Origin of the sequence: Actinoplanes utahensis (genome assembly GCF_016862455.1) — a bacterium.
In the GTDB taxonomy this organism is placed as follows: Bacteria; Actinomycetota; Actinomycetes; order Mycobacteriales; family Micromonosporaceae; genus Actinoplanes; species Actinoplanes utahensis.
In genome coordinates, this window is the sequence record NZ_BOMZ01000034.1 from 1 (window position 1) to 57148 (window position 57148).

58 protein-coding genes (1 of these 58 cut by a window edge) are annotated in these 57148 nt (G+C 70.5%); 26 read left to right on the forward strand and 32 right to left on the reverse strand.

Annotated elements, in window-relative coordinates:
• Together Aut01nite_RS11305 and Aut01nite_RS11310 are read left to right on the forward strand one after the other, a co-directional pair.
• The coding region (locus Aut01nite_RS11305) for a lytic transglycosylase domain-containing protein (RefSeq protein WP_204037511.1) at positions 1-1071 on the forward strand (1071 nt) is incomplete at its 5' end.
• A 90-nt stretch (positions 1072-1161) separates the two neighbouring features.
• Positions 1162-2178 (forward strand): GNAT family N-acetyltransferase, encoded by a 1017-nt coding sequence (locus tag Aut01nite_RS11310; RefSeq protein WP_043533264.1) that lies wholly within the window; start codon positions 1162-1164, stop codon positions 2176-2178.
• A 271-nt stretch (positions 2179-2449) separates the two neighbouring features.
• On the opposite strand, the gene hemB is transcribed toward Aut01nite_RS11310, so the two are convergent.
• The 8 genes from hemB to Aut01nite_RS11350 form a co-directional block, all read right to left on the reverse strand.
• Positions 2450-3439 carry a porphobilinogen synthase gene (hemB, locus tag Aut01nite_RS11315; protein WP_043533263.1) on the reverse strand — a complete coding sequence of 330 codons (990 nt, stop codon included), beginning with the start codon at positions 3437-3439 and terminating at the stop codon, positions 2450-2452.
• An 82-nt stretch (positions 3440-3521) separates the two neighbouring features.
• On the reverse strand, positions 3522-5108 hold the full coding sequence (locus tag Aut01nite_RS11320; protein WP_043533262.1) for a bifunctional uroporphyrinogen-III C-methyltransferase/uroporphyrinogen-III synthase: 1587 nt from the start codon (positions 5106-5108) through the stop codon (positions 3522-3524).
• A complete protein-coding gene (gene hemC / locus Aut01nite_RS11325) occupies positions 5105-6031 on the reverse strand; it encodes a hydroxymethylbilane synthase (RefSeq protein WP_043533261.1) in 927 nt (308 codons plus the stop codon). The genes Aut01nite_RS11320 and hemC overlap by 4 nt, the downstream gene beginning before the upstream one ends.
• A complete protein-coding gene (locus Aut01nite_RS11330; RefSeq protein WP_043533260.1) occupies positions 6028-7323 on the reverse strand; it encodes a glutamyl-tRNA reductase in 1296 nt (431 codons plus the stop codon). The genes hemC and Aut01nite_RS11330 overlap by 4 nt, the downstream gene beginning before the upstream one ends.
• Positions 7320-8066 carry a redox-sensing transcriptional repressor Rex gene (locus Aut01nite_RS11335; protein ID WP_043533259.1) on the reverse strand — a complete coding sequence of 249 codons (747 nt, stop codon included), beginning with the start codon at positions 8064-8066 and terminating at the stop codon, positions 7320-7322. Before Aut01nite_RS11335 ends, Aut01nite_RS11330 begins: the two co-directional genes overlap by 4 nt.
• A 232-nt stretch (positions 8067-8298) precedes the next feature.
• Entirely contained in the window at positions 8299-8940 is a 642-nt protein-coding gene (locus Aut01nite_RS11340) for an HAD family hydrolase (RefSeq protein ID WP_043533258.1), read from the reverse strand.
• Positions 8941-8951: 11 nt separating this feature from the next.
• Positions 8952-9197, reverse strand: a complete 246-nt coding sequence (locus tag Aut01nite_RS11345) for a glutaredoxin family protein (RefSeq protein WP_043533257.1) — start codon at positions 9195-9197, stop codon at positions 8952-8954.
• Complete coding sequence (locus Aut01nite_RS11350; protein ID WP_084000113.1) at positions 9194-10621, reverse strand: class I adenylate-forming enzyme family protein; 1428 nt, start codon at positions 10619-10621, stop codon at positions 9194-9196. Before Aut01nite_RS11350 ends, Aut01nite_RS11345 begins: the two co-directional genes overlap by 4 nt.
• Before the next feature lie 399 nt (positions 10622-11020).
• Here Aut01nite_RS11350 and Aut01nite_RS11355 point away from each other — a divergent pair, with 399 nt between their 5' ends.
• Positions 11021-11971, forward strand: coding sequence for an ECF subfamily RNA polymerase sigma factor, BldN family (locus tag Aut01nite_RS11355; RefSeq protein ID WP_043533255.1), 951 nt, complete (start codon positions 11021-11023; stop codon positions 11969-11971).
• Between the two features lie 175 nt (positions 11972-12146).
• Positions 12147-13319 (forward strand): DUF5667 domain-containing protein, encoded by a 1173-nt coding sequence (locus tag Aut01nite_RS11360; protein WP_236643191.1) that lies wholly within the window; start codon positions 12147-12149, stop codon positions 13317-13319.
• Between the two features lie 230 nt (positions 13320-13549).
• Here Aut01nite_RS11360 and Aut01nite_RS11365 read toward each other — a convergent pair whose 3' ends face one another.
• The 5 genes from Aut01nite_RS11365 to Aut01nite_RS11385 form a co-directional block, all read right to left on the reverse strand.
• On the reverse strand, positions 13550-14524 hold the full coding sequence (locus Aut01nite_RS11365; protein ID WP_084000111.1) for a lysophospholipid acyltransferase family protein: 975 nt from the start codon (positions 14522-14524) through the stop codon (positions 13550-13552).
• Positions 14521-15591 carry an NAD-dependent epimerase/dehydratase family protein gene (locus tag Aut01nite_RS11370; protein ID WP_373871472.1) on the reverse strand — a complete coding sequence of 357 codons (1071 nt, stop codon included), beginning with the start codon at positions 15589-15591 and terminating at the stop codon, positions 14521-14523. Before Aut01nite_RS11370 ends, Aut01nite_RS11365 begins: the two co-directional genes overlap by 4 nt.
• Positions 15592-15606: 15 nt before the next feature.
• Positions 15607-15735, reverse strand: coding sequence for a 30S ribosomal protein bS22 (locus tag Aut01nite_RS11375; protein ID WP_425551442.1), 129 nt, complete (start codon positions 15733-15735; stop codon positions 15607-15609).
• Positions 15736-15830: 95 nt separating this feature from the next.
• Positions 15831-16067, reverse strand: a complete 237-nt coding sequence (locus Aut01nite_RS11380; RefSeq protein WP_043533252.1) for a helix-turn-helix domain-containing protein — start codon at positions 16065-16067, stop codon at positions 15831-15833.
• Positions 16068-16248: 181 nt separating this feature from the next.
• Entirely contained in the window at positions 16249-17169 is a 921-nt protein-coding gene (locus tag Aut01nite_RS11385) for a proline dehydrogenase family protein (protein WP_204037513.1), read from the reverse strand.
• Between the two features lie 87 nt (positions 17170-17256).
• On the opposite strand from Aut01nite_RS11385, the gene Aut01nite_RS11390 reads away from it, so the two are divergent.
• Positions 17257-17796 (forward strand): CGNR zinc finger domain-containing protein, encoded by a 540-nt coding sequence (locus tag Aut01nite_RS11390; RefSeq protein ID WP_043533251.1) that lies wholly within the window; start codon positions 17257-17259, stop codon positions 17794-17796.
• 18 nt (positions 17797-17814) lie between these two features.
• On the opposite strand, the gene Aut01nite_RS11395 is transcribed toward Aut01nite_RS11390, so the two are convergent.
• Positions 17815-18624 (reverse strand): sugar phosphate isomerase/epimerase family protein, encoded by an 810-nt coding sequence (locus tag Aut01nite_RS11395; protein ID WP_043533568.1) that lies wholly within the window; start codon positions 18622-18624, stop codon positions 17815-17817.
• A gap of 85 nt (positions 18625-18709) precedes the next feature.
• Here Aut01nite_RS11395 and Aut01nite_RS11400 point away from each other — a divergent pair, with 85 nt between their 5' ends.
• Positions 18710-19528, forward strand: coding sequence for a DUF3109 family protein (locus tag Aut01nite_RS11400; protein ID WP_043533250.1), 819 nt, complete (start codon positions 18710-18712; stop codon positions 19526-19528).
• Positions 19529-19609: 81 nt separating this feature from the next.
• Here Aut01nite_RS11400 and Aut01nite_RS11405 read toward each other — a convergent pair whose 3' ends face one another.
• Positions 19610-20293: a response regulator gene (locus tag Aut01nite_RS11405; RefSeq protein WP_043533249.1), complete on the reverse strand. Its 684-nt coding sequence runs from the start codon at positions 20291-20293 to the stop codon at positions 19610-19612.
• A 131-nt stretch (positions 20294-20424) separates the two neighbouring features.
• Complete coding sequence (locus Aut01nite_RS11410) at positions 20425-21705, reverse strand: sensor histidine kinase (RefSeq protein ID WP_373871469.1); 1281 nt, start codon at positions 21703-21705, stop codon at positions 20425-20427.
• 182 nt (positions 21706-21887) lie between these two features.
• On the opposite strand from Aut01nite_RS11410, the gene phoU reads away from it, so the two are divergent.
• Complete coding sequence (gene phoU, locus Aut01nite_RS11415) at positions 21888-22541, forward strand: phosphate signaling complex protein PhoU (RefSeq protein WP_043533248.1); 654 nt, start codon at positions 21888-21890, stop codon at positions 22539-22541.
• Positions 22542-22600: 59 nt separating this feature from the next.
• On the opposite strand, the gene Aut01nite_RS11420 is transcribed toward phoU, so the two are convergent.
• Positions 22601-23350, reverse strand: a complete 750-nt coding sequence (locus Aut01nite_RS11420) for a phosphoglyceromutase (protein ID WP_043533566.1) — start codon at positions 23348-23350, stop codon at positions 22601-22603.
• A gap of 136 nt (positions 23351-23486) precedes the next feature.
• Here Aut01nite_RS11420 and Aut01nite_RS11425 point away from each other — a divergent pair, with 136 nt between their 5' ends.
• Positions 23487-24716 (forward strand): MDR family MFS transporter, encoded by a 1230-nt coding sequence (locus Aut01nite_RS11425; RefSeq protein ID WP_043533246.1) that lies wholly within the window; start codon positions 23487-23489, stop codon positions 24714-24716.
• A 625-nt stretch (positions 24717-25341) separates the two neighbouring features.
• On the opposite strand, the gene Aut01nite_RS11430 is transcribed toward Aut01nite_RS11425, so the two are convergent.
• Together Aut01nite_RS11430 and mshA are read right to left on the reverse strand one after the other, a co-directional pair.
• Entirely contained in the window at positions 25342-25824 is a 483-nt protein-coding gene (locus tag Aut01nite_RS11430; protein WP_043533565.1) for a type III secretion system chaperone family protein, read from the reverse strand.
• Positions 25818-27146: a D-inositol-3-phosphate glycosyltransferase gene (mshA, locus tag Aut01nite_RS11435; RefSeq protein ID WP_052164641.1), complete on the reverse strand. Its 1329-nt coding sequence runs from the start codon at positions 27144-27146 to the stop codon at positions 25818-25820. The genes Aut01nite_RS11430 and mshA overlap by 7 nt, the downstream gene beginning before the upstream one ends.
• A 99-nt stretch (positions 27147-27245) precedes the next feature.
• Between mshA and Aut01nite_RS11440 the strand changes: the two genes are divergently transcribed.
• Both Aut01nite_RS11440 and Aut01nite_RS11445 read left to right on the forward strand, forming a co-directional pair.
• Positions 27246-28001, forward strand: a complete 756-nt coding sequence (locus tag Aut01nite_RS11440) for an SDR family oxidoreductase (RefSeq protein WP_043533563.1) — start codon at positions 27246-27248, stop codon at positions 27999-28001.
• 5 nt (positions 28002-28006) lie between these two features.
• The gene (locus Aut01nite_RS11445) at positions 28007-28759 is read left to right on the forward strand and encodes an SAM-dependent methyltransferase (protein WP_084000163.1); all 753 of its coding nucleotides are present in this window, start codon (positions 28007-28009) and stop codon (positions 28757-28759) included.
• Here Aut01nite_RS11445 and Aut01nite_RS11450 read toward each other — a convergent pair.
• Together Aut01nite_RS11450 and Aut01nite_RS11455 are read right to left on the reverse strand one after the other, a co-directional pair.
• Positions 28756-29163, reverse strand: a complete 408-nt coding sequence (locus Aut01nite_RS11450; protein ID WP_043533244.1) for a response regulator — start codon at positions 29161-29163, stop codon at positions 28756-28758. The genes Aut01nite_RS11445 and Aut01nite_RS11450 overlap by 4 nt on opposite strands.
• Before the next feature lie 141 nt (positions 29164-29304).
• The gene (locus Aut01nite_RS11455) at positions 29305-30525 is read right to left on the reverse strand and encodes a S8 family peptidase (protein WP_043533243.1); all 1221 of its coding nucleotides are present in this window, start codon (positions 30523-30525) and stop codon (positions 29305-29307) included.
• A 255-nt stretch (positions 30526-30780) separates the two neighbouring features.
• On the opposite strand from Aut01nite_RS11455, the gene Aut01nite_RS11460 reads away from it, so the two are divergent.
• Both Aut01nite_RS11460 and Aut01nite_RS11465 read left to right on the forward strand, forming a co-directional pair.
• On the forward strand, positions 30781-30993 hold the full coding sequence (locus Aut01nite_RS11460) for a DUF7455 domain-containing protein (RefSeq protein ID WP_043533242.1): 213 nt from the start codon (positions 30781-30783) through the stop codon (positions 30991-30993).
• Positions 30994-31069: 76 nt separating this feature from the next.
• On the forward strand, positions 31070-32827 hold the full coding sequence (locus Aut01nite_RS11465; RefSeq protein ID WP_236643188.1) for a sensor histidine kinase: 1758 nt from the start codon (positions 31070-31072) through the stop codon (positions 32825-32827).
• A 69-nt stretch (positions 32828-32896) separates the two neighbouring features.
• Here the strand turns inward: Aut01nite_RS11465 and Aut01nite_RS11470 are convergent, their stop codons facing one another.
• The 7 genes from Aut01nite_RS11470 to Aut01nite_RS11500 form a co-directional block, all read right to left on the reverse strand.
• Entirely contained in the window at positions 32897-33685 is a 789-nt protein-coding gene (locus Aut01nite_RS11470; RefSeq protein WP_052164640.1) for an SRPBCC family protein, read from the reverse strand.
• 96 nt (positions 33686-33781) lie between these two features.
• Positions 33782-34531 (reverse strand): hydrolase, encoded by a 750-nt coding sequence (locus tag Aut01nite_RS11475; RefSeq protein ID WP_043533239.1) that lies wholly within the window; start codon positions 34529-34531, stop codon positions 33782-33784.
• Between the two features lie 225 nt (positions 34532-34756).
• A complete protein-coding gene (gene csrA, locus Aut01nite_RS11480; RefSeq protein ID WP_043533238.1) occupies positions 34757-34999 on the reverse strand; it encodes a carbon storage regulator CsrA in 243 nt (80 codons plus the stop codon).
• A gap of 99 nt (positions 35000-35098) precedes the next feature.
• Complete coding sequence (gene fliW / locus Aut01nite_RS11485; protein WP_043533237.1) at positions 35099-35536, reverse strand: flagellar assembly protein FliW; 438 nt, start codon at positions 35534-35536, stop codon at positions 35099-35101.
• A 2-nt stretch (positions 35537-35538) separates the two neighbouring features.
• A complete protein-coding gene (locus Aut01nite_RS11490) occupies positions 35539-36459 on the reverse strand; it encodes a flagellin N-terminal helical domain-containing protein (protein WP_043533236.1) in 921 nt (306 codons plus the stop codon).
• A gap of 14 nt (positions 36460-36473) precedes the next feature.
• The gene (flgK, locus tag Aut01nite_RS11495) at positions 36474-37952 is read right to left on the reverse strand and encodes a flagellar hook-associated protein FlgK (protein WP_043533235.1); all 1479 of its coding nucleotides are present in this window, start codon (positions 37950-37952) and stop codon (positions 36474-36476) included.
• Complete coding sequence (locus Aut01nite_RS11500; protein WP_043533562.1) at positions 37952-38437, reverse strand: flagellar protein FlgN; 486 nt, start codon at positions 38435-38437, stop codon at positions 37952-37954. The genes flgK and Aut01nite_RS11500 overlap by 1 nt, the downstream gene beginning before the upstream one ends.
• Before the next feature lie 246 nt (positions 38438-38683).
• Between Aut01nite_RS11500 and Aut01nite_RS11505 the strand changes: the two genes are divergently transcribed.
• The 14 genes from Aut01nite_RS11505 (at position 38684) to Aut01nite_RS44255 (ending at position 52290) form a co-directional block, all read left to right on the forward strand.
• On the forward strand, positions 38684-39940 hold the full coding sequence (locus tag Aut01nite_RS11505) for a flagellin N-terminal helical domain-containing protein (protein WP_043533234.1): 1257 nt from the start codon (positions 38684-38686) through the stop codon (positions 39938-39940).
• Between the two features lie 125 nt (positions 39941-40065).
• The gene (fliD, locus tag Aut01nite_RS11510; protein ID WP_043533233.1) at positions 40066-41481 is read left to right on the forward strand and encodes a flagellar filament capping protein FliD; all 1416 of its coding nucleotides are present in this window, start codon (positions 40066-40068) and stop codon (positions 41479-41481) included.
• 50 nt (positions 41482-41531) lie between these two features.
• Positions 41532-41903 carry a flagellar export chaperone FliS gene (gene fliS, locus Aut01nite_RS11515; protein WP_043533232.1) on the forward strand — a complete coding sequence of 124 codons (372 nt, stop codon included), beginning with the start codon at positions 41532-41534 and terminating at the stop codon, positions 41901-41903.
• Entirely contained in the window at positions 41900-42238 is a 339-nt protein-coding gene (locus tag Aut01nite_RS11520) for a hypothetical protein (protein ID WP_043533561.1), read from the forward strand. Before fliS ends, Aut01nite_RS11520 begins: the two co-directional genes overlap by 4 nt.
• Before the next feature lie 178 nt (positions 42239-42416).
• Complete coding sequence (locus tag Aut01nite_RS11525; protein WP_043533231.1) at positions 42417-42764, forward strand: flagellar basal body rod protein FlgB; 348 nt, start codon at positions 42417-42419, stop codon at positions 42762-42764.
• 2 nt (positions 42765-42766) lie between these two features.
• Entirely contained in the window at positions 42767-43159 is a 393-nt protein-coding gene (locus Aut01nite_RS11530; RefSeq protein WP_043533230.1) for a flagellar basal body rod protein FlgC, read from the forward strand.
• Between the two features lie 5 nt (positions 43160-43164).
• On the forward strand, positions 43165-43521 hold the full coding sequence (gene fliE / locus Aut01nite_RS11535) for a flagellar hook-basal body complex protein FliE (protein ID WP_043533560.1): 357 nt from the start codon (positions 43165-43167) through the stop codon (positions 43519-43521).
• Between the two features lie 120 nt (positions 43522-43641).
• A complete protein-coding gene (gene fliF, locus Aut01nite_RS11540) occupies positions 43642-45255 on the forward strand; it encodes a flagellar basal-body MS-ring/collar protein FliF (protein WP_043533229.1) in 1614 nt (537 codons plus the stop codon).
• Positions 45256-45271: 16 nt separating this feature from the next.
• Positions 45272-46297: a flagellar motor switch protein FliG gene (fliG, locus tag Aut01nite_RS11545; protein ID WP_043533228.1), complete on the forward strand. Its 1026-nt coding sequence runs from the start codon at positions 45272-45274 to the stop codon at positions 46295-46297.
• On the forward strand, positions 46281-46949 hold the full coding sequence (locus Aut01nite_RS11550; RefSeq protein WP_236643185.1) for a FliH/SctL family protein: 669 nt from the start codon (positions 46281-46283) through the stop codon (positions 46947-46949). The genes fliG and Aut01nite_RS11550 overlap by 17 nt, the downstream gene beginning before the upstream one ends.
• A 79-nt stretch (positions 46950-47028) precedes the next feature.
• On the forward strand, positions 47029-48336 hold the full coding sequence (locus Aut01nite_RS11555) for a FliI/YscN family ATPase (RefSeq protein WP_043533226.1): 1308 nt from the start codon (positions 47029-47031) through the stop codon (positions 48334-48336).
• Between the two features lie 312 nt (positions 48337-48648).
• A complete protein-coding gene (locus Aut01nite_RS11560) occupies positions 48649-49107 on the forward strand; it encodes a flagellar FliJ family protein (RefSeq protein ID WP_043533224.1) in 459 nt (152 codons plus the stop codon).
• A complete protein-coding gene (locus Aut01nite_RS11565) occupies positions 49104-50096 on the forward strand; it encodes a transglycosylase SLT domain-containing protein (protein WP_084000109.1) in 993 nt (330 codons plus the stop codon). Before Aut01nite_RS11560 ends, Aut01nite_RS11565 begins: the two co-directional genes overlap by 4 nt.
• Before the next feature lie 40 nt (positions 50097-50136).
• The gene (locus tag Aut01nite_RS44255) at positions 50137-52290 is read left to right on the forward strand and encodes a flagellar hook-length control protein FliK (protein WP_152629128.1); all 2154 of its coding nucleotides are present in this window, start codon (positions 50137-50139) and stop codon (positions 52288-52290) included.
• Between the two features lie 136 nt (positions 52291-52426).
• Here Aut01nite_RS44255 and Aut01nite_RS11575 read toward each other — a convergent pair whose 3' ends face one another.
• From Aut01nite_RS11575 to Aut01nite_RS11590, 4 genes are all read right to left on the reverse strand, one after another.
• A complete protein-coding gene (locus Aut01nite_RS11575; RefSeq protein WP_052164607.1) occupies positions 52427-52672 on the reverse strand; it encodes a hypothetical protein in 246 nt (81 codons plus the stop codon).
• Between the two features lie 12 nt (positions 52673-52684).
• On the reverse strand, positions 52685-54193 hold the full coding sequence (locus Aut01nite_RS11580) for a hypothetical protein (RefSeq protein WP_084000107.1): 1509 nt from the start codon (positions 54191-54193) through the stop codon (positions 52685-52687).
• On the reverse strand, positions 54183-56237 hold the full coding sequence (flhA, locus tag Aut01nite_RS11585; protein WP_204037515.1) for a flagellar biosynthesis protein FlhA: 2055 nt from the start codon (positions 56235-56237) through the stop codon (positions 54183-54185). The genes Aut01nite_RS11580 and flhA overlap by 11 nt, the downstream gene beginning before the upstream one ends.
• A gap of 170 nt (positions 56238-56407) precedes the next feature.
• Positions 56408-57148, reverse strand: partial view of an EscU/YscU/HrcU family type III secretion system export apparatus switch protein gene (locus Aut01nite_RS11590; RefSeq protein ID WP_043533221.1) — the 3' portion only. Its footprint extends 351 nt past the window's final position; the window shows 741 of its 1092 coding nt (coding positions 352-1092); the start codon falls outside the window, past its right edge; the stop codon is at positions 56408-56410.

A 57148-nucleotide genomic window follows, 5' to 3' on the forward strand; every position in this document is an offset into this window, starting at 1 on the left:
AAGCCAGACGCCGCGAAGGCCGACGGCTCGAAGCCAGACGCCGCGAAGGCCGACGGCTCGAAGCCAGACGCCGCGAAGGCCGACGGCTCGAAGGCGGCCGGCGGGAAGAAGCGACGGTTCAGGCCGTTGCATGCGACCGGCCGGGCCGCCCGTGCGGTCGGCGCATGGGCGAAGGGGCCGAGCGGCCGGCTGGTGATTCCCGGGGTCCTGGTGGCGGGTCTGGTCGTGGGCGCCGGGACGGCAGGCGTCTATCTGGTGCCCAAGGCCCTGGAGGCCGCTCCCGCGCCCAGCGCCACGCCGAACTTCGGGAGTGCCCCGGTCTCGGTTCCCCCGCCGGTGTGGGGTTCAGCCGGTGCGCCCGGTGCGCCCGGTGCGCCGGGTCTCGGGGTGAGCGGCCCGCCGAGCTACCCGGTTCCGGGCGCGACCATCGGCGGCGGGCTGCCCGGCGTGACCACCGGGACCGGACTGCCGGGCGTCACCCAGCCGGCCACGACCGGCATCCGGCCGGCCGACGCTCTGGCCTCCTGGGCTTCGCAGGTCGGGACGCAGGTCGGGATCCCGGTCGTCGCCGTGCAGGCTTACGGGTACGCCGAGCTGGTGACCGCGCGGACCACCCCGGGCTGCCACCTGAACTGGACCACGCTGGCCGCGATCGGGCAGGTGGAGTCGGCGCACGGCAGCCACAACGGCGCGGTGCTGGGCGCCGACGGGGTGGCCGAGCCGAAGATCTACGGGCTGCCGCTGGACGGCCGGGGCGGGCGGCAGCTGATCGCCGACACCGACCGGGGCGTGCTGGATCAGGACACCACCTACGACCGGGCGATCGGGCCGATGCAGTTCATTCCGGCGACCTGGCAGGAGTCGGCGATCGACGCCGACCGGAACGGTGTCACCGACCCGAACGACATCGACGATGCCGCGATGACCGCCGCGGCGTACCTGTGCAAGGGTGGCCGCGACCTGGCCAGGGCGGATTCCTGGTGGGACGCGATCCTGTCGTACAACGCGGTCCGCCCGTACGCGGAGAAGGTCTTCACCACCGCCGACGAGTACGGCAGACGCAGCCAGTGAGGCGGACCCGCCGCGACGCTGCGTGAGCGCCGGCGTACTTTTGCGTGGCGAGCACTTCCCTCAAGGTCTCACAAACGGCACGATGTACCCGTGAGGGTGCGTGAATGGGATCCCCGCTCCGCGTCCACGGCCGAGGTCAACTCGCTCGTGGAGACAGTCAACGCGGTCCTGGCGGCTGATCTCCCCGATGATCCACCCTGGCGGGACGTGCAGGTCCGGGAGTACCTCGCCGAGACCATGCCCGGCGAGCGGCGGATCACCTGGGTGGCCGAGGACGACCGTCTCCCGGAGGGGCAGAGCCAGATCTTCGCCCACGTCAACATCCTGCTGCTCGGCGACATCGGTGTGCTCGAGGTCGTGGTCCGGCCCGGGTTGCGGCGTCGTGGGCTGGGCCGGCAGTTGGTGGCGATGGCCGCCCGCCGGGCGTACCTGGAGGGTTTCTCCTCGATCGGGGTGGAGGCGATCGGCGGCACTTCGGCGATTCCGTTCTACGAGTCGCTGGGTTTCGAGCGGGAGTACGTGGAGACCCGCAGCGTGCTCAACCTGGAGTCGGTGGACTGGCTGGCGCTGGGCGGCATGGCCAGCGGCATCAGCCCCGGCTATCGGATCGAGTACTACCCGGGTGGCCCGCCGGATCGCCTGCTCAGCGCCTATGCACAGGCCAAGGCGGAGGCGCAGCGTGACGACGACGATCTGGATCTGGCGCCGCGTTCGTCCGATCCGCAGCGGCTTCGCGACTCGTTGGAGACGCTGCACAAGCGCGGGCTGAAACCTTACATAGTCCTGGCCATCCACGAGTCGACCGGCGCCGTGGCCGGCTTGACCGAGGTGGTCGTCCCGGCGCAGCACCCGGAACGCGCCGATCAGTACGACACGATCGTCGTCCGGGAGCACCGGGGTTACGGCATCGACCGGGCGATCAAGGCGCGGATGCTGTTCGAGTTGCGGGCCGCCGAGCCGACGCTGCGTCAGGTGCAGACGTGGAACGCCCAGCACAACGAGTCGATGCTGAAGGTGAACGCCGAGCTGGGCTACCAGTCCGACCGCGACTGGTACGAGTACATCGCCGACGTCACCCAGCTGGTCCAGCGCTTCGAGATGATCTAGGGCAACCCCGGCCGGTACTCCCGGCTGTCTCACCGTGGTCGAGTCAGCAGTGACGGCCAGCCCGTGAAGATCAGAACCGGCTGGCTGTCACGGCTGTCTCAGGTGCGCTGAGACAACCGTGACGACCAGCCGGGGGAAGTGACCGGGACCACCGCATTCGGCCCGCAGCCCGCGCTGCGGCCCTGACCCCGGACCGCCTCGCGCGGACAGCCACGGGAGGTGTGGTCCGGCGCGGGGCGGCTCACGGCGTACCGCAACCGGATGTTGATCTTCAGTAGCGTTCGCGGAGGAGACCCGCGGCCTCCGTGGCCCAGTAGGTGAGGGTGATCTGGGCGCCGGCGCGTTTGAGGCTGGTCAGGGATTCCAGGATCGCGCGTTCGCGGTCGATCCAGCCGTTGGCGGCGGCGGCTTCGACCATGGAGTATTCGCCGGAGACCTGGTAGGCGGCGACCGGGACGGTGACGCGGTCACGGATGGCGGCGATGATGTCCAGGTAGGGCAGGCCGGGTTTGACCATGACGATGTCGGCGCCCTCGGCGATGTCCAGCTCGACCTCGCGCAGGGCCTCGCGGACGTTCGGCGGGTCCTGCTGGTACTGGCGGCGGTCGCCCTGCAGGGTCGACTCGACGGCTTCGCGGAACGGGCCGTAGAAGGCGCCGGCGTACTTCGCGGAGTAGGCGAGGATCGCGACGTCCTGGTGGCCGGCGGCATCGAGGGCCTTGCGGACGACACCGATCTGGCCGTCCATCATGCCGGACGGGCCGACCATGTGGGCGCCGGCTTCGGCCTGCGCGACCGCCATCTCGGCGTAGATCCTCAGGGTGGCGTCGTTGTCGACGGAACCGTCGGCGGCCAGCACACCGCAGTGGCCGTGCGAGGTGAACTCGTCGAGACAGAGGTCACCCATGATGACCGTCGCGTCGCCCAGTTCGGCTTTCAGGTCGCGGAGACCGACGTTGAGGATGCCGTCCGGGTCGAGGCCGGCCGATCCGGTCGCGTCCTTGTTGGCGTCGTCGGGAACACCGAACAACATCAGGCCGCCGACTCCGGCGCTGACCGCCTCGGCGGCGGCCTTGCGCAGCGAATCACGGGTGTGCTGGACGACGCCGGGCATCGAGCTGATCGGTTTCGGCTCGGTCAGACCCTCTTTGACGAAGAGCGGCAGAACCAGCTCGGACGGGGCGAGGCGGGTCTCCTCGACCAGGCGGCGGATGGCGGGTGTGCGCCGGAGACGGCGCGGGCGGATGTCGGGAAAGGACATCGGGCGCTCCTAAGCGACGGAAAAGCGACGGAAAAGGAGAAAGCGCGCCGACTGTACGGAGTCGGCGCGCTTCTCTAGGGAATCAGCGGAATCGCAGAGCCGTCGGGCCCTGGACCTTGGAGCCGCGGCGCTGCTTGGCCGGCATGGCGGCCAGTTTCTCGCGCAGCTCCAGCGCGTACTCGGCGAGCGCCTCGACCAGGTCGGGCACCGACGCGTTCTGCGGCTGGGTGTCGACGCGCAGACCGAACTCGACAGCGGTCTCGGCGGTCTTCGGGCCGATCACCGCGACGACCGTGCGGGCGTGCGGCTTGCCGGCGATGCCGACCAGGTTCCGGACCGTCGACGACGAGGTGAAGAGCACCGCGTCGAAGCCACCCGACTTGATGGCGTCGCGGATCTCGGCGGGCGGCGGGGCGGCACGGACGGTCCGGTACGCCGTCACGTCGTCCACCTCCCAGCCGCGCTCGATGAGCCCGGCCGCGAGGGTCTCGGTGGCGATGTCGGCGCGCGGCAGCAGCACCCGGCCCACCGGGTCGAGGATCTCGTCGTGCGGCGAGAACTCGGCCAGCAGGCCCTCGCTGGACTGCTCGCCGGCCGGGATCAGCTCGGGCTGGATGCCGAAGGCGCGGACCGCGTCGGCGGTGGCCTCACCGATGCAGGCGATCTTCACGCCGCCGAAGTGCCGGGCGTCGAGACCGTGCTCGCCGAACTTCTCCCAGACCGCGCGGACGGCGTTGACCGAGGTGAAGATGACCCAGGCGTACCGGCCGTCGACCAGGCCCTTGACGGCCCGCTCCATCTGCGCCGGGGTGCGCGGCGGCTCGACCGCGATGGTCGGCACCTCGCACGGGATCGCGCCGTAGGCCCGCAGCCGGGCGCTCATCGCGCCGGCCTGCTCCTTGGTCCGCGGAACGAGGACCTTCCAGCCGTACAGCGGCCGGTTCTCCCACCAGCTCAGGGTGTCGCGCTCGGCGACGTCGGAGCCGACGGTCAGGACGACCCGGCCGGTGAAGCCGAGCGCCGCAGCGACGAAGCTGTCGACGGTCGAGGTGGTGGTGTACTGCGTCTCGCCGGTGCCGTCGCCGGTCACGCCGACCGGCACGCCCGGCTCGACACCGGCGGCCAGCAGGCCGTCGCGGACCGCGGCGAGGTCGCCGGCGTCCACGGCGACCGCGAACGAGCCCTTCTGGGCGGCGGCGGCGAGCGCGTCGAAGTCCAGCGTGGTCACGTCGTCGACGTCGGCGGCGACCCGGACGCCCGGCAGCGGCACACCGGCGTACGCGGCGACGCCCTCGGCCTGGCCGATGCCGGGGATGACCTCGAAGTGCACCGCGGTCCGCGCGACCGACTGCACCTCCTTGACGACCGCGTCGTGGCCGAACGGGTCGCCGGCGACCAGGTGCACGGCCGAGAGGCCGGACTTGGCCGCGGAGAGCAGCACCTTGGCGACGTCGCCGGGCGCGCCCTCCGCCGGGCTGAACTGGGCGTCCTCCTTGGCGTCCGCACGGATCGCGCTGAGCAGGGTTTCGGGCACACCCCGGTCGTAGACCACCTGGTCGGCATCGGTCAGCGCCGCATACGCGCGGCGGGTCAGCAGCTCCGGGTCGCCGGGTCCGGCGCCGATGAACGCGATGCGTCCGGCTGGCTTACGGGCGGTGCGGGTGGTCATTCTGTGCTCCCCATCAGGGTATCGGCTCCGGCGTCGAGGAGATCGATGGCAAGCGCCTTGCCGATCTCCGCCGCGCCGGCGGGCGTTCCGGTGCGCGACAGTCGGATGGCTCGGACCCCATCCGGGCTGATCACCGCACCGCGCAGGTAAATCTCGTCACCGTCGTCGCCCTCGGCGATCTCGGCATGTGCCGCGACCGGGGCGGAGCACCCGGCCTCGAGCGTGGCAAGCATCGACCGTTCCGCCAGCACGGCGGCGCGGGTCGGTGCGTGATCGAGTGCGGCCAGCAGCTCGATCAGGTCGGTGTCACCGGCCCGGCACTCCACCGCCAGCGCGCCCTGAGCCGGGGCGGGCAGCATGAGCATCGGGTCGAGCGTCTCGGTGATCTCCGCGGACCGGCCGAGACGTGCCACGCCGGCCCGGGCCAGAACGACGGCGTCGAGATCGGCCTCGGGTCCGAGTACCCGGGCGATCCGCGAGTCGACGTTGCCCCGAATCGGCGTGACCTGCAACTCTAGGCCGAGAGCATGCAGTTGCGCGATTCGGCGCACCGCACCGGTGCCGATGACCGAGCCGGGCGGAAGCTCCGCCAGGGTCAGCCCGTCCCGGGCGATCAGGGCGTCCCGCGGGTCCTCCCGCGGCGGCACCGCGGCGATGTGCAGCAGCGGGTGCGCAGCGGTGGGGAGATCCTTGTACGAGTGGACGGCGAAGTCGATCTCCCCGGCCACCAGGGCGTCCCGCAGCGCGGAGACGAAGACACCCACGCCGAGCCGGGCGACCGGGGCATCGGAGCGGTCACCGGGCGTGACGATCCGGATCAGCTCGATCGGGCGGCCGGTGGCGGCGGTGAGGGCGTCGGCGACCATCTGCGACTGGGTGAGCGCCAGGGCGCTGCCGCGGGTGCCGAGGCGAAGAGTCGTCACGCGTTTCCCCCGATCTCCGGTACCGCGTTCGCGCTGGTGGCGAGCGGAACGTCCAGGTCGAACAGCTGGCGGAGCAGGGCCGCGTACTGATCGCCGCCGGGTTCGGCGGCGAGCTGGCGCACCCGCACGGTCGGTGAGTGCAGCAACTGCTGGACGACCCGGTGCAGGGTACGGGAAACATCGCCCCGCTGCTCCTCGGTGAACTCCGGCCGCCGGGAGATCAGCTTGCGCATCTCCGCCGCCACGACGTCCTCGGCCCGGGTCCGCAAGGCCGCCACCGTGGGTGCGATCTCCGCCCCGCGCAGCCAGGCGAGGAAGCTGTCCACCTCGCCGGCGACGATCTGCTCGACGGCGGCGGTCTCGGCCGCGACCGGGTGGGTGCGGCGGCTGGCGGCGAGGCTGTCGATGTCGATGACGACGATCCCGGGCAGGCCGGCCACGTCCGGCGCCACGTCCCGCGGCACGGCCAGGTCGAGGACGACCAGGTCATGGCCCACGTTCTCCAGGCGGGCGCGGGTCAGCACCGGCTCGGTGGAGGCGGTGGCGCAGACCACGATGTCGACCTCGCGCAGCACCTGCTCCAGGTCCTCGAACGGGACCGCGGTGGCGCCGTACAGCTCGGCGAGCCGGGCGGCCCGCTCGTGGCTGCGGTTGGTGATGCGCAGCGGACCGACCCCGCTGCGGGTCAGCGTCGCCACCGACAGGGCGCCCATCGCGCCGGCCCCGACGACGAGCGCCGAACGGCCGGACAGGTCGGTACCGAGATGCTCGGTGGCCAGGTCGAGAGCGGCGGTGACCACGCTCTGGCCGGCCTTGTCGATGCCGGTCTCGGCGTGCGCCCGCTTGCCGACGCGCAGGGTCTGCTGCATCAGCTCGTGCAGGAGCCGGCCGGCGGAGTCGACCTCGGTGGCCGCGTGGTACGCGTCGCGCAGTTGCCCGAGGATCTGCGCCTCACCGACGACCATCGAGTCGAGGCCGGACGACACCCGGAACGAGTGCTGGACCGCGGCCTCGCCGTAGTGCACGTACAGGTGGCCGGCGAGCTCGTTGGCGGGGATGCCGGAGTGCTCGGACAGCACGTTGCAGATGTCGCCGAGGCCGCCGTGGAACCCGCTGACCGCGGCGTAGACCTCGACCCGGTTGCAGGTGGAGACGACGACCGCCTCACCCACGTACGGCTGGGCGACGAGGCGTTGCAGCAGCTCGGGGACTTCGGGCCCGGAGATGGCGAGGCGTTCGAGGACCGCGACGTCGGCCGTGCGGTACGAGGCGCCGATGCTGAGGAGATTCACGACCCGACCGCCTCCTGATCGCTGTTTCCGGTCGCGGGGACGCGACCGCCCGGCAGCGCGGTCAGCGACGCCTTGCGGTGCTCGTGGAAGGAGAGGATCTGCAGCTCGATGGCGAGATCCACCTTGCGGACATCGACGTTGGACGGCACCGACAGGACCCCCGGGGCGAAGTTGAGGATGCTTGTCACACCCGCGGCCACCAGCGCGTCGGCGACCGACTGCGCGGTGCCGGGCGGAGTGGCTATGACACCGATCGCGATGGACTCCTCCGCCGCGACTCGCTGCAGATCGTCGATGTGCTGCACGGCGAGGCCGTTGATGTCCTCACCCACCTTCTTCGGATCGGCGTCGAAGAGCGCCACCACCCGGAATCCACGGCTGGCGAATCCGGCGTAACCGGCCAGCGCATGCCCGAGGTTGCCGACGCCGACCAGGCAGACCGCACGGTTCTTGTCGAGTCCGAGAATGTACTCGATCTGGTCGACCAGCAGGGCCACGTCGTAACCGACGCCACGGGTGCCGTAGGAGCCGAGGTGGGAGAGATCCTTGCGGAGCTTGGCCGAGTTGACCCCGGCGGCCGCGGCGAGGCCCTCGCTGGACACGGTCTCCGCGCCGGTCTCGGCGAGGTGGTGGAGGGCGCGCAGATACTCCGGAAGTCGCGCGATGGTCGCCTCCGGTAGATCCGGGAAGGCCGGGACGCCATCGGCTTCGCCGGGCGTGCTTCCGTGACGCTGCTGGCTCATCTGACTCCGTGCCGACGAGGCGGACCTGCGGTGAGCCCTGTCTGTGCGGTACCGGTGGAACCCTCGTGGGGTGGCTGTGGTAGCGGGGCTCGTCGGAGTCACAGAGTAGGCGCTTGTGAAGGCGTGCACAAATCGCGATCTTGTCGGGACAATTGGACAACATCGACTCGGTTGTGTTAGCCGAGCCGACTTGTCGAGTATTACCGCACCACCCCCGCCAGGGCCACATGGTTCAGAGTGACATGGCCGTCCTCACCGCTTCCACCAACGTGTCGGCGACCGGACGGCCGGATCGCCGCAGCCGCATCGGGTCGGTGAAACCGCCCGTGTACAGCACAGACTTGCCACCCACCGACTCGGCGGCGTCGGCATCGTCCAGGGAATCACCGATGAGCACCACATCTTGGCCATCCACCCCTATTTCCTCCAGGTGGGTGGCGAGGTGAGCGGCTTTGAAGCCGCCGCCCAGCTCGGCGCGCAGCCCGTCGATCCGGGTGAACAGGCCGGTCAGGCCGTATCCCTCGACGGCCGGAACCAGCTCGCTGTGGAACCACATGGACAACAGCGACTGGGTGCCGGGCCAGGTCTTGATGGCGGTCTGCGCGTCGGCGGCCAGCGAGATGCCGGTCAGCCCGACGCGGTAGGCGTCATGGAAGATCCGGTCCAGCCGGCCGAACTCCTCGTCGTCGATCGCCCGGCCGAGCATCTCGGCGTAGAACTCGGCGACCGGCCGCCGGAAGGCCCGCCGGTGCTCGTCCGCGCCGACGTCGCGGCCGCCGACCGCGGCGAAGGCGGTGTTCGTCGACGAGACCACCAGGTGCAGATCGTCGAGCAGGGTTCCGTTCCAGTCCCAGACCAGGTGCTTCGAAGTCACGAGGAGCGAGGCTACAGCCGCGGCGCACCGGGTGGCCGGGCCAGATCCCGCAGCAATCGATCCTCCTCGATACGCCAGTAGCCGTGTTCCGCGCCGTCCAGCAGCAGCACCGGCACCCGGTCGCCGTAGTCCCGCTCCAGCTCGATCGACGACTCGACGTCGACCTTCGCCCACTGGCCGGGGGCGATCCGGTCCAGCGTCTGCTCGGCCACCTCGCACAGGTGGCAGCCGTCCCGGCTGATCAGGGTGAGTCTCACAGGTCCCTCTTGCGGATCTTGCCGATCGCCGTACGCGGCAGCTCGGTCACCAACTCGACATCCGGCACCTTGAACCGGGCCAGCCGGGCCGCGCAGTGCACCTGCAACTCGGTCGGGCCGGGCGCCGGATCACCGGTCACCGTCACATAGGCGTACGGCCGCTGCCCGGTCGCCGGGTCCGGCACCCCGACCACGGCGGCCCCGGTCACCCGCGGGTGCGCCGACAGCACCCGCTCGATCTCGGCCGGGTAGACGTTGAAGCCGTTCACCAGGATCAGCTCGCCGATCCGGTCGACCAGGACCAGGTCGCCGTCGGAGTCGGCGTAGGCGATGTCACCGGTGGGCCACCAGCCGTCGGCGTCCGGGCCGTCCCGCCCGTCCGGCCAGTACCCGGAGAACAGGTTCGGCCCACGGACCACGATCTCGCCCGGGTCGGTGCCGGCCGACTCGGCGACCTCCAGGTCCTCGTCGACCGAGGCGGTGCCGTCGCGCCACAGCTCGGCGCCGTGCGCGGTCCGCAGCAGCAGCTCTACTCCGGGCAGCGGCCGGCCGATGGAGCCGCTCTTGTCCCGGTGGCTGACGGCGGTCGTGGTGAGCACCGGGGCGGTCTCGGTCAACCCGTACCCGATCAGGATGGCCCGCCCGGTCAACGACCGGAAGCGTGCCGCGACGCGCTCGTCCAGCGGCGCCGCGCCACACACCGCGGTCCGCACCCGGGCCAGGACCTCCGCGCGGGGGTGCGCGAGCCAGGCCTGGTACATCCCCGGCACGCCGACCGTGACGGTCACCGCGTGCCGCTCGATCAGGTCGAGGGTCTCGGTCGCGTCGAACCGCTCGGCCAGCACCCCGGTCGCCGCGTGATGCGCGACGCTGCCGAGCCCGGTGTTCAGCCCGTAGGCGTGGAAGAACGGCACGGCCAGCAGCACCACGTCGTCCGGCCCCACCACCGGCGGATCGATGCGGTCCAGCTGCTCATGGTTGGCGGCGAGCGCGGCGTGGGTGAGCATCGCGCCCTTCGGGCGCCCGCTCGTGCCCGAGGTGTAGAGCAGGACCGCGAGATCACTTCTGCGGGGTACGGGGTGAGCCGTCCCCTCCTGCTGCCCGATCTCGTCGACGACGAACGTCGCGCCGGAGTCCGTGATCGCGTGGTCCCGCTCGTCGGCGGTGTAGGCCGGACTGAGCGGCACCGCGACCCGCCCGGCACGCAGCACGCCGAAGTAGGCGACCACGAAGTCGACGGTGTTGCCGAGCACCAGCGCCACCCGGTCGCCGGGTGCGGTGCGGGAGGCGATCCAGGAGGCCGCCCCGGACACGCGCGTGTCCAGTTCCGCCCAGGTGACCGTGACGTCTCCGGCGATCAGCGCGGGCCGGCCGGGGCGGCGCGCGGCAGCCTCGGCGAGCGCGTCGCGGGCGGGTTCCTCCACGAGGCCCGAGTCTGGCACAGACCGCACCGGGCCGGGGTGGCGGACAGGCGGTCCGCCCGGAATGCGGCATCTTCACAGAAGATGACCTTGAGGGGACCCTGCCGCCTTCATCCGGTTCGCGGCTTTGTGCGTAGCGCACACGTTGTGCGACTCCGGGTGTCCGAACTCGGCAATACTTCCGCTCTGTGTAACGGGATCCACACCAACGGGTGAGGCCAACCGGCTATTTCAGCGGGTTGCCCCCACCCTTTTGTTGTGATTGACCGCTTTTTTGTTGTGAGTGACCCACCCTCATCCCGAGGAGGCCGCTGTGCGCCACAAAGCACGGAATCACGGTGAATTCACGTCTGGCGGGACGAATTCGCTGTCGTCGCAGGCCCGCCGGGTTGAGGAGGCGCAGTGACCCATGTGTACGCCGAGGACCCGTATGGCCGCGACGTCCTCTCGGCGCGGCTCGCACTCAACGAAGGCTTGAACGCTTTGCGCAACTCAGTGGACGGCCTGATCGTCAACGCGATCCGGGGCGACAGCCCGAAGCAGACCGGCAGCCGCCGGACGCCGAACGGGCCGCCCGCGGTCGCGTCGCCGCACACCGGCAACGGCAAGTTCGGCGGCGGCCGGGTAGGGCCGCCGCGGACCCCGTCCCAGCCGACCGCCGGCCAGCGTTCCAACATCGGCGAGGGCGAGACCGTCACCGGCGACCACACCGTGGTCGTGCCGACGCAGAGCACCACCGGCCCGCCGAGCGAGGCCAGCCCACCGAAGGCCAGGCCGGACCGGGGGGACCCGGCCGCCGAGGTGTGGGCGCTGGTCGAACGGGCCCAGGCCGGCGAGTCCGAGGCCTTCGGCCTGATCTACGACCGGTACGTGGACACGGTCTTCCGCTTCGTCTACTTCCGCGTCGGCAACCGGCAGCTCGCCGAGGACCTGACCTCGGACACCTTCCTGCGGGCGCTCAAGCGCATCGGCAGCTTCACCTGGCAGGGCCGTGACCTGGGCGCCTGGCTGGTCACCATCGCCCGCAACCTGGTCGCCGACCACTTCAAGTCCGGCCGCTACCGTCTCGAGGTGACCACCGGCGACGTGCTCGACGCCGACCGCGAGGACCGGGGCCCGGAGGGCAGCCCGGAGTCCGCGGTGGTCGACCACATCACCAACGTCGCCCTGCTCACCGCGGTCAAGCAGCTCAACCCGGAGCAGCAGGAATGCATCGTGCTCCGCTTCCTGCAGGGGTTCTCGGTGGCCGAGACCGCGCAGACCATGGGCAAGAACGAGGGCGCCATCAAGGCCCTGCAGTACCGGGCCGTCCGCGCATTGAACAGGCTGCTGCCGGACGGATTCCAATCTTGATCGGGGGACCTCACTTGTCGATCTCCGATACCCGATGGGAACGCCCGGCACCCGTAACCGGGGCCGCGTGTCGCGCGTTTGTCCGGATGCGACCCGGGGCCGTGAACCAGGACCCGGTCGCCGACGCCGGCCCGCAGGCCGGCGAGACAGTCACGAGCGAGGGGAGGTGCCCACGGTGAAGTTCGCATTCCCGAACTCCCGGAGTGCCGCGCGCTTCGCGGAACTGATCGACGACGCCGGCGGCGCCCGTCGGCACCACACCCGTGGACAGGCCGACGAGGAACTGAACCGGCTGGTCGCCATCGGCAACCGGCTCTCCGCGGCCAACCTCGGCGCACCGGTCGACTCCGAGTTCCGCGTCGGCCTGCGCGCCATGCTGATCGCGCAAGCTGAACGGGACGGCATCGGCCGGACCGCCGCCGAGGCCGATCCGGTCGTCGGGACCGACACCGCCCGGCGTCCGCTGTTCGGCCGTCGGATACGGGCCCGTGGGGCGATCGTGATCGGCGTCGCCGCCGGCGCGATGGCCGTCTCCGGGATCTCCGCGGCCAGCGAGAGCGCCTCGCCGGGAGACGCGCTGTACAGCGTCAAACGGCAGACCGAACGCGCCCAACTGGCGATAGCCGGATCCGACGTGACGCGGGGCGAGCTGTCGCTCGACTTCGCTCGGACCCGGCTCTCCGAAGCAATCACGATGCGGGGTGACGAACCCGAGTTCGCCCTGGTCCTGGACGACATGGACGCCGACACCCGGAAGGGTGCGAGGCTGCTGACCACGAAGGCGGTGTCCCAGCAGGACGCCAAGCCACTCGCCACGCTGGACGGCTTCGCCGCCGATCAGCGCCGGGTGCTCAACGCGGAACTGGAGAGCCTCTCCAGCGCCAACCGGGAGCGAGCCGCGGTGTCCCTGGACCTGCTGCAGGACGTAGGCAAACGCACCGAGTCGCTGCGGTCCGGCCTGGCCTGCGCCAAGGTCACGCCGAACGGCTCCGACGCCCTCGGGCCGAAACTGCGCGACTGCCGGGACGACGACGCCGCCGGCAGCGGCGCTCCGGACACGACGCCGCAGCCGCACAACGGCTCCGGCAAGACCGGCGCCAAGCAGGGCGGGCAGACGGCGACGCCGAAGCCCTCGAAGTCCGGGACCGGTGTGGCTCCCGGGACGACCGGGCAGGCGACGGTTCCGGGCGCGGGGACGGGCAAGACGACGACCGGACCGGCGAGCACGACGCCGGCCACCACCGGCGGGGCCACCCCGACGCCGACCGACACGGTCGGCACCTCGGATCTGACCCCGACGGAGGAAGAGGGCGGCGTGCTGGGCGGGGTGCTCAACGACCTCTTCTGAGGTCGCCTCCCGGACGGGAACGTGGCGAGGGGCGGTGCCGGAGTTCAACACTCCGGGGCCGCCCCTCAATCGTCACTATAGGACGGACGGGCCGCCCACCTGAAGCAGATTGGCACGCTTCCTCCGGTGGTGTGGAGTTCGGCCGCTATGCGTACCGCCACTCCACACGCCACGCTTCTTGCCGTATGTGGAGTGCGGCCGGTATGCGCGCCCCACTCCACACGCGGGGCCTAAGGCCCGAACGGGTCCGGTCGTTTCTCCAGCAGCTCGTGCAGCGTGGCCTGGATCGTCTCGCGGACCTGGTCGGCGAGGTTGTAGACGACGAGCGGGTCGTCGGCGTACTCGGTGAGGTGCGCGGTGGGGATCGGCGGGCAGAACTCGATCAGCCACTTGCTCGGCAGCGGCACCAGACCCAGCGGCCCCAGCCACGGGAAGGTCGGGGTGACCGGGAAGTACGGCACCCCGAGCAGCCGGGCCAGCGGCTTCAGGTCGGCCAGGATCGGATAGATCTCCTCGGCGCCGACGATCGCCACCGGCACGATCGGAGTACCGGTGCGCAGCGCCGCCGACACGAACCCGCCACGGCCGAACCGCTGGAGCTTGTAGCGGTCGGAGAACTTCTTCCCGATGCCCTTGAAACCCTCCGGGAACACTCCGACGAGGTGGCCGGAGTTCATCAGGCGCTCGGCGTCCGGGTTGCAGGCCACGGTGGCGCCGACGGCCCGGGCCAGCTCGCTCATCACCGGCATCCGGAAGACCAGGTCGGCGCCGAGCAGGCGCAGATGCCGCTCGTTCGGGTGCTTGTCGCGCAGCGCGACGGTGAGCATCAGGGCGTCCAGCGCGATCGTGCCGGAGTGGTTGCCGACCACCAGGCCGCTGCCGTCGGACGGGACGTTCTCTATACCGAACACCTCGGTGCGGAACCAGTCCCGGTAGAGGATCTTCAGCAGCGGGTGGAAGAACGTGTCGACCAGCTCGGGATCGAACCCGAACTCGTCGACCTCGTACTGCCCGGCCAGCCGCCGCCGCAGGAAGGCGAGGGTGTCGGCGACCCGCTGGTCCCAGACGTCGGCGTCGGTCTCGACCGTGGGCGGCTTCTCCGGGATCGGGCGCCGGCCGTTGACCCGCTGCACCGGCGGCGGCTCCGGCAGCCGGAAGTCGGCCTGCCCGGGCAGCATGTCGCCGCGGTACTCGTCCTGGCTCATGATGTCGCCCGGACCTTGCGGATGCCGTCGAGGATCGCGTTCTCCGCCGCGGCCAGACGGTCGGCGGTGAGCGTGGAACCCTCCGCGTGCGCCTGGATGAAATCCTCGAAGGCGGCGAGCGTGGTCCGCGGGGTGAAGCCGAACTCGTCGATCAGGCGGGTCGTGTCCACCACCCGACCGTGCACGAAGAGGTCGATCTGGTCCAGTCCGATCTGCTCGACGCCGAAGTGGCGGAGCAGGGCCGCGCCGGTGGAGAGCGCGGGCTCGGGCACCGGCAGCGAGATCCGGCCGGCCCGGCGGACCGCCTGGGAGAGCATCAGGATCCCGGAGCCGGCCACGTTGAAGGTGCCCGGATGGTCCTCGATCACCGAGCGGTGCAGGACCTCCAGCGCGTCCTCGACGTGCACGAACTGGAGCCGGGCGTCGCGGCCGAGCACGGTGGGCACCACCGGCTGGGAGAAGTACCTGGTCAGCGAGGTCTCGGCGGACGAGCTGATCATGGGGGCGAAGCGAAGGACGGTCGCCGCGACCTCGGGCCGGCGGCGGCGGAAACCCCTGACGTACCCCTCGATGTCGAGGATGTCGCGGGCGAACGAGCCGCGCGGGACCGCGCGGGGCTCGGTGTCCTCGGTGAAGACCGCCGGGTCACGGAAGGAGGCGCCGTAGGCGGCCGTGGACGAACGCACCACCAGCTTGCGCAGGGTGGACGTGCCCTGGGCGGCGGCCAGCACCTGCATGGTGCCGATGACGTTCTGTTCCTTCATGGCCGCACGTCCCTGCTGGGCGTCGGGCACGCTGGTGATGGCCAGGTGCACGACGGCCTCGGCGCCGAGGTCGACGATCGCCTCGGTGGCCGCGCGCGCGTCAGCCCGAATCCGTTCCACCCCGTCCAGCAGGCCCAGAAGGCCGACGGGCGGGTCATGCGGATCCAGGCCGACGACACGGTCGATCCGGGGATCTGCGGCAAGACGTGCAGCAACCCGGGCGCCGATATATCGGCTGACCCCGGTGACTACGACAACGCTGGGCGCGGCTGTCACGTTGTTGGGATCCTCAGGCCGGACGATCCGCCCGGCCGTGAATCACTTACCGAGACGACGACGCTGGACGCGGGTCTTGCGCAGCAGCTTGCGGTGCTTCTTCTTCGCCATACGCTTGCGGCGCTTCTTGACCACGGAGCCCATACGAAAGCCTCTCGAACCAGATGTCATGAACAGCACTGTGGTGGGGACCGGCAGAGCCGACCCGGCAACCAACCGGTCCAGCGTACCGGCCGCCCCCAGGAGGGCCAACAGGACCCCGGTCGTCAGGCGCTTTGTGAGAACGCCCCGCGCAGATACTCGTGTACCGCGTGCTCCGGCACCCGGAACGAGCGGCCGACCCGCACCGCGGTGAGGTCACCGCTGTGCACGAGCCGGTAGACGGTCATCTTGGAGACCCGCATGAGCGCGGCCACCTCGGCGACCGTCAGGAACCGCACCTCGGAGAGCCGCTCCTCGGCCTGGGCGGAAGTCTGGACTGCGGTCTGGGCTGGACCCGTCATCTCGTCGCACCGATCCTTTCGCAGGCACGATCCGCCGCGGCCGGAGGCTCCCGGACGCCGCGAGGACGACGTGCGTGTCATCAGAACGGTATCGATACGGCTGTGACCAACGCGATACGTTCCGTGAAATGCCCACAAAAAGTCAAGGGCGACACGCCGGATCTGTGACGGTTTCGACCGGTTACCTGCGTGAACTGACGGCTCGGGCCACGAAACCCACGTTCGCGGGCCGCTCGGCGAGGCGGCGCATCAGGTAGCCGTACCACTGCTCGCCGTACGGCAGGTAGATCCGCACCGTGTGCCCGCCGGCCGCCAGCCGGGCCTGCTCCTCCGGGCGGACCCCGTAGAGCATCTGGAACTCGTACTCGGAGGTGGAGCGGTCGAACCAGCGCGCCCGGTCCTCCCCGATCGCGATCAGCCGCGGGTCGTGGGTGGCCACCATCGGGTACCCCTCCCCCGCCATCAGGATGTTCAGGCAGCGCACGAACGACTTGTCCACGTCCAGGGCGGACTGGAAGGCCACCGACTCGGGCTCGGCGTACGCCCCCTTGCAGAGCCGCACCCGCGAGCCGGACGTGGCCAGCTCCCGGCAGTCCCCCTCGGTCCGGCGCAGGTACGCCTGCAGCACCGCCCCCGTCGACGGGAAGTCCTTGCGCAGGTCCATCAGCGCCTCGAGGGTCGCGTCGGTGCTGTGGTGATCCTCGGCGTCCAGGGTCACCGTGGTCCCGGCCGCGGCCGCCGCGGCGCAGACGGCGCGGGCGTGCTCGTACGCCAGCTTCTCGTCGATCCGCTGACCGAGGGCCGAGAGCTTCACGCTGACCTCGGCCGCCGGCGTCAGCCCGGCCTCCTTGAGCCGCCCGAGGATCGTGACGTACTCATCCCGGGTGGCCACCGCCTGCTCTATCGTCCGGGTGTCCTCACCCAGATGGTCGAGGCTGACGGTCAGGCCGTCGTCGGCCAGCTCGCGACTGACCCGCAGGACCTCGTCGGCGCCGCGGCCCGCAACGAAACGCTGCACGACACCCCGGCTGACGGGGACGGACTCGACCAGTCGCTCGAGCCGGGCGGACCCGGCCGCGGCGAGGAACAGGGAACGGAGCATGCGCCGAGCGTAACGTCCGGACATGCCCCGACCTGCTGAGGCAACACATACGTGCCCTGGGAGCCCACCTGCGGCTACCTTTGTCGGGTGAACTTCGATGCGTACGCTCGGACGGCGATCGACCTCGTCAACGCCGGTCTGGACGACCTCGCCGGGTTGCGGGCCCTGTTCTCCGGCGATCAGGCCTACATGCGTGATCAGGTCGCCGAAAAGGACCTCGCGGTCTTCCGCCGTGCCCAGCGCCGGCTGCGCGAGGTCTTCGAGCACGGCACCACCGGCCAGGACGCCGACGCCGTGCGGGAGCTGAACAGCCTCTTGGAGGCCTACCCGGTTCAGCCGCGCATCTCCGGGCACGACGCCAGCGACTGGCACATGCACGTCACCAGCCGGGGCGCGTCGGTGAGCGCGGAATACCTGGCCGGCGCCGTCTGGGGCCTCTCGGTGTGGCTCTGCGAGTTCGGCAGCGCCCGGTTCGGCATCTGCGCCGACGAGCGCTGCGGCAACGTCTACCTCGACACGTCGTCGAACAACTGCCGCCGGTTCTGCTCGGAGCGCTGCGCGACCCGCTCGCACGTGGCCGCGCACCGCGCCCGCAAACGCGCCGCGGGCAGCCTCACTCCCGCGTGACAGCCGGGCCGGGCGGCCTCACCCCTGCGTGACGGCCGGGCTCGGCTCGAGATGGCGCCGGGCGAACTCCAGCGCCTCCCGCAGGTCCGCCTCGCGGGCCGGGCGACTCGCCGCCTTCCGCGTGTTGATCTCCAATGCCACCGATCCGGTGAATCCACGGCCGGCCAGTGAGCGCAGCAGCTCCGCGCACGGCTGGTTGCCGCGGCCCGGCACCAGGTGCTCGTCGCGGCCCTCGCCGGTCCCGTCGCCCAGGTGCACGTGCCGGAGGCCGGCGCCCATCCGGTCGGCCATCTCCAGCGCGTCGATGCGGGACGCGGCGCAGTGCGACAGGTCCAGCGTGTAAGCGTCGAAGCCGATCTCGGTCGGGTCCCAGCCCGGGTTGTAGGGCACCACCCAGCGGCCGGCCATCTTGACCGGGAACATGTTCTCCACCGCGAAGGACAGGCCGGGATGCCGGTCCTGGATCTTGGCCAGGCCCTCGACGAAATTGCGCGCGTAGTCGCCCTGCCAGCGGAACGGTGGGTGCACCACCACGGTCGGCGCGCCGAGCGACTCGGCGAGCTGGGCGGCCCGGCTCAGCCGCTCCCACGGGTCTGAGCTCCACACCCGCTGGGTGACCAGCAGGCAGGGGGCGTGGACCGAGAGCACCGGCACGCCGTAATGATCGGCCAGGCCCTGGAGGGCCCCGGCGTCCTGGCTGACGGCGTCGGTCCAGACCATGACCTCGAGACCGTCGTAGCCGACCGTGGCCGCCATCTCGAACGCCGCCGCCGTCGGCTCCGGGAAGACCGAGGAGCTGGAGAGAAGCACGGGTACGCGGGAAGTCACGCCCTCCAGCGTAGCCACACGCCACCGGCCCGGATATATCAGCTCTAAACGGTCATGATCGACGGATGGGCGTACGCTGAGGCGGATGAGCCGCACGCGACCACCCCGGGAAACCGCGCTCGACTTCCCTCGGGAATGGATCGAATTCCTCGATCCCGCCGACGAGCAGCACCTTGTCCGGGCCGACCTGACCTGGCTGCTCTCCCGCTGGACCTGCGTTTTCGGCTCCGCCTGCCGGGGCATCCTGCCGGGCCGCGCCGAGGACGGCTGCTGCTCGCACGGCGCCTTCTTCACCGACGCCGACGACGAGAACCGGGTGAAGGCCGCGGCCGCCAAGCTGACCCCGGAGACCTGGCAGCACTACCGGCGCGGTTTCAAGAATTACACCGAGGTGGACACCGTCGACGGAACCCAACCCGCCCGGCGTACGGCCACCCGCGCGGCCGAGGGTCCCTGCGTCTTCCTGAACGAGGCGGATTTCCCGGCCGGCGGCGGCTGCGCCCTGCACGCCCAGGCGCTGCGGGACGGGGTGCACCCGCTCACCTACAAGCCGGACGTGTGCTGGCAGCTCCCGGTGCGCCGGGAGCAGGACTGGATCAAGCGCCCGGACGGCACGAAGCTGCTGCAGTCCACTGTCACCGAGTTCGACCGGCGGGGCTGGGGGCCGGGCGGTCACGACCTGGCCTGGTGGTGCACGTCGTCGCCGGAGGCCCACGTCGGGACCGAGCCGATGTACCTCTCCTACGCCGCGGAGCTGACCGCGCTGATCGGCGAGGCCGCGTACCGCAAGCTGGCCTCGCTCTGCGCGGCGCGGATCAAGTCCGGCCTGATCGCCGTGCACCCGGCCACCGCGCGCGCGACTGCCCCGACACGCCGCGGGGGCCGGGAGCCGGCCAGCCCGTGAGGGCACCGGATGGCCCGATCACGGGCGGACCATCCGGCCCTCACATAGTCCCATGCAAGGTGTACAGGGAGCAAGGGTGGATCAGGGCTCGAACTTGTAGCCCAGACCCCGCACCGTGACGATGTACCGGGGCGCCGACGGCTCCGGCTCGACCTTGGAGCGCAGCCGTTTCACGTGGACGTCCAGGGTCTTGGTGTCACCGACGTAATCGGCGCCCCAGACCCGGTCGATCAGCTGGCCGCGGGTGAGCACCCGGCCGGCGTTGCGCAACAGCAGCTCGAGCAGCTCGAACTCCTTGAGCGGAAGCTGCACGCCGGCGCCGTCGACGGTCACCACGTGCCGCTCGACGTCCATCCGGACCGGGCCGGCCGCCAGCGTCGGGGTGCTGACCTCGGCGGCCTCGGTGCCCTGGCGGCGGAGCACCGCACGGATCCGGGCGACCAGCTCACGCGGCGAGTACGGCTTGGTGACGTAGTCGTCCGCTCCGATCTCCAGACCGACGACCTTGTCGATCTCGCTGTCCCGGGCGGTGACCATGATGATCGGGACGGCCGAACGCTGCCGCAACTGGCGGCAGACCTCGGTGCCGGACATCTCCGGCAGCATGAGGTCGAGCAGCACGATGTCGGCGCCGGTCCGGTCGAACTGCGTCAGGGCGGAGGTCCCGGTCGCGGCGACCGACACCTCGAAACCCTCTTTGCGCAGCATGTACGACAGGGCGTCGGAGAACGACTCCTCGTCTTCGACCACGAGTACGCGGGCCAATGAAGTTCCTTCCGTCGTCGGCGGTGGGGCTGGTGAGCCGTCGGCCGCAGGGGTGGCGCCGGGTGTGGATCTCAACCGCGGTACGCGCCGGGGATCCACACGCCGGTCCGGGTCCTGGGCCCGAACGCTCTCTACCGCCCGGCCACACCGGACTCGATCTCAATCGCCGTCGGTGACGACGAGGGGGACTCGGGGGGTCGCGCCGGTAGGCGCAGGGTGAACGTCGAACCGTCGCCGAGTGAACTGGTCACCGAGACGCGGCCGCCGTGGTTGGTGGCGATGTGCTTGACGATGGCCAGGCCGAGGCCGGTACCACCGGTGGACCGGGACCGGGCCTGATCAGCGCGGTAGAACCGTTCGAAGACCCGTTCGACGTCGTGCGGGGCGATGCCGATGCCCTGGTCGGTGACGTCGATCTCGATCCACTCCTCGTCCTGACGGAGAGTGATCGAGACCTTCGTGTCGTCGCCGGAGTACGCGATCGCGTTCTCCACCAGGTTGGTGACGGCGGTGGCGAACTGGCTGTCACTGCCGTACGCCATGATGCCCTTGGGCCCGTCGTAGGTGATCTCGATGCCCTTGGCCGAGGACGTGGTGCGGGTCCGGTCGATCACCTCGGCGATCACCCAGTCCAGCGAGACCGGCTCGGGGTTGGGCAACGGCTCGGCACCCTGCAATCGGGTCAGCTCGAGCAGCTCGTTCACCAGCCGGCCCATCCGGGCCGACTCGTGATGGATCCGCTCGGCGAAACGGCGCGCCGCCAGCAGGTCCTCGGACTGGCTCTCCAGCTCCGCCTCGGGCAGCTGGGTGGCGTCCAGCAGCGCTTCGGCCAGCAGCTGCAGGGCGCCGATCGGGGTCTTGAGCTCGTGGCTGACGTTCGCCACGAAGTCCCGGCGCACCCGGGCCAGCCGGTGCGCCTCGGTCACGTCGGCGGCCTCGACCGCGACATGCGTCGAGTTCAGCGCGACCGCGCGCAGGTGCAGCCCGAGCGGTGCCTGAGCGCCGCCGGCACGACCCCGCGGAAGATCGAGTTCGACTTCGCGGCGTACGCCGGTCCGCCGCACCTGACCGGCCAGCGTGCGCAGGATCGGATGGGCCGCGATGGTGCCCGGCGCTCCGCCCGAGCGGAGCAGGCCCATGGCCCGGGCCGCCGGATTGACGAGCACCGGGTGATCGTCAGCGTCGAGGACGACGACACCGACCCGCAGCGAGTCGAGACTCTTCCGGCCGATTCCTTTCAAGCCGTGCTTACCCGCCGGGCGATCATCGTCCGGTTCGATGGCGGCGCTCCCCTCCGGGGCACCGGTCCCACCCGGCTCGCCCGATCGGCGTATCCGGGAGAGCACCAGTCCCGCTCCGACACCGACGGCGAGCGCGGCAGAAACCATGCCGGCGGCGTATTCCCACTCCACGCTGCGATCGTAGGGTCATTGTTTACCTGAACCACAGGGCCATTACGGCAAATCGGACGCGTGTCGAATAAAGTTCACTGCCGCGCCCGGCGTCGTTCACCGGTGTTCACGTAGCCGCCGTCCCACCCGAATAGCGTGGGCGCCACACCCGGCCGTGGCCGCACGAAAGAGGGACTTGAGAAATGCGCGAGGAGTACCAGGCTGATCTGGTCGAGGTGAGCCGCCTGCTGGTGACGATGGCGGAGTCCGTCCGCGCCGCGCTGCGCAAGGCCACCTCGGCGCTGTTGACCGCGGACATCGAGGCCGCCCGCTCGGTCATCGACCGGGACGCCGAGGTCGACGCGATCTACGAGCAGGTCGAGCTGAAGGTGGCGGACACCATCGCCCGCCAGGCGCCGGTCGCCTCCGACCTGCGCCGCGTGATCACCGCGCTGCACATCGCCGCCGACCTGGAGCGGATGGGCGACCTGGCCGAGCACGTGGCGAAGACCGCGGCGCGCCGGCACCCGTCACCGGCCGTCCCGGCCGAGCTGCGGCCCACCTTCAAGGGGATGGCCCAGGTCGCCGACGAGATGGCCGAGAAGATCACCGACCTGCTCGGCAAGCCGGACGCGGAGGTCGCGGCCCAGCTCGAGAAGGACGACGACGCGATCGACGACCACGAGCGCAAGCTGTTCAAGATCATGCTGGCGGACGACTGGCCGTACGGCGCGGAGACCGCGATCGACGGCGCCCTGCTCGGCCGCTTCTACGAGCGTTACGCCGACCACGCGGTGAACATCGGCGAGCACCTCATCTACCTGATCACCGGCGCGAAAGCCGAAGAGCTGAGCTGAGACGAGCCGAAGGCCGGGACACCACGGGGGCGTCCCGGCCTTCGGCGTTACCGGCAGGACTACTTCTTGCCCTGGTTGGCGACCGCGGCGGCGGCCTCCTTGGCGGCGACCGGGTCGAGGTAGGTGCCGCCCTTGGTGATCGGGCGGAGGTTCTCGTCCAGGTCGTAACGCAGCGGGATGCCGGTCGGGATGTTCAGCCCGGCGATCGCCTCGTCGGAGATGTCGTCGAGGTGCTTGACGATGGCGCGCAGCGAGTTGCCGTGCGCCGCGACCAGGACCGTCTTGCCGGCACGCAGGTCGGGGACGATCGCGTCGTACCAGTACGGCAGGGCCCGCACCAGCACGTCCTTCAGGCACTCCGCCTTCGGCAGGACCTCCGGGGCCAGGTCGGCGTACCGGGAGTCGCCGTCCTGGGAGTACTCCGAGCCGGGCTCGATCGGGGGCGGGGGCACGTCGTACGACCGGCGCCAGAGCATGAACTGCTCCTCGCCGTACGTCTCCAGGGTCTGCTTCTTGTCCTTGCCCTGCAGGGCGCCGTAGTGGCGCTCGTTGAGCCGCCAGTGACGCTTCACCGGGATCCAGTGCCGGTCGGTGATGTGCAGCGCGATCTCACTGGTCCGGATCGCACGCCGAAGAAGGCTGGTGTGCACCACGTCGGGCAGCACCCCCTGCTCCTTGAGAAGCTCGCCGCCACGCCGGGCCTCCTGCTCACCCTTGGCGTCCAGGTCCACGTCGACCCAGCCGGTGAAGAGGTTCTTGGCGTTCCACTCGCTGTTGCCATGCCGCAGCAGCACCAGGGTTCCAGTCATGAACACATCTTCCCCCGTCGCCGTGGGCGGCGTGCCGGGCACCCGTCACGTGTCCGCCGCCACAGTGAAACTCGCTTGCGCCGACTCCGCATCTGTAAGGGAATAGGTCCCGTTGACTGCTTACGGGAGGCGTCCGGTGCGAGGCTGGTTACGACAGGCGGCGGGCGGGCTGCCCCGGCAGTTCTGGTTCCTGTGGACCGGGACCCTGATCAACCGGCTGGGCTCCTTCGTGGTGCTCTTCCTGAGCATCTACCTGACCGCCGAGCGTGGCTTCTCGCAGAGCCAGGCCGGCCTGATCCTGGGCTTCTACGGCCTGGGTGGCGCGATCGGCACCCTGACCGGCGGCGTGCTCACCGACCGGTGGGGCCGCCGGCCGACCATGCTGATCGCACAGTTCGGCGCCGCCGCGCTGATGCTCGCCCTGGGCCTGGCCGAGTCCTACCTCCAGATCGCCGGCGCCGCGTTCCTGCTCGGCATGTTCGCCGAGGCGGCCCGCCCGGCGTTCTCGGCGATGATGGTCGACATCGTGCCGGAACACGACCGGGTCCGGGCGTTCTCGCTGAACTACTGGGCGATCAACCTCGGTTTCGCGCTCGCCGCGATCATCGCCGGGTTCGCCGCGCAGGTCGACTATCTGCTGCTCTTCGTCGGTGACGCGGTCAGCACCCTGGTCACCGCGATCATCACGGCGATCTTCCTGGCCGAGACCCGCCCGGCCGGTCCGCGCCGCCGGGAGGCCGGACCCGGCCTCGGCACCGCGCTGCGCGATCCGGTCTTCGGCGTCTACCTGCTGCTCAGCCTGGCCACCGTGATGGTCTTCCTGCAGCACCTGTCGACCCTGCCGATCAGCATGCTGGCCGACGGGCACTCGGCCGCCACCTACGGGGCGGTGATCGCCGTCAACGGTGTGCTGATCGTCATCGGCCAGCTGTTCGTCCCGCGGCTGATCCAGGGCCGGGACAGCGCGCGGGTGCTGGCAGTCGCGGCGGTGCTCGTCGGTTGCGGTTTCGGGCTGGTCGCCGTGGCGCGGACCCCGTGGATGTACGCGGTGACGGTGGTCATCTGGACTCTCGGCGAGATGCTCCAGTCGCCCAGCAACGCGGCCACCGTGGCGGCGCTCTCCCCGCCCGGCCTGCGCGGTCGTTACCAGGGCCTGAACTCGCTCAGCTGGTCGGCCGGAACGGCGCTGGCCCCGATCCTCGGCGGCCTGATCCTGCAGGAGGGCGGCGACGCCGTGCTCTGGGGCGGCTGTTTCGTGCTGTGCGTCCTGGTCGCGGTGGCGCAACTGCTGGCCGGTCCGGCCCGTGCGCGGCGGGCCGCCCGATTGCGGGCGGCGCAGGAGGAGATCGTGACCGTGCCGGCCTGACACATGGCGAATCCCGCGAGGTCCCAACACATCGGACGATGCGCTGATCGGGTCATGGATTACGCATATGCAGGAACGAAATGGGCCGGAAACAAAAGCGCCGGCGGCGGCGGACGACACCCATCCCCATAGGCGCCGTCCGCACTAACCGCCGGTCTCGGGTCGCGCCGTCCCCCAACGGCTCATGCCACCCGTCCCCAAACGCCGGACCGCGGCGATCATTGCTGATCGACCCGTTCCCCGAACTGACGGTTCGGCGTCCATCGACCACGCTAGTTGGGCGAGTCAAGCCTCACAACCCGATTTCGTGTCGACATCTGTCTCGACCGTCACATCCCCCAACAACCAACCGATCGGACGATCCGCCAATCACTCGTCCGGGTTTCCGGAGATGGGTTGAGAATGCCGTTCGGTAAGCCGCCGCGGAAAATGCGACGCAGGGTAGACGACCATCGAAGCACGTGCCGTCAACCCGGAGAAACCCCGGAAGTTCGTCAGAAGATTGCCAGTACCCAGGAACGCAACATCGCATACATCGATGAGTAACAAAGTCTGATTCCCGACGCGGAGCACAGTGGACCACCACATCGGGATAGACCGGGCTTGATGATCAAAGGGAGCTGGACTATTCGGGACGTTCCGCCAGATGCTTGAAGGCCTGGAGGTTCGCCGTCGATTCACCACGCTTGACGCGCCAGTCCCATTCACGGCGGATGGACGTCTCGAAACCGATCTCCAGCATGGTGTCGAACGACTCGTCCGCATAGGTCAGCACCGAGCCGAGCAGCCGGTCCAGCTCCTCCTCGTCCAGCCCTTTCAGCGAGACCCGGCCGGTGAGGTACACGTCGCCGGCCGCGTCGATCGAGAAGGACACCCCGTACATCCGGGCGTTGCGCCGCAACAGCCAGGCCCAGAGCTCCTCGTGCCGCTCGTCGGGCCGGCGCATCACGAACGCCTCGATCCGCAGCGAATGCCCACCGACGATCAGGTTGCAGGCGGTCTTCAGTTTGTGCGTGCCGGGCAGGCTGACCACATAGGACGAGTCCCCGGTGGACTCCCACTCCAGCTCCCGGTCGGTCAGCACCCGTTCGATCAGTTCCGTCACCATGCGCACGACGCCCCTTCCAGTCGCGCCGCGATCAGCGCCCGATGCTCGCTCACCGCGTCACGGTAAACCCGTAGCAGCGTTTCGGCAGTGCGATCCCAGGAGAACTGCGACGCGTGCGCGACCGCGCCGGCGGCCAGCCGGCGCCGATGACCCGGCTCGTCGAGCAGCCGGTCCAGCACCTTCGCCCAGTCCCGCGGGTCGTGCCCGTCGACCAGCACGCCACTGACCCCGTCCCGGACCGCGGTGACCAGGCCGCCGACCGCGGCCGCGACCACCGGGGTCCCGCAGGCCTGCGCCTCCAGCGCGACCAGGCCGAACGACTCGTTGTAGGAGGGCACCGCGACCAGGTCGGCGGCGCGGTAGAGCGCGGCCAGGCCGTCACCGGTCTGCGGTGGCAGGAACACCACCGAGCCGGCGATCCCGAGCGTGGCCGCCAGCTCGATCAGCGAGGACGGCCGGTCCAGGCCGCTGCCGCTCGGACCGCCGCAGATCACCAGCGTGGCGTCGGAGCCGGCGGCACGCATCTCGGCGAGCGCCGCGATCAGCACGTCGGGAGCCTTGAGCGGCTGGATCCGGCCGACGAAGGCGACGATCCGGCCGTGCTCGGGCAGGCCGAACCGGGCTCGGTCGGCCGGCCCCGGCCGGAACCGCCGCAGGTCCACACCCGGCTGGACGACACTCACCAGGGACGGGTCGGCGCCGTAGTACTCGATCAGGTCGTGCGCCTCGAACTCGGTGTTCGCCACCAGGCGGTCGGAAGCCGCGACGACCTGCTCCTCGCCGATCACCCGAGCCTTCGGCTCGGGCCGGTCACCGGCGGCGATGAACCTGTTCTTGACCTTGGCGAGGGTGTGCGCGGTGTGCACGTGCGGCACACCCCAGCGCTCCCGGGCCAGCCAGCCGACCTGGCCGGACAGCCAGTAGTGCGAGTGGATCAGGTCGTAGTGGCCGGGCGGACGGGCCGCCTCGGCCCGCAGCACGCCGTTGGTGAAGGCGCACAACTGGGAGGGAAGGTCCTCCTTGGCAAGCCCCTCGTACGGCCCGGCGGTCACGTGCCGCACGAGAACCCCGGGCGCCATCTCGACGGCCGGCGGCAGGTCACTGGCGGTCGCCCGGGTGAAGATCTCCACCTCGACGTCCCGCTCGGCGAGCCGCTTGGCGACCTCGACGATGTAGACGTTCATGCCGCCGGCGTCCCCGGTGCCCGGTTGCTCCAGGGGCGAGGTGTGGACGGAGAGCGTGGCGATTCGTCGGGGGATGGGCCATCCAGCCACGCTGTCTCCTCCGTATCGGGTATGAAAACTTGTTACGCCAAGGTTCATCTTCCCCATCGGCATCGCCGAACCACCACTCAGCAGACCCGGGGTGATCCAGGTCATTGATCGTGCGGGGGTATACCGCTCGTGCGGAAGAATCGCGACATGCAGAACATCGCAGTCGTGACGGGCGCCTCGAGCGGAATCGGCGCCGCGACGGCACGCCGCCTGGCCTCCGAGGGATTCCACGTGGTCGCGGCCGCACGCCGCACCGACCGGCTCGAGACGCTGGTCAAGGAGATCGGGGCGAACGCGACCGCGGTCGAGGCCGACATCACCTCGGACGCGTCGGTGGCCCGCCTGGCCGAGACGATCGCCGCCCTGGACGGCACGCTCACCCTGCTGGTCAACAACGCGGGCGGGGCCCGGGGCGTCGATCCGGTGGCGGCCGGCTCGGTCGAGGACTGGCAGTGGATGTACGAGGTGAACGTGCTCGGCACCCTCCGGGTCACCAAGGCGCTGCTGCCGGCGCTGGAGGCGAGCGGCCGCGGCACGATCGTGACGGTCGGGTCCACCGCGGCCTTCACGCCGTACGAGGGTGGTGGCGGCTATGTCGCGGCCAAGCACGGCCAGACCGCGCTGGTCGGGACGTTGCGGCTGGAGCTCTGCGGCAAGCCGGTCCGGGTCATCGAGATCGACCCGGGCATGGTGCGCACCGACGAGTTCGCCCTCAACCGCTTCGGCGGCGACCCGGACAAGGCCGCCGCCGTCTATGCCGGTGTGGCCGAGCCGCTGGTCGCCGACGACATCGCGGACTGCATCGCCTGGGCCGCCACCCGTCCCCAGCACGTCAACGTCGACCGGCTGGTCGTGCGCCCGATCGCCCAGGCCGCCCAGCACAAGGTCCACCGGGAGCTGTAGGCGTGGTGAAGCCGGTCGGCGCGATCACCCGGGGGACGACCAATCCCAACCGGCTGCGTCGCGTCGACAACTTCATCGCGTACCACTGCGGTCCGCTCCTGAAAGAGGCGGCGCAGCCGCTGGTCGTCGACCTGGGCTACGGCGCGACGCCGGTGACGGCTGTCGAATTGCGGGAGCGGCTGGCGGACGCGGTCCGCGTGGACGTCACGGTCGTCGGTCTGGAGATCGATCCGGTACGGGTGAGCGCCGCGCAGCCGTTCGCGGACCCGCCGTGGCTGGAGTTCCGGCGCGGCGGGTTCGAGCTGGCCGGCCTCACCCCGGTGGTGGTGCGGGCGTTCAACGTGCTGCGGCAGTACGCCGAGGACGAGGTGGCCGCGGCCTGGCGGACGATGACCGCGACCGGGGCGGTGCTGGTCGAGGGCACCTGCGACGAGCTGGGCCGGATCGCCACCTGGACGGTCGTCGAGGACGGCACGCCGGCGACGCTGACCCTGTCCGCCCGGCTGCCGGTGCTGGAGCATCCGGCGGTCTTCGCCGAACGGCTGCCGAAAGCGCTGATCCACCACAACGTGCCCGGTCACCCGGTGCACGAGCTGCTGCGCGCGCTGAGCCGGGCGTGGGAGACCGAGGCGACCCCGTTCGGACCGCGCCAGCGCTGGCTGGCGACGGTCCGCCGGATGCGTGCCGAGGGCTGGCCGGTGCTCGGCGGCCCGGCCCGCTGGCGGCTCGGTGAGCTGACCCTGCCCTGGCCCGCCTAGCTGCTCTCGTCCTTCTTCTCCAATGCCTCGTTCACCGCCGACAACAGGGCGTCCGCGGTGAACGGCTTCTTCACCAGCACATCGGCCTCGGTGATCTCGCCCTTGGCCACCGCGATGTCCTTGGGCAGGCCGGAGACGAAGACGACGCCGATGCCGGCCCGCATGCCGCGGATCGTCTTGGCGAGCTCGCCGCCGGACGCACCGGGCAGGGTGAGGTCGGTGATCAGCACATCGATCTTGCCGGGATGCTCCTGGCAGATCCCGGTGGCCTCGTCCTGATCACCGGCCGCCAGAGTCAGGTATGAGCCACGCCGTTCCAACATGCGACGCATGATGTCGCGCAGGTCCTCTTCATCGTCCACGACCAGGACTGTCGGCCTCTCGGCGACCGGCGCCTCGGACATCTCGGTCCTCCTCGGGCTGGGGTCGCTCTCACGCTATCCGCCACCGGCCCCCGGCGTACGGCGGTCGGCGGGTTTCTCCGGCTGGTTCTCACCGCTGTCTCGACAGCGCTGAGACAGCAGTGACGACCGGCCGGTACGGGGTCAGACGGTGTTGAGGTGGCCGGTGTGGAGCAGACGGTTCGGCGAGCCGTCGCCCGGGTTGCCGACCAGGTCCACCCCGGCACCGGCGACCAGGTCGTCGCGCACCTGGGCGGGCGACCGGTCCGGGTGCGCGCCGAGGATCAGGGCGGCCGCGCCGGCCACGTGCGGGGCGGCCATCGAGGTGCCGCTCAACAGCTTGACGTCCCAGTCCGACGCCGTGCCGGCCGACGCGATCCGCACTCCGGGCGCGAAGACGTCCAGGCAGGGGCCGTAGTTGGAGAACGAGGCGCGGGTGTCGGCCGAGTCGGTGGCGCCGACCGTGATCGCCTCCGGGGTGGCGGCCGGGGAGACCTCGCAGGCGTTCCGGTTCGCGTTGCCGGCCGCGAGCACGTAGGTGACGCCCTGCGCGATCGAGCGCTGCACCGCGGCGTTGAGCGACGTGCTCAGCGAGCCGCCCAGGCTCATGTTGGCCACGGCCGGCCGCTTCGCGTTCGCGGTCACCCAGTCCACCGCGGCGATGAAGCCGGCGAAGCTGCCCGAGCCGTCACAGCCGAGGACCTTGAGCGCGACCAGGCCGACGTCCTTGGCGACGCCGTAGGTCGCGCCGCCGATCGTGCCGGCGACGTGCGTGCCGTGACCGTGGCAGTCGTCGGCCACCGCGTCGTTGTCGACGAAGTCCCAACCGTCCACGGCCCGGCCGCCGAACTCGCGGTGGCCGATCTTCACGCCGGTGTCGATCACGTAGGCGGTGACACCGGCCGCGGACCGGTGGGTGTAGGAGCCGGACAGCGGCAGCGCGGGCTGGTCGATCCGGTCCAGGCCCCAGGTCGGGCCGGACTGGGTGATCGGCTCGGCCGCGGTGCTGATCTCGGCGTCCTGCTCGACGAACGCCACCCCCGGGTCGGCCGCCAGGCGCCGGGCCTGGGCGGCGGTGGCGTTCAGGTGGAAGCCGCGAACGGTGGCGTGGTACTCGCCGGCGACCGTGCCGCCGTACTCCCGGACCAGCTCGCGGGAGGTGTCGGCGACCCCGGCCGCGGTGTCCGTGCCGGACTTCAGGACCACGATGTAGCTGCCCGGGATGGCGCCTTCCACGCCGGTTCCGAGCACCGGGCCGACCGGCGCGGCGACGGCCGGCCCGGTCAGGCCGCAGAGCAGGGCGGTGGCGGCGCTCGCGGCGGCGATCAGACGGAAGGCCGGGCGTCGGGCGTCGTTACCGAACATCAGGTGTGGTCCTCTCGGTTGTCTTCACTCGGCGGCATATCCGCACGTCCGGGGGCATGCCGAAAGCGGCTGAGGGAATGTTGGTGAGGGGGGAGAGCGCCCCGGGGTTCCTTCGGGTAGTGGCCGAGTTGCACCTATCGGCGACGGATGAGTCACACCGGGAACCTCTAAGCCGACCGTGCGGTGGGCCGAACTTCTCGCTGTCAGGACCGCTGCACCGCCACCGACCACCGCCACCCGAGCAAGGAGAGCGATATGACCACTCTGCTGTCGCCCGAGATCGACACCATCGGCGAGATGACCGAGCGCTGCGATCGCTGTGGGGCGGCCGCCAAGCTGGAGGTAGTCCTGACCAGCGGCGGTGACCTCGCGTTCTGCGGCCACCACGCCAACCGGCACCGCGCCGACATCACCCGCGTCGCCAGCAGGATCCGTCTCGAGGACGGGTTCGACTGGGCCGGTAGGTAACCGCCTGACGGGGTAGCCCGCGATATGCTCTTTCCCTCACGTCTTGGGGGTATTTGTGCATATCGCGGCGCACGACGTGGGCAGACTGTCCCGGCTGACCGCCGGGTGCGCCGGAGTCACGGTCGCCGTTCTCGGCGTCCCGCACATGTCCGGCACCGGACCGGCAGGCGCCCTCCTCCCGGCCGGGCTCGCCCTCCTGCTCCAGGTGACGCCGGCCGGCGGCCGGGCGGAGCGACTCCGTGCCGGCGCGGCCGCGCTCCTCGCACTGGCCGCCGCCGGGATGGGCGCCGCGTCGCTGGGAACCCATCCGGCCGCCGCGGTCGCGACCACCCTGGCCGGACTGGCGCTGGCCTGCCTCGACCTGCGCGTGCCCAGCCGTACCGGCGGCATCGCGTTCCGGGTCGCCGATCCCCTCCTGCTGGGCGCCGCGATCATCGCGCTCGTCGCCCTGGTCCCGCGGCTGTTCGAGCCGGCCTTCCCGCCCGGGCGCGGGCCGGACAGCGTCATGCCGCTCCATCTGGCCGGCACGCTGCTCGCCCTCGCCGTCGGCACCATCCTGGCCCGGCCCGAGACGGGACCGCTGCACACCCTCGACGAGTCGGGGCCGCGGGTGGCCGTACGCCGGCTGGCACCCGCCCTGATCGCCGCCCCCATCGTCGCCGCCCTGGTCAGCGCATTCGCCGCCCGGACCGGCGCCAGCCGTCCGGTGGCCGCGGTGAGCACCGGGGTGGTCCTCGCCGCCCTCGCGCTGCTCGCCCTCCTCGCCTACCTGGTGCGCACCCTCGACGACGCCGACCAGCGGCAGCGACATCTGGTCGCCGAACTGCGGGAGCGACAGGACTTCGCGCAGACGCTGCTGCAGTCGATGAACGAGGCCGTCATGGTCCTCGACGCCAACTATCGGGTGATCGACGTGAACCGCCGCTGGCGCGAGCTCACCGGTCATGACGAACCGCCCGCCTCAGCGCCGCCGTTGCCGCCTCCCGGCACCGGCGGCGACTGGCTTCTACCCCGCGCCGACGGCACCGGTGTGCCGGTGCTCGCCACCATGGCGGCCATCCCGGACGCGGCCGGCGCCACCCGCGGGTACGTGGCCACCTACATCGACATCGCCGAGCGGAAGCAGGCCGAGGACGCGCTCACCGAGCACGCGGCCGAACTCGAGCGCGGCAACGCCGACCTGGCCGCGGCGCTGGCCTTCAAGAACGACCTCACCTCGATGCTGACCCACGACGTGGCGCAGCCGATCAGCTCCATCGCGAGCCTCGCCGAGCTGCTCTGCACGGACTGGGCGGACCTGCCCGACGACATCCGGCTGGAACTCGCCACGAAGATCGACAAGAACACCCGGCGGCTCATCAAGATGATGAACGACCTCCAGTTGCTCTTCCGGCTGGACACCGGCGCGGTCACCGCCCGGCGGGTCCCGGTTCCGCTGCTCGAGGTGGTCGAGGCGGCCTGCGGGACGGCCGTCGGCGCGGGCGATGTGGAGATCGTCATCGACGAGGACCTGGCGGCGCTGGCCGACCGGGGGCATCTCACCGTGGTGGTGGAGAACCTGGTGAAGAACGCGCTCACCCACGGGGCGCCGCCGATCCGCATCCGGGCCGACCGTGCCGCCGGAGACAGCGTGTGCCTGGCGGTGCAGGACAGCGGTCCCGGCATTCCGGAGGACATGCTGCCGAAGCTGTTCGGGCGGTTCCTCCGGGGCGCGGGGCTGGGCCTGTTCATCGTGCGGCACCTGGTGGAGGCGAACGGCGGCACGGTGAGTTACGAGCACGCGCAGCCTCGGGGCGCCCGGCTGATCGTGACCCTGGAAGGCGCCCCCGCCTGAACCCCGTACCCGGCCGGGTACGGAGGAGCCCCGGAACGCGGCGCGTTCCGGGGCTCCTCGGCGTCTGCGTCAGCCGCGCTCTTCTTCGTTGATCATGCCGTGGCCCCACATGTCGGAACCGGCGTTGCGGCCGCCCATCCGCGCGGTGCCGGCGATGCCGCCGCCGCGGATGCCCGACGGGCTGCCGATGTCCGCCGAGGTCGGCACGTTGTGCAGCGGGTTGTCGGTGATCCCGGTCCCGGTCGGATCGGCGTTGCTCAGGTCCGCGGCGCCGGTGTCCCACCCGGCGCCCGGGCTCGGGGTGGCGCCCGCGGCGTTCCGGTTGCGGATGCGCGCGGCGACCGAGGCCGGCGACGGGGTGTCCATGCTGATGCCGGGCAGCAGGGTGTGCGACCGGCCGCTCATCTGCTTCGAACTGGCGCCGCCGTGCGGAATCGGCCGTCCGCCCAGCACACCGCTCTCCACCAGGCCCTTGAAGGTGGTGAGATCGGCCTTGAGCCGGCGGGTCAGCGACTCCTGCCCGTGCCGGCCGCTGGGCATGAGGAAGGCGATGTCGGCCTCCAACTGGGCGACGACCTGGGTCTTCGTCTCACCCATCGGGCGCAGCGTGATCGTCTCGGCGAGCAGCGGGCCCTCCATGGTCGACCAGGAGACGCGCTCGTCCGGCGACCGCTCGATGATCTGGGCGTCGAATTCCCGGCGCTTCCCGTCCACATCCATGATCCAGTGGGTCTGGTCGGCGCCGATCGACGTCACCTGCCGCACACCGGTCATGAACCGGGGGTAGTTCTCGAACGCCGCGAGCTGCTCGTACACCGTGTGGACCGGCGCACTCACTTCGATAGCCTGCTGAACCATGCTCATCGCAACTCTCCCATGCTGAAGTGCTGGCATCACAGAGAGTACGGAGGTGATTTCGCCTCGTGTTCGGTTTCGCTGTTTCCTTTACTTCCCTCAAACCCGGCGAAGGTACTGCCAACGGCCGACCTCGGCCGCGTATCGGGCGTCACTGGCGGGCACGACGGTCACAGCGGCGTCGAGAAGCATCTCCACCACCCGCGCCGACGGGCTGCGCCACGCCTCACTGACCTCCACCACGGCGCCGGTGATCCGGCAGGCCGCAGCCAGTTCGGCGACCAGCGCGGGCGTGACCGCGGAGTCGTCGACACCGGCCTGACCGAGCAGCGCCAGCGGACGGGCGAGCTGCGCCGGGACGTACCGGGAGGCCCGCTCCAGGCCCTTCACGGTGGCCGCCACCAGCGCCTCCGCCACCTGCCCGGGAGTCAGCACACCGGCGTCCAGGCGGGCCCGCACCTCGCGCGGGCCGAGCAGCTCGCCGCCGGCCGGCAGCCCGGAGACCGCCACCGACAGGGCGTCCAGCTGCGCCAGGTCGGGCGGCAGAGCCAGCCAGCCGTCGGCCCGGACCACCTCCACCTCCGCGGCGACCCGCAGGGTCATCTCGGTACGGTGCCGGGCCCGCCGGACCGCGTCGGCGTACGCCGTCAGCCAAGTGGTGTCCGGCCCCGCCTGGTCGGCGAAGGTCAGCGCGGTCAGACCGGCCCGGTCGGCCGCCGAGACCACCACACCGACCGCGTCCCGGCCGGCCGAGAAACCGGTGTGCACATGCGCGTCCACCGTCAGATCCAGCGCGCAGGCCGTACCGACCGCACCGCCACCGACCACTGATTCGCGCTCTGCGACCACGCTGACTCCCCGGCTGATTGAACGGGACTGTCCCGCCGAAGAATGAGAGTGCGCGCCGGACGTTGTCTGCGGGGTCAGCGGCCGGTGCAGGTCGGGAGCGCGGCCGGGAACCGGATCGGCAACGCGACCGCAACGACCGGCGCACCTTCGCCCCGGCATGCTCTACCCATGCACACGAAGACGCCCGCCGCGTCTCGTCGCGGCGGGCGTCTCGGCGCACGGGTGTCAATCGGACGTTTCCGGTTTCCCCAGCATCTGAGCGAGCGCGTGGACGGCGTCATCGGTGGGTGAGGCAGCCGCCCGGTTCGCCTCCTTCAGCTCGCGGTAGACCTCCTCGCGGTGCACCTGCACGTCCCGGGGTGCCTGAATGCCCAGCCGGATGACGTCGCCGCGGGCCTCGAGCACCGTGATGACGACATCGTCGCCGATCATCACGCTCTCCCCGGCCCGCCGGGTCAGCACAAGCATCGGTGTCCTCCTCCATCCCTGGAACGGACAGCAAGTCCCGATCTGCGACGGCAAGGGCGCGGCCGCGAGGAAACGCGACCGCGCCCGCACTGACGAGGTTCAGAAACTCCGGTTCATGATGGCGCGGACCGGGAAGCCCGAGCCGTTGAGGACGACCTGCATGGCGCGCATGGTGTCCCGGTCGACCACGATCGGGGCGAGCAGGTTCGCGGTGGTCTCGTTCTCGCCGGCGGTGATCACCGTGAGCAGCAGCACCCGGTCCGGGTCCGTCGTGTTCAGCGCGGCGAACACAGCGTTCTCGATCTCCGGTGCGTAATCCGGGAAGAACGGCTCCGGCGGCGCCACCAGGAACCGGAGCTCCGGGTTGTCGACAGACGTGAGCGCGTAGAGCAGACCGTCGTCGTTGAGACGCACCAGAACGAAATCCCGGTGCGCCGGGAAACCCGCCATGGGCACCGCCATCGTGATGGTCGGCAGCCCCAGCGACGGGTCGGTCATGGTGGACTCGATCGGTCGGGATGCGGTGCGAATACTCATGGTCACCTCAGGAAATCGATGAGCGAGGGCTGGATCACCTTGGCCGTGGCGGCCAGGGCGGCCTGATACGAGGTCTGCTGGAGCTGCAATTCCATGATCGCCTTTGGCAGGTCGACATCCTCGATATCGGACAGCTGCGACGACACGGACATCAAGCGATCCTCAGCGGACTGCTTCATCTGCGTAACCCGATTGTATCGGGCACCTACGTCGGAAAGGGTTGAGTTAACGATTTCAGTGGCTTTATCAAGGTTTTTCAGGCCAGTCTGGATAGCTTCGGGATCTCCCGGTGGTTGCATGGCGGCGGTGAGACTGTCGAGGACACGGAACAACTGCGCTTCATTCGGGACGCCGTCCACCGTGTCCTCCCCGAAGACCTCGGGACCCCGGACGTCGACCCGCACCTTGGCGTTCGGGCCGATGACACGCGACGTCTCGCCGGCGAGCTCACCCTGGTAGGTGCCTTTCGTGTCGTACGCGACAGTGTCCGGAGTGGACCCACCGAAGACCGGACGGTCCAGGTACTTCGTGTTGGCGAACTGAACAAGGGTGCCTTTGATCTGATTGATCTCCTCGGCGCGCGCCTTGTTGGCCTGTGGCGTGCTGCCACCGCCGGCGCTCGCCGCCTCCAGCGTGAGGGTTCGGACCTTCTGCAGCCGCTCCGTGACGCTCTGCAGGGTGTCCTGCACCGTGCCGAGACGGCCCATCGCGTCGTCGGCGTTGGTGGAGTACTTCTTGTTCGCGCGCACCTCGCCCCGCAACTGCAGCGCGGTCACCGTGCCGGTCGGCGAGTCCGACGGACGGCGTAACTGCTTGCCGCTGGAGATCTGGTCCTGCGCCTCCTGAGTCCGGTTGAGGTTCCGCTGGAGACCGGCCATCGTCCGGGTCTGGATGCCGCTCTGCGTCACCCGTGGACTGGTCATGAACGACGTCCTCCTTACCTGCCGACCAGGCCGGTACGGTTGATCAGCTGGTCGAGCATCGAGTCGATCGTGGTCAGGACCCGGGAGGCCGCCTCGTACCCACGCTGGTAGGTGAGCAGGTTGGTCATCTCCTCGTCGAGGTTGACCCCGGACTCCGAGTCCCGTGCGGCGTCGACCTGGTCGGTCACCGCGTTCTGGATGTCACGTCGGCGGGTCGAGGACTGGGCGGCCACCCCGAGGTCGCCGATCAGGGACTGGTACGCGGCGTCCGCGCCCGTCCGGGAGTCGGCCAGTTCGGCGAGCGCGTCGGCCCGGTCGCCGTCCAGCACCCGCGTCGCCGCATCGGCGCTCTTCGGATTCCCCGACGAGATCGCCAGCTTGTCGACGTCATCGACGATCTCTTGGTTGACCATGATGTTCCTGGCGTTGAGTGTGGCGCCCTCCTTGGGCACGAAGAGCTGGAGACCGGAGCTGCCGTCGTAACCGAAGGCCGCGACGGGCTGGTTGGTCTCCGGGTCGATGTTCGTGCCCGCGTGCACGCCGTTGACGTCTGCCGCCAGTTTCGTCGCGACGTCGTCCAGACGCTGCGACCAGGTCGCCAGGGTTCCGCCCTTGCGCAGCAGCTCCATCTGGGCGCCCATGGTCCCACCGGCGACCACCGGCGTGCCGTTGTCCTTCCACTGCAGATTGACGTCGAGGGTGGCCAGGTCCTCGAGCCGCGTCGCGCTGGGATCCTTGATCTGGATCTCGCGGACGTTGAATCCACTGACCAGCTGCGCGTTTCCGATGTAGACGTTCGTCGCGCCGTTCGGCGAGTCGACAGTGGTGGCCCCGGCCAGCTCCGCCAGCTTGAGGATCTGCTGGCCGCGCTGGTCCATCAGTTCGTTCGCCTGCAGACCGGCCTGGGTGGCCACCACGATCTCGTGATTCAGCTTGGCGATCGAGGCGGCGGTCTTGTTCACCTCGCCGGCGTAGGTGTCGAGCCCGGCACGCGTTGCGACGTACTGGCTGTTCAGCGCACCGGCCGCGTCGTTGAGCGAGGCCGCGACGGTGGTCGCCTGTTCCAGCGCGGCCGCCTTCGGCGCCTTCTGCGCCGGGTGAGCGGCGACCGCGTTGAACCCGTCCCACATGTCCTGCAGGCGCGCCTGCAAGGCGGTGTCGCTGGGCTCGCCGAACACGTCCTCGATCAGGTTGTACGCGCTCGTCCGCTCGTTGTGGTAGGCGGAGTTGGCGTGCTCGGTGTAACTGCGCTGGTCCAGCGCGGTGTTGCGAAGCCGCTCGACCGAGGTGACGGTGACGCCGTTGCCGACCGCGTCGGTGGTGGCGTAGACGCCCGGCACCAGGTTGGCGTTCTGTCCGTGCATCACCACCCGCTGCCGGGTGTACCCCTCGGTGTTCGCGTTCGCGATGTTCTGGCCTGCGACGTCCAGGCCCCGGCGCTGCGCGTACAGCGACGTGAGCGCCGTGTTGAGTCCGCTGAATGTGCTGCCCATCAGATCGCCTCATCAACCAGGGTGGGGCGCCGCACGGCGCCGCTGACGGTCTGGCCCTGCGGTCCGTACGTTTCCACAGTCTCAGCGAACGCGAGCATGGTTTCGCGAGCCGCACGCTGGCCTGCGGTGAGCAGATCACGGTTGACGTCGGCCAGGGCCCTGATCTCCGACGTCAGCATCAGGAAGGCCTTACGGTGCTGGTGCAACAGGTCGGACCAGGGATCCGGGGCCGCGTCGGCGAGCTCGCCGAGCGAGGCGTCCGGGGACAGGCCGAGTTCGGCGGCGACCTCCTGGGAGTACGCCGCGCGGATCACCTCGGTCTGCCGGATCTGATCCAGGACCACCTCGACCTCACGGGTGGCATGGCTGAGCCAGCGGGACCGGTTTGTCGCGAGGAGCAACTGCTCCTCCTCAAGCTTGAACAGCAGCATCTCCAGCAGCTCCCGCGAGCGCCAGAGGACACTGGCCAGGTCGGTCAGGCTCACCCGGTCCTCCGTCGTATAGCCGTTCGGGCGCACCCCTCGGCGGACCCGCTCATTCGGACAGGTCGGCACATCCGCCGTGCCGCTGAGCGGTTTCCCCCGATCGGCACTTATCTGGTTCGCCCTAAAAGCCCGAAAAAATCTCGGAGAATCCTCAGTGCCTCTCGGCGACCCGCCGAACAGGAAGGGCGCAACACCACGGCTCATGGACGGGCCGGATCAAGAGCCCAAATCAGGGAGGAATCACCAATGGGTCTCCGCATCAACCAGAACATCGCCGCGCAGAACGCCTACCGGAACCTGTCCGTCACGGACAACCAGATGTCGAAGTCGCTCGAGAAGCTCTCCAGCGGCTTCCGTATCAACCGGGCGGCCGACGACGCGGCCGGCCTCTCGATCTCCGAGGGCCTGCGGGCGCAGACGGGCGGTCTCAAGGTCGCCGTCCGCAACGCCCAGGACGCCATCAGCGTCGTGCAGACCTCTGAAGGCGCCCTCAACGAGGTCACCAGCATGCTCCAGCGCATGCGTGACCTGTCGGTGCAGTCCAGCAACGCCTCGCTCGACGCGGACGCCAAGAAGGCCGCGAACGCCGAATTCCAGCAGCTCTCCCAGGAGATCGACCGGATCGGCGAGACCACGGCGTTCGGCAAGTCGAAGCTGCTCGACGGCTCCTTCGGCATGGCCGCGAAGAAGGAGGGCACCGCGCTGACGGGCACCCCGGCGTCGGGTACCACCCCCGCCGTGCAGGCCACGCTGCCGGCCACCAGCGGCGCGATCTCGATCACTGATATCGGAGGGAAGACCCTCGACACCCAGATCGACGTCGGCGACATCGCGCTGACCGAGACCGACAAGAACGGCGACGAGGTCGCCCTCAGCCCGCAGGCAGCGGCCAAGAAGATGACCGAGGCCATCTCCACCGCCCTGAAGGACGCCGGTCACGGCGATGTCACGATGGAGGTCTCCGCCGAGATCGACAAGACGAGCGGCGACGTCACCTTCAGCGTCGCCGGCACGACCGGCTTCAAGGCCACCATCGGCACCCTGGTCGACGCCTCCCAGGGCGACGGGGCCGACCCGATCGAGAACGCGACGCCGGGCGCGTTCCAGATCGGCGCCAACGCGGGCGAGACCCTGAGCGTCGGCATCGGCGCCGTCAACTCGAAGACCCTGGGCCTGTCGAGCCTCGACCTGACCAAGCCCGCCACCCCGGGCGGCGGCAAGTCGGGTGCGGAGGAGGCGATGAAGGCGCTCGACACCGCCATCCAGTCGGTCTCCGACACGCGGGCCAAGCTGGGTGCCCACCAGAACCGCTTCGAGCACACGATCAACAACCTGAACGTGGCGGTCGAGAACCTGTCCGCATCGGAGTCGCGGATCCGGGACACCGACATGGCCCAGGAGATGGTCGGCTTCACCCGCAACCAGATCCTGACCCAGGCCGGCACCTCGATGCTCTCGCAGGCCAACCAGGGCTCGCAGGGCGTGCTCTCGCTGCTCCGCTGAGCAACCCGATAGCAACCCTCAGCAACTGAATCCGTAGCGCGAACGACCGAAGAGGGGGGTAGCCGGCACGCCTAGCCGGCTACCCCCGCTCCGTGATCGTCGTCGGTGAAGGAAAGTAGGTTTCCGTGAGCAGCTCTGTCGACGGCCTCGTCAGCGGCCTCAGTACCTCCTCGATGATCCAGCAGATGATGCAGGTCGAGGCCGCGCCGCAGACGAAGCTCAAGAACAAGGTCGAGACCGCCCAGACCACCGTCACGTCCTACCAGGCGATCAACACCAAGCTCGCGGCCGCGGAGACGGCGGGTAAGGCGATCGGCCGGCTCGAGACCTGGCGCACGATGAAGACCAAGTCCAGCTCCGAGTCGGTGACCGCCACATCCGGTGGCCTCAGTGCCATGGCCGGCAACGTCAAGTTCGACGTCAAGTCGGTGGCTCGCCCTCAGACCACCGTCTTGCGTGTCGACACCACCGCCGACAACGCGCTTCCCCCCTCGTTCGACATCAAGATCGGCAAGAACGACGGGACCGGCGTCGCCGACCCCAGCGCTACCCACACCATCACGCTCTCCGGCGACCCCATGCCCACGCCGACGCCGGACAACCTGGCCGCGGCGATCAACAGCGCCGACATCGGCATCCGCGCCTACGTCGTGAAGACCGGGGAAAACGTGGGCATGCTGCAGCTCACCGGCGCGAAGGCGGGCGCTGAGAACGGGTTCGAGCTGGTCGGATTCGAGGGCCTCGGCCTCCCCGACCCGGAAACCGGCCTGACCACCGACCCGGCCACCACCGTGGCGTCGAACGCGGTGCTCAAGATGAACCCGGACGCCGGATCCGCCGCGTACGAGGTGACCAGCGACAGCAACACCTTCACCGGCCTGATGCCAGGCGTGACCGTCACCGTCTCCAAGGAGGAGAACGGTGTGACCGTCGACGCGACGACGGATGTGGACGCCATCGCGGCCAAGTTCAAGGCGTTCGTCGACGCCACGAACGAAGCGCTCACCGAGATCAAGACGCAGACCGCGTATGACCCGGAGACCCGCAAGGGCTCGCCGCTGACCGGTGACTTCACCATCCGGCAGATGTCCCAAGCCCTGCTCAGCGAGATCAGCACCGGGCTCACCAGCAAGAAGTCGCTGGATGCGGACGGCAAGGTGGTGAGCGAGCCGTTCGACTTCGGCGCGGACGGTCCCTCGCTCAGCCGGCTCGGCATCAAGATCGGCGAAGGCGGCCTCCTGGAGTTCAAGGAGAGCGCCTTCAAGGAGACCTACACCAAAGACCCGGCGTTGGCCGGGGAAGCCGGCATGGCCTTCGGCAGCAATATGGGGATCCTCACCAACCGGCAGCAGAAGACGGTCAAAAGCGTGGTCGAGGGCCGCAAGACCGAGATCGAGACGCTTAACGACCAGGTCAGCAACTGGGACATCCGCCTGGCGTCCCGGCGTCAGGCGCTGCAGCGGCAGTACGCCGCCCTGGAGACGGCTCTCGGCAAGCTGCAAAACCAGTCGAGCTGGCTCAGCGGACAGCTCGGCGGCTGACGACCTTCACCCGACCCCGGCCGACCACTGCCCCTGACCGAGGGAGACTCATGAGCGCACCCAACCTTCGCGACCGTTACCTGCAGGACTCGATCAACACGGCATCGCCGGGCAAACTGCTGGTCATGCTGTACGACCGGCTCATCCTCGACCTGATGCACGGCGAGGAGGCGATCCGGCACAACGACCGGGCCCTGGCCAACGATCGGATCTCGCACGCGCAGGAGATCGTGCTGGAGCTCCGCGCCACCCTGAACCTGGAAGCCTGGGACGGTGCTCCCGGCCTGGCCAGCCTGTACGGCTTCATCATCACCGAGCTGATCGGCGCCAACATCAAGCAGGACGCCGACCGGGTCGCGAGCTGCCGGAAGTTGCTGGAGCCGCTGCGCGACGCGTGGCGCGAGGCCGCGGCCGCGACATGAGCACCGCGACGGAGAGCGGCCTGGACTGGCGGGCTGCCTGGACCGCCGCGCTGGACGACCTGGAGATGGACGTCCTCGCGGTCGAGACGATGCTGCTCGACGAGCGCCGCCTCGCCGAGACTCCGCCGGCGAATCCGTGGCGGCCGCCGACCGAACTGGGCGCTCTGCCGTTGGAGCTCAGGCCGCGGGCCGACGAGATCCTCACCCGGCAGCTGGCCGTGGCGGAGGAGATCGCCAAGCGGCTGACCGCGAACCGCCAGCAGATGGCGATGACCTCCCGGATCGAGACCGGTGAGGCGGTCAAACGCCCGGTTTACCTGGATTTCGCAATCTAGATCCCATATGGCACAGGTCCCGGACCCCGCAAGGGGCCGGGACCTTTCTGTGTGCAACCTCCCAGCAACCGGTTGCGACTCAGCGGATCCGGGAGCGCGCCGAAGTGCAGGGTACGAGCACGGATCGCTCACCGAAAAGCCACGGATCGGCTCCACGGAATCGACTAGGGAGTTCGCCTTGTTCGACGACCGCGCATCCGCCTCTCTCCGCGTCTCCATCGCCGGGCTCGCCGCCCGGCAGCAGGCCATCGCCAACAACATCGCCAACATCGAGACCCCCGGTTACCGGGCACGTAAGGTCAAGTTCGAGGAGGCGCTGCAGAGCGCCGTCACCCGGGGCCAGTCTCCGCTCGGGGTGACCCCGAGCGTGCATGAGTCGCTCGAGCCGACCCGGCTCAACGGCAACAACGTCAACCTCGACCAGGAAACGTTGTCGCACGTCGACACCACGATGCGTTACAACCTCGCCATCCGGGCGCTCGACGGCAAGTACAACTCGCTGCGCGAAGCCATCAAGGGGGCCTGACGATGAGCACCTTCAACGCCATCGGCATCGCCGGTAGCGGCGTCACCGTCTACCGCAAGTGGCTGGACGCGGTCGCCGACAACCTCGCGAACATCAACACCACCACGCGTACCAGCGAGAACGCCTTCCAGGCCCGGTACGTCGCGGCGCGTGCAGCGCAGGACGGCAACGGGGCCGAGGTCGCCGGAATCCAATACGGCAACGCCGAGGGGATCCTGGCCTACGAGCCGGACAACCCGCTCGCCGACGCCGAGGGTTACGTCCGCCGGCCGGACATCGACATGGGCAACCAGATGGCCCAGCTCATGATGGCCCAGCGCTCCTACCAGGCCAACCTCGCGGTCGTCGACCGGGCACGTGAGTCGTACAACGCCGCGATCAACCTCGGGAAGTGATCACCTTGACCTCACCGATCAGTCCGCTCGGCGGATTCTCCGGCATCGAAGGAATCAGCGGTCGCGGCGTCGGCCTGGGTGGCCTCAACGGCCTCGGCAGCATGCTCGGCACCTCGGAGACCCAGGCGCCCAGCGGCCCCAACGCCGACTTCGCCGGCATGCTCGCCAAGGGCATCGAGAACGTCCAGGCCTCCCAGACCAAGGCTGCCGACCTCGCGGTTCAGGTGGCCGACGGCCGCCTCCAGGACCCGGCGCAGTACACCATGGCCGCCACCGAGGCGGGTCTCGGCCTGCAACTGACCATGGCCGTCCGGAACAAGGCCGTCGAGGCGTTCCAGGAGATCATGAGGATGCAGGCATGACCCGAATGCACCGCAGCGAAGCAAGGGCCGTGAGGGCATGCCCAGGAAAGCCCAGCATGACCCGAACGCACCGCAGCGAAGCAAGGGCCGTGAGGGCATGCCCGGAGAGCCGAGCCTGATATGACCGACCGCCTTCCCGCTCCGGTTCGCCGCGTTACGGACACCTTCAAGTCCTTCACACCGGGACAGAAGGCTGTCACTGTTTTCGCGATCCTCGCTCTCGCCGTCGGTGGCTACTTCTTCGCCGCCTGGGCCGCGAAGCCGTCGTACCAGATCCTCTTCAACAACCTGTCGACCAAGGACGCCAGCGCGATCGTCGAGTCGCTGCAGAAAGCCGGCACCCAGTACGAGCTGGCCAATGACGGCCAGACCATCCTGGTGCCGCGCGACCAGGTGAACCAGCTCCGGCTCCAGCTGTCCGGCGAGGGCCTGCCCAACGACGAGGGCACCGGCTACTCGCTGCTGGACCAGCAGGGCATCACCACCAGCGACTTCATGCAGCACGCCAACTACCAGCGGGCGCTGGAGGGCGAGCTGTCCAAGACGATCAAAGCGATCGAGGGTGTCGAGGCCGCGACGGTGCACCTCGTGATGCCCAAGGAGGACGTCTTCTCCGACGACCAGAAGAAGCCGACCGCGTCGGTGCTGGTCGCCTCGAAGGCGAACGACCAGCTCGACCAGCAGCAGGTGCAGTCGATCGTGCACCTGGTCGCGTCGAGCGTCGAGGGCCTCGACCCCACCCACGTCACGGTCGCCGGCTCGGACGGGCGGATGCTCTCCACCGGTGGCGGCAACACGATCGGCTCCACCGGCGCGGACAACGCCGCCGAGCAGCAGACCGTGGCGTTCCAGAACCGTCTGAACAGCTCCCTGCAGCGGATGCTCGACAACCTGGTCGGGCCCGGCCACTCGGTGGTCACCACCACCCCGGTCCTGGACTTCGACCAGGCGGAGACCCGGACCAAGAAGTACAGCACCGACCCCTCCATGCCGGCCGAGCAGGAGAACGTCAAGAGCGAGACCTACAGCGGCACCGGCAACACGTCGGGCGGTGTGCTCGGCCCGGACAACATCCAGGTGCCGAACGGCGGCAACGGCTCCGGGCAGTACCAGCAGAAGGACGAGACCCGGACCCGCCGCTTCAACGAGGTGGAGGAGGTGCGCCGGAACGCTCCGGGCAGCATCGAGCGGCTCAACGTGTCGGTTCTGCTGGACAGCACGGTGGCCGGCCAGGTCGACCCGGACGAGGTGCAGCAGCTGCTCAGCGCGGCGGCCGGCATCGACCCGACCCGCGGTGACACCATCGCGGTGGCCTCGATGCCGTTCGACAACACCCAGGCGCAGGCGGTCAAGGACGAGCTCGCCGCCGCCGCGGCGGCCGAGAAGGCGGCCAAGCAGACGAAGCTGATCCAGACCGCGGCCTTGGTGCTCGTGGTCCTGATGCTGATCTTCCTGGCCTGGCGGGCCAACCGGCGGGCCAAGAAGCGCCAGCAGCAGCTCACCGACGAGGAACGGCGCCACCTCGAGGAGATGCAGGCCGCACTGGAGGCGCAGCGGGCGGCCGAACTGGACGTCACCGTCGCGCACGCGCTGGAGCTGCCGGAGCTCGCCGGAAAGACGGACGAGGCACGCGAGGAGCGGCATCGTGAGATCGAGGAGCTGGTCCGGGAGAAGCCGGACGAGACCGCGTCCCTGATCCGCAGCTGGATCTCCGCCGACACGAACCCTCGCTGAACCACAGGAGTTTCAGTTGACTACACCGGCGCTCACCACGCTCAACATGACCGGGGTCCGCAAGGCCGCGATCATGCTGGTCCAGTTCGGCAAGGAGCACGCGGCCCAGGTCATGGCGAACATGACCGACAAAGAGGTCGAGATGGTGTCCGCCGAGGTGGCCCGCCTGGGCAAGCTCGACCCGCTCCAGGTCGACGACGTGATGGACGAGTTCTACGCCATGGCTACCACCCGATACGCCGGGTCGGGTGGCATGGACTACGCACGGGAGTTGCTGGAGGCGTCGCTCGGCAAGGAGCGGGCGGCGCTCATCCTGGAGCGGCTCGAAGCGTCGATGAACGACATCCCGTTCAACTTCCTCAGCAACGCCGACCCCCGACAGTTGCTCTCGTACGTCCAGTACGAACATCCACAGACCATCGCGCTGGTGCTCGCGCACATCCCCTCCGGGCTGGCCTCGTCGATCCTGGCCGGCCTTCCGCTGGAGGTGCAGACCGAGGTCGCGCACCGCATCGCGATCATGGACCGCACCTCGCCGGACATCATCCGGCAGGTCGAGAGCGCCCTGCAGCGCAAGCTGTCCAGCGTGCTCCAGCCGGACGAGCTCTCCACGGTCGGCGGTCTGCAACCGCTCGTCGACATCATCAACCGCGCCGACCGCACCACCGAACGTCTCATCCTGGAGGCCCTCGAGGCGCGCAGCCCCGAGCTGGCCGAGGAGATCCGGCGCCGGATGTTCATGTTCGAGGACGTCGTCAACCTCGAGGACCGCGCGGTGCAGCTCATCCTGCGCCAGGTGGAACCGGCCGACCTGGCCTGTGCCCTCAAGGGTGTGCCCGAGGGCGTGCGCGACAAGGTCACCAAGAACCTGTCCGAACGCGGCCGGGAGAACCTGCTCGAGGAGATGGACCTGCTCGGCCCGGTCAAGGTCAAGATGGTCGAGGAGGCGCAGGCCAAGATCGTCGGTGTCATCCGCACCCTGGAGGACTCCGGCCAGATCGAGATCCAGCGTGGCGGTGAGGCGGATGAGCTCATCGCCTGACCGGGTGCTCCGCGGCGTCGCCGCCGAGAACCTGGCCGCCGCCCGCTTCGGGGTCGACCTGCGACACGACATCCCGGTCGACAACGAGGCCGTCGAGAAGGCCAAACAGCAGGCCCGGACCACCGGGTACGCCGAAGGCTGGGCACAGGGCAAACGCGAGGCGGCGGAGGCCGCGGAGGCGGCCACGGCCCGGGCGCACGCTGCCGAGGAGGCGTACGAGCAGCGCCGCTCCGCCGCCCTGAACCGGGCCGTGAACGCCCTCGGCCGGGCCGTCACCGACCTCGAGAACCAGCTCATGCCGACCTTCACCGAACTGCAGGAGGTCGTGCTGGCCAGTGCCTGGGACCTCGCCGAGGCGATCATCGGCCGGCATCTGCGCGACGACCCGGAACGTGGGGCCGACGCCCTGCGCCGGGCCGTGACAGCCGCCCCGGAACACGGCGACATGACGGTCAGCCTGCACCCGGACGACTTCCGGAGCCTCGTGGGTGAAGGCTCCGGAGAGGGTTTCGACTTCGAGGGCCGGCGGATCACGCTGCGCCCCGGCCCCGGGCTCCAGCCCGGTGACGCGGTCGCCGAGACGGGCACCGCCACCGTCGACGCGACCATCGCCGCCGCGGTCGACCGTGCCCGGGAGGCGCTGCGTCTGTGACCCGGCATGGCCGAGCGCAGCGAGGTCATGGCGGGTCCTGCCTGCGCTCTCGAACTTCCGAGTGGGGGACAGCCAACACATGACTGATGTCTTTCAGCACCGGCTGCACAGTGCGATGGAGGCGGCCCGTCCGCTGGTCAGTGGGCGGGTCACCGGCGCGGTCGGGTTGCGGGTGACGGTGAGCGGCCTCGAAGCGAACGTCGGTGACCTGCTGCGTCTCGGCAGCGCCACCGACCCGATCCTGGCCGAGGTGGCCGCGCTCGACGGGGAACGGCTGTCCTGCATGCCGCTCGGCCCGATCACCGGGATCGGCGCCGGCACCCCGGCGGTGAGCACCGGCGGGCCGTTGCGGATCGCGGTCGGGCCGGACCTGCGCGGCCGCATCCTGGACGGCCTGGGCCGGCCGATGGACGGCGGACCGCCGCTGCGCGGGCGCCTGGTGCCGATCGACGCGGCGCCGCCCTCGGCCATGGAGCGCCAGTTGGTCGGCGCTCAGATGTCTCTCGGGGTACGCGTCCTGGACACTCTCGTCCCGTGCGGCAAGGGCCAGCGCATCGGTATCTTCGCCGGTTCCGGCGTCGGCAAATCGACGTTGATGAGCCAGATCACCCGGGGCACCGCGGCCGAGTTGAACGTGGTCGCCCTGGTCGGTGAGCGCGGCCGTGAGGTGCGCGAGTTCATCGAGCACGACCTGGGCCCGGAGGGGCTGGCCCGTTCGGTGCTGGTGATCGCCACGTCGGACACGCCGCCGCTGGTCCGGCTCAGGGCCGGCGCGGTCGCCACCCGGATCGCCGAGTACTACCGGGACGAGGGCGCCGACGTGCTGCTGATGATGGACAGCGTGACCCGGGCGGCGATGGCGCAGCGTGAGGTCGGCCTGTCGGTGGGCGAGCCGCCGGCCACCCGGGGGTATCCCCCGTCGGTCTTCGCGATGCTCGCCTCGCTGCTGGAACGCGCCGGGCCGGGCGCCCGCGGCAGCATCACCGGCCTTTACACGGTGCTGGTCGAGGGTGACGACCACAACGAGCCGATCGCCGACGCGGCCCGCTCGATCCTCGACGGCCACATCGTGCTGGACCGCAAGCTCGCCACCGCCGGCCACTTCCCGGCGATCCAGGCCCTCGACTCGATCTCCCGTGTCGCCAACAAGATCACCACCCGGGAGCAGCGGTCCGACGCCACCGAGCTGCGCCGGCTGATGGCCGCCCACCGGGAGGTTCGCGAGTTGGTCGAGATCGGCGCCTATGTTCCCGGCACGAACCCGGACGCCGACCGCGCCAACGCCGCCTGGCCGCAGATCAGCGCCTTCCTCCGTCAGGACCTCGACGACCGGACCACCGCCGATTCCGCCTGGGCCGCCCTTCGCGCCCTGATCGCCACGACCTGATCTTCGTGACTGGTTCTTCGTGTCTCACGGCACGTGAGACAGCGCCGAGAACCAGCCGCAACCACCGCTTCGGCCCGGCGGCCGCGTTTCGGTCTCGCGCCGGGAAAACCTGGCGCGGAGAAGGCGGTGCGGTCCCGATGCGGTCGAGAGCAGTTTGCGGCGTACGAGAAAAGGGTCGTGAAGTTGCCTTTCCCGGGGTTTGGAAATCGCCCTCCGGCCGCTCAGTAGCGAAGCGGGTGCAGGGCTCAGTGGATCAGCCGACGGGCCGAAGCGGTGAGGTGAGGGCCAACCGTCCCCACTAGGAGGCCAACGTTGAATCGTCTGTTCCGACTGGCACCCGTGCTGCGCGCCCGCAAGGCGCAGGAGGACGCCGCCCGCGGCGCCGTGATCCAGTCCCGAGCCGAAATCCGTGACGCCGAAGCCATGGTGAAGCGCCGCCGGCTGGACCTGGTCGGGGCGGACGCACCGTCCGAGGGCTCGGCCCGGGCCATGGTCGCCGCCCTGGTCGCCCGGCAGTCGCTGGCGGCGGGCCTGTTCGACGCGCAGCGCATGGTGACCGACGCCGAGGAGGTAGAGCGGCAGCGGATGGCCGCTCTCGCCGACGCCTCCAAGCGCCGCCGTGCGGTCGAGATGATGGCCGACCGGCACGCGGCCATGGTCAAGGCCCATGATCTGCGCACCGACCAGGCGAACCTGGACGAGCTCGCGATCTCCGCCAAGGCGCGCAGCTCCGCCGGCAGCGTGAACGACCCGGGGCAGGGCGAGTCATGACCATGCTGGGTGTCGCCGGGGTCCTGTCGCGCATCTCCGAGCTGCAAGGTCAGCTCGGGCTGAACGCGGCAGCCCAGGCTCCGGCGGCGACCGGCGGCACCTCCGGCACGCGGTTCGCCTCGGCGCTCTCCAGCGCCACCGGAGCGGCCACCGGCCCGGGCCGGGGCGCCGGGCCGAGCGGGGGCGACGTCGTCGCGGCGGCGAAGAAATACCTGGGTACGCCGTACGTCTTCGGCGGCACCGACCCGAGCAAGGGCCTGGACTGTTCCGGTTTCATCCAGCGGGCCTACGCCGACCTCGGCGTGGATCTCCCCCGCAACTCCTGGCAGCAGGCGAAGGCCGGCCGGCCGGTCGCCAGTCTGGCCGATGCCAAGCCCGGCGACGTCCTCGCCTTCAACTCGCCTGTCGACCACGTCGCGATCTATCTGGGCGACAACAAGATGATCGCGGCGCCGAAACCGGGCGACCACGTCAAGATCCAGAGCGTGTACGAGACCCCCAGCGCCATCCGCCGCATCATCGACAACGTGCCCGCCGCCGCCGTGCAGGACATGTCGTCGCTGCGCCCGGCCGGTCTGCGGGCCGTCGCCGGCGGTGGGCTGAGCGGTGTGCCGTACGCCGAACTGTTCGAGCAGGCCGGCGCCCGGCACGGCGTCTCACCGAAGCTGCTCGCCGCCGTCGCCAAGGTCGAGTCCAGCTACGACCCGCGCGCTGTCAGCAAGGCCGGCGCCCAGGGCCTGATGCAGTTGATGCCGGCGACCGCCCGCGGCCTCGGCGTCGACAACGCGTTCGACCCCGCCCAGGCGGTCAACGGCGCGGCCAAGCTGCTCGCCTCCCACCTGCGCGAGTTCAAGTCGGTGCCGCTGGCCCTGGCCGCGTACAACGCCGGCGGTGGGGCGGTGCACCGGCACGGTGGCATCCCGCCGTCAGCGGAGACCCAGGCATACGTCCCGAAGGTGCAGAAGGCCCTGGCCGCGCTCGGCGGCTGAGGTCCTACCGGAGCAGATACGCAGGAGCAGGGGAGACCGCATGAGCATGCCGAGTTCAGTGACGGGTCCCGACCGCAAGCCGGGTGCCGAGGCGTCCCGGCGGCCGGGCGGGCGGCGCGAGGAGGGCGGGACGGACTTCGATTCGGCGCTCTCGGCCGAACTGGGCCGGCCGTCCGGCGAGGACGAGCGGGAGAGACCGGAACGGGCCGGTGGCGATCATGCGGCGGACGCGCAGCGCGCGGCGCGGGCGGCGGCGGCCCGGACGGCGGCAGCACAGACCACCGACCAGGCCGCGATCGCCCGTGCCGCCGCGGACCGGGCCGCCGCCGAGCGGAACGCCGTGGCCCGGGCGGCGACCGGGCGGGCGGCGTTCTCCCGGGCGGCGACCGACCGGGCGGCGACCGACCGGGCCGCCCTGTCGCGGACCACAGCGGAGCGAGCCTCAGCAGAGCGGGCCTCAGCGGACCGGGCCTCGACGGAGCGGGCCGCGACGGGACGGGCCGCGACGGAGCGGGCCACAGTGGACCGCGCTGCCGCACGCGCGGCGGACGCGCGGGAGACCACACAGCGGGCGGCCGCCGAGCGGCGTTTCTCCGCCGGGCGCGACACCAGGCAGCCGGTGCAGGCCGCCAAGCGGCCCGTGCAGACGGCCGGGCCGGACACCAAGCGGCCCGCAGCCGGGCAGGACACCAAGCGGCCTGCCGAGACCGCGGGACGGCCCCCCGGTGAACCGACGACCGCGAAGACCGGCACCGGGCGGGACAGCACGGTGCAGGACGGCGCCGGACGTACGGCGAACCGGCCGGGCGCCGAGACCCGCTCCCGTCCGGTGGACGGCGAGACGACCACGGTCACGGCGGCCGGCGAGACCACGCGGCCGGTCCGCGAGGAGACGGCTGAACCGGAGCAGAAGCAGGCGACCGGCATCGAGGCGGGTTCGGCCGTCGCGCTGGCGGGCACGATCACCGGCATGGCGGTGCAGGTGCCCGCCGAGGCGACGCCGGAGGCCACCGGCACCGGCGAGACGACCGGTCCGGCCCCGGTCACCGTTGCGGCACCCCAGGCCGGGGCGGGTGTGACTCCAGCGGCGACCGGACCCGCGACGGCGGCGGCGACGACGGCCGGGAGTGCGGCGAACCCCACCGCAGCCGGTACTCTCCCCGGCCCTGCCACACCGGATCCGACGGCGACCGCGGCCCCGGCCGGCACCGCCGCCACGCCACAGGCGGCCGGCACGACCGATGCGGCCGCGACGGCCCCGGCCACCGCGACGGGGACGCCCGGAACAGCCCCGGCGGCGACCGCGGGTCAGCCGTCCGCCGCGGGGGGAGCTCCGGGCGCTCCGGCGGCCGCACCACCCACCACCGTGACACCGGAGACCGCCGCGGTGCTCCGCCCGGAGAGCCTGCGCCCCGCGGAGGCCACCACCGGCACCGCCGCGGCGGAACCGGCCACGACGGCTCCGGGCGGCACCGCCGCGGGGCCCACGGCCACCGGCGGCACCGGCGCGGAAACCGGATCCGGTCAGGGTTCGGCGGACACCGGCGGCCAGAGCGGTCAGGGCGGGGCCGGCCAGTCCGACACCGGCCGGGCCGCCACCGCGGCGACCGGGTTCCCCACAGGTCTTCCCCAGGCCGCCGGGCCCGGGGAGGCCGCCGCGGCGGGTGTCCCCGCCGCGGCCGGGCTGGCGGGGGTGACCGGTCCGCAGGCCACGGCGCCCGCCGCGCCGGTGGCCGAGACCGCGGCCCCGCCGCCGCCCGCCCCGAGCACCCCGTCGCCGGCGGCCGCCCAGGTCGCCATGCGGATCATTCCGCTGCGGCTGGACGCCGACGGTGTGCACCGGCTGACCGTGAACCTGCACCCGGTCGACCTCGGTCCGGTTCAGGTGGTGGCGGAGATCCGCAACGGTGACATCACGGTGCAGCTGTCCGGCGGGACCGAGGCGGGCACCGAGGCGCTCCGGTCCTCCCTCGCCGACCTGCAGCGTGAGCTGGAGGACGCCGGGTTCACCAACTGCACCCTCGACCTGCGGCAGGGCAACCCGCAGCAGCAGGCCCGCCAGCAGTTCGCCGAGACGCTGAACCGCCGGACCGGCAACGGCCCGGCCGGCGGACCGGACGTCGGCGCCGAACCCGCGCCGGTCACCACCCGGCGGGTCGACCCGGGTGCCGGCCGCGTCGACATCCAGGCCTGACAGCGTCGAGGCGCCGGCCGCGTACCGCGGCCGGCGCCTCGACGCGCTGGGCTGGTTCCGGCTGGTTCATGAGACGGCAGTGCGAACCAGCCGGAACGGCATCTCGGTCGGCTTCCCCACCGGGCGAGATGATCGATCAGGACGACTTGCCCGGCTCCGGATCGTTGTCGTACCGCTCGGGCGTCACCACGTTCGCCGGTTCCTCGTCCTTCTTGTAACCGGCGAAGATGAAGCGGAGCCCGGTCAGCAGCACGGCGGCGATCGGCACGGCCACCAGGAACCGGATCAGCACCTGGATCAGTTCCACCTCGTCGAGCAGCAGGCGGTACCAGGCCGGGGCACTGATCAGCAGAGCGAACAGCAGAACCGACGGCTTGATCATCGGCCGACGGGGTCAGCGGCGCCCGGAACGGGTCACCCGGCGTGGCATGACCGCCAGCGGCATCACCTCGGCCGCGATCCGGGCGCACAGCATCGCCGCCCAGGCGTGCGGGGTGGCCGGCTTGCCGTCCAGCGAGAAGATCGGCACGTCCAGCCCGAGGACCGAGGCCGGGTCCGCGGTGAGCTCCACGCTGTGCACCACGAGGGCCTCCACGTCACCGAGATTGCGCAGGTGGCGGGCGGTGTCGGCGGTCTTGCGGGTGGCGTCGACGACGGCCCAGAGGGCGGTGGCGCCGAGCGCGTCGCACATGTCGTTGACCCAGAACGGGTCGGTGCCGCCGACCGGCGCGTCGACCACCACCACCCAGGGGTGCTCGGAGCTCTGCAACTTGTCCGCGCGCGACTCGGCCGCACTGCGGCTGGAGATGAGCCGGGAGGAGTGCAGCCCGGTGCCGGCCGTGGAGGGCGCGGCGAGCAACAGGTGGGTCTGGTCCACGTGCAGCTGTTCCAGGATGTGCTTGCCGATCGAGACGGCGGTGTGCACCTCACCGGCCAGCACCAGGATCTCGCCGGGCCCGTCCGGGATGCCGGGCGCGGACGGGCGGGCGGCGAGCACGCTGAGGACCCCGGCGTACGTGTCCCCGCCAGTGATCTTGCGGGCCATCGACTCGGGCATGCCGACCGTGATCAGGTTGCGCTGCACCGGATCCAGGTCGTCGGTGGGCGGCGGCGGGGCCGAGGACTTCGGCGCCGGGGCCGGGGAGACCGGAACCGACTCGTCGAGGCCGTAGACCTCGGCCGCGGACCGGATCGGCGCCGGGGCGAACGCGGCTCGCGGGGGTGCGTCGGCCGGTTCGGACGGCCGTACCGGAGCGGCGGGGGAGACCGCACGCGCCGCGGACACGGCGGCGCGGATCGGCGTCACGGTCTCGGGGACCTCGCGTTCCCTGGCGGCGGGACGCTCCGGGAAGCTCGGCATGGTCGGCAGCGCCGCGGGCAGCGGGCGATGGCCCGAGTTGACCGCCGAGCCGGTGGCCGCGGCCGGCCGGAAGGGGCGCACCGTCGGTGTCTCCTCCCGGCTCTCGGCGGCCCTGGTGTCGGCCGGCCGGGACCGGGCCGGAGCACGGCCCTCGCCCAGGTGACCGGCCACGTCGAGGCCGGCCATCAGCTCGGCGAACGCGGCCCCGGTGTCACCGAGACCGGCCGTGCGACCCTCCTGGCGGGCCCGTAGATCGGCCGTGGTGGGACCACGTTCGGTGGTCACCCGGTCCTGGGACTCGGCCTGCTCCAGCAGGCGCTCGAAGTTCTGTGAGCCGTTGCCGGCGACGGTCTGTTGCGCCATGTCATCACTGTCCTCGGTTGAATCCGGTACCTCGACGGAGAGCTCGTAGTGCTGCTTCGCGAAGAAGCCTCCGATGCCACCGCTTCGTACTTTGTCTGCGGAGACGATCCGGACACCCGGCCCGTACTCGTCACGCACCTGAGCCAGCAGCGGCTCGATGGCCGGTCCCTCAAGCAGCACCCGCGTAGGCACCGTTCACCACCCCTATCGTCTCGATCTGTGCGGTGGAACCAGAGATTTCGCTGTACGACAGCACCTGGACCCGGCGTGAGCCGGCTCGCAGCAGTCGCATCAACGGCAGCCGCAGCTGTGGTGAGCAGGCCAGGACGGGGTTCATGCCCTGCTGCTCGGCGGCCTCGGAGATCCGGCTGGCCTCGCTGACGATCGCCTCGGCACGCATGCCGTCGATCGCCATGAAGGCGCCGGTGTCGCTGGGCCGCAACGATTCGAGAAGGCTCTGCTCGAGCATCGGGTCGAGCGTGATCACGGTGAGCCGGCCGGCGGTGGTGTACTGGGCGGCGATGGCCGGTCCCAGCGCGCTGCGTGCCGCCTCGACCAGGCCGTCGTGATCCACGGACATCTTGGCCCGCAGCGAGAGCGACTCGAAGATCCGGACCAGGTCGCGGATCGGCACACCCTCGTCGAGCAGCGCCTGCAGCACCTTCTGGATCTGGCCGAGGCTGAGCAGCGAGGGCGTCAGTTCCTCCACCACCACCGGGTGGGTGCGCTTGACCATCTCGCTGAGCGCCCGGACGTCCTCGCGGCCGAGCAGGCGGCTGGCGTTGGTCCGGACGATCTCGGCCAGATGCGTGATGATCACCGACGCGCGGTCCACCACCGTCGCGCCGGAGATCTCCGCCTGGTAGTGCATCTCGGCGGGGACCCACTTGCCGGCGAGGCCGAAGACCGGTTCGACGCCGGCCCGGCCCGGGAGCGCGTGCAATCCCTCGCCGATGGCCAGCACGGTGCCCGGCGGCGCCTGGCCGGAGCCGGCGTCGACACCGGAGATCCGGATGGCGTACGAGGACAGCGGCAGGTCCAGATCGTCGCGGGTCCGCACCGGCGGCATGATCACGCCGAGTTCCATGGCCATCTTGCGGCGCAGGGCGCGTACCCGGTCGAGCAGGTCCCCGCTGCCCGGGTCGACGAGGTCGACCAGGTCCGGGGCGAGCGCGAGTTCGAGCGGGTCGATCCGCATCTCGCCGAGCAGCGATTCCGGGGAGTCCGGGGCGGGCATGTCGGGTGCCTCGGCCGCCACCTTCGCCGCCTGCGCCTGGTCCTCCGGCACCGGCTCCTTCACCCGGTGCGCGATCGCCAGGACCGCCCCGCCGACCAGCAGGAACGGCAGTTTCGGCAGGCCGGGGATGATGCACAGGGCGATCGCTGCCCCGCCGCCGATGCGCAGCGCCAGCTTGTTCTGGCTGAGCTGCGTGGTGACGGTCTGCCCCATGTCGCCGGAGGTGGCCGACCGGGTCACGATCAGACCGGTGGCGACCGAGAGGAGCAGTGCGGGGATCTGCGAGACCAGGCCGTCGCCGATGCTCAGCATGCTGTAGTGGTTCATCGCGTCGGCCGGGGCCATGCCGGCCTGCATGACGCCGACGGCGAACCCACCGACCAGGTTGATGATGGTGATGATGATGGCGGCGATGGCGTCGCCCTTGACGAACTTGGAGCCACCGTCCATGGCGCCGTAGAAGTCGGCCTCGGCGGCCACCTCGGCGCGGCGCACCTTCGCCTGGGCGTCGTCGATCAGGCCGGCGTTCAGGTCGGCGTCGATCGCCATCTGCTTGCCGGGCATCGCGTCGAGGGTGAACCGGGCGCCGACCTCGGCGACCCGCTCGGCGCCCTTGGTGACCACGATCATCTGGACGATCACCAGGATCGAGAAGATCACCAGACCGATGACCAGGTTGCCGCCGACGACGAAGCTGCCGAACGCGTGGATCACCTTGCCGGCGTCGCCGTCCCGCAGCACCAGGCGTGTCGCGCTGATGTTGAGGGCGAGCCGGAATAGTGTCATGACCAGCAGGAGCGCGGGGAAGACCGCGAAGTCGAGCGGCTTCTGCACGAACATCGAGATCAGCAGGACCAGCAGGGCCGCCGTGATGTTCATGGCGATGAACAGGTCGAGCAGGAAGGTCGGCAAGGGAACGACCATCATGATGATGATGCCGACGACCCCGATGGGTACGGCGAACTTGCCAATGTTCTGGATCTTCACGGCACCTTCCAGGCGTGGGCATTCCGATGGCCATCCGGGCCTCGCCGTCGCCGTCCTGGCAATGGTCTGTTCGGCGCGTATCCGCCGTCACTGAGGCCGCTGTGGCACCGCCACGCACCGATCTTCCCTGCTCTTGCACCCTCTTGTGAGGAAATCTCTGTATTTAGTGGTTATGCCGCTGCTGGGGTCGGGTTCGGGTTGCGGTGCAAACCAGCCGCCGCACCACGTGCCTTCAGACTCATCACGAACGCCAGCACCCGGGCGACCGCCCCGAAGAACTCCGCCGGGATCTCCTGGCCGATGTCGCAGTCCTTGTTCAGGGCCCGGGCCAGCGGCACGTCCTGGACCATCGGGATCCGCTTCTCGGTGGCGATGTCCCGGATCTTCGCGGCGACCGGGCCCTTCCCCTTCGCCACCACCCGAGGCGCGCCCTTCTCCGGCTCGTAGCGCAGCGCCACCGCGACGTGCACCGGGTTGACCACCACCACGTCCGCGGTCGGCACGTCGGCCATCATCCGGTTCCGTGCCATGGCCTGCTGCTTGGCCCGGATGTGGGCCTTGACGTGCGGGTCGCCCTCGGTGTTCTTGTACTCCTGCTTGACCTCTTCCTTGGTCATCCGCAGCTGTTTGTTGGTCCGCCGGCGCACCACGAAGTAGTCCGCGGCGGCCATCACGATGCCGGCCGCCGCGGCGGCCCGGAGCAGCTGGATCGCGGCGTCGTTGATCACCGCGACCAGGGTGGCGAGCGGCAGCCGCCCGGCGGTCATCAGCACCGGCACGATGTCCTTCATCGTCAGATAGAGGACGATCGCCAGCACGGTCGTCTTGACCAGGGCCTTGGCGCCCTCCCACAGCGCCTGCCCGCCGAACATGCGCTTGATCCCGGTGAACGGGTTGAGCCGGTTGAATTT

Bases quoted from the DNA above. Each gene is read 5' to 3' on its own strand.
- hemB (WP_043533263.1), bottom strand. From the start codon at position 3,439: ATGTCCTTTCCCGACATCCGCCCGCGCCGTCTCCGGCGCACACCCGCC.
- Aut01nite_RS11320 (WP_043533262.1), bottom strand. From the start codon at position 5,108: ATGACCACCCGCACCGCCCGTAAGCCAGCCGGACGCATCGCGTTCATC.
- Aut01nite_RS11335 (WP_043533259.1), bottom strand. From the start codon at position 8,066: ATGAGCCAGCAGCGTCACGGAAGCACGCCCGGCGAAGCCGATGGCGTC.
- Aut01nite_RS11365 (WP_084000111.1), bottom strand. From the start codon at position 14,524: ATGAGCCAGGACGAGTACCGCGGCGACATGCTGCCCGGGCAGGCCGAC.
- Aut01nite_RS11375 (WP_425551442.1), bottom strand. From the start codon at position 15,735: ATGACATCTGGTTCGAGAGGCTTTCGTATGGGCTCCGTGGTCAAGAAG.
- Aut01nite_RS11380 (WP_043533252.1), bottom strand. From the start codon at position 16,067: ATGACGGGTCCAGCCCAGACCGCAGTCCAGACTTCCGCCCAGGCCGAG.
- Aut01nite_RS11385 (WP_204037513.1), bottom strand. From the start codon at position 17,169: ATGCTCCGTTCCCTGTTCCTCGCCGCGGCCGGGTCCGCCCGGCTCGAG.
- Aut01nite_RS11400 (WP_043533250.1), top strand. From the start codon at position 18,710: ATGAGCCGCACGCGACCACCCCGGGAAACCGCGCTCGACTTCCCTCGG.
- phoU (WP_043533248.1), top strand. From the start codon at position 21,888: ATGCGCGAGGAGTACCAGGCTGATCTGGTCGAGGTGAGCCGCCTGCTG.
- Aut01nite_RS11420 (WP_043533566.1), bottom strand. From the start codon at position 23,350: ATGACTGGAACCCTGGTGCTGCTGCGGCATGGCAACAGCGAGTGGAAC.
- Aut01nite_RS11430 (WP_043533565.1), bottom strand. From the start codon at position 25,824: ATGGTGACGGAACTGATCGAACGGGTGCTGACCGACCGGGAGCTGGAG.
- mshA (WP_052164641.1), bottom strand. From the start codon at position 27,146: ATGAACCTTGGCGTAACAAGTTTTCATACCCGATACGGAGGAGACAGC.
- Aut01nite_RS11440 (WP_043533563.1), top strand. From the start codon at position 27,246: ATGCAGAACATCGCAGTCGTGACGGGCGCCTCGAGCGGAATCGGCGCC.
- Aut01nite_RS11450 (WP_043533244.1), bottom strand. From the start codon at position 29,163: ATGTCCGAGGCGCCGGTCGCCGAGAGGCCGACAGTCCTGGTCGTGGAC.
- Aut01nite_RS11455 (WP_043533243.1), bottom strand. From the start codon at position 30,525: ATGTTCGGTAACGACGCCCGACGCCCGGCCTTCCGTCTGATCGCCGCC.
- Aut01nite_RS11460 (WP_043533242.1), top strand. From the start codon at position 30,781: ATGACCACTCTGCTGTCGCCCGAGATCGACACCATCGGCGAGATGACC.
- Aut01nite_RS11470 (WP_052164640.1), bottom strand. From the start codon at position 33,685: ATGGTTCAGCAGGCTATCGAAGTGAGTGCGCCGGTCCACACGGTGTAC.
- csrA (WP_043533238.1), bottom strand. From the start codon at position 34,999: ATGCTTGTGCTGACCCGGCGGGCCGGGGAGAGCGTGATGATCGGCGAC.
- fliW (WP_043533237.1), bottom strand. From the start codon at position 35,536: ATGAGTATTCGCACCGCATCCCGACCGATCGAGTCCACCATGACCGAC.
- Aut01nite_RS11490 (WP_043533236.1), bottom strand. From the start codon at position 36,459: ATGACCAGTCCACGGGTGACGCAGAGCGGCATCCAGACCCGGACGATG.
- flgK (WP_043533235.1), bottom strand. From the start codon at position 37,952: ATGGGCAGCACATTCAGCGGACTCAACACGGCGCTCACGTCGCTGTAC.
- Aut01nite_RS11505 (WP_043533234.1), top strand. From the start codon at position 38,684: ATGGGTCTCCGCATCAACCAGAACATCGCCGCGCAGAACGCCTACCGG.
- fliS (WP_043533232.1), top strand. From the start codon at position 41,532: ATGAGCGCACCCAACCTTCGCGACCGTTACCTGCAGGACTCGATCAAC.
- Aut01nite_RS11520 (WP_043533561.1), top strand. From the start codon at position 41,900: ATGAGCACCGCGACGGAGAGCGGCCTGGACTGGCGGGCTGCCTGGACC.
- Aut01nite_RS11530 (WP_043533230.1), top strand. From the start codon at position 42,767: ATGAGCACCTTCAACGCCATCGGCATCGCCGGTAGCGGCGTCACCGTC.
- fliF (WP_043533229.1), top strand. From the start codon at position 43,642: ATGACCGACCGCCTTCCCGCTCCGGTTCGCCGCGTTACGGACACCTTC.
- Aut01nite_RS11550 (WP_236643185.1), top strand. From the start codon at position 46,281: ATGAGCTCATCGCCTGACCGGGTGCTCCGCGGCGTCGCCGCCGAGAAC.
- Aut01nite_RS11555 (WP_043533226.1), top strand. From the start codon at position 47,029: ATGACTGATGTCTTTCAGCACCGGCTGCACAGTGCGATGGAGGCGGCC.
- Aut01nite_RS11565 (WP_084000109.1), top strand. From the start codon at position 49,104: ATGACCATGCTGGGTGTCGCCGGGGTCCTGTCGCGCATCTCCGAGCTG.
- Aut01nite_RS44255 (WP_152629128.1), top strand. From the start codon at position 50,137: ATGAGCATGCCGAGTTCAGTGACGGGTCCCGACCGCAAGCCGGGTGCC.
- Aut01nite_RS11575 (WP_052164607.1), bottom strand. From the start codon at position 52,672: ATGATCAAGCCGTCGGTTCTGCTGTTCGCTCTGCTGATCAGTGCCCCG.